The sequence below is a fragment of the Aquirufa aurantiipilula genome, from assembly GCF_019923745.1.
GTDB lineage: Bacteria > Bacteroidota > Bacteroidia > Cytophagales > Spirosomataceae > Aquirufa > Aquirufa aurantiipilula.
Window position 1 is genome coordinate 288,357 of sequence record NZ_JAANOG010000004.1, and the last position, 57,671, is coordinate 346,027.

The 57,671-nt window shown below is 38.1% G+C and carries 48 protein-coding genes (2 of these 48 cut by a window edge); 26 read left to right on the forward strand and 22 right to left on the reverse strand.

Going from position 1 to position 57,671, the window contains the following annotated elements; translation table 11 throughout:
• Positions 1 to 1,534 carry the 5' portion of a DNA repair protein RecN gene (recN, locus tag G9H60_RS06455; protein ID WP_223143255.1) on the reverse strand. Its footprint begins 131 nt before the window's first position, so only the first 1,534 of its 1,665 coding nucleotides appear in the window; the start codon lies at positions 1,532 to 1,534; its stop codon lies beyond the left edge, outside the window.
• A gap of 143 nt (positions 1,535 to 1,677) precedes the next feature.
• On the opposite strand from recN, the gene sucD reads away from it, so the two are divergent.
• From sucD to priA, 13 genes are all read left to right on the forward strand, one after another.
• On the forward strand, positions 1,678 to 2,556 hold the full coding sequence (gene sucD, locus G9H60_RS06460) for a succinate--CoA ligase subunit alpha (protein ID WP_223143256.1): 879 nt from the start codon (positions 1,678 to 1,680) through the stop codon (positions 2,554 to 2,556).
• An 11-nt stretch (positions 2,557 to 2,567) separates the two neighbouring features.
• Positions 2,568 to 3,755 carry a hypothetical protein gene (locus G9H60_RS06465; RefSeq protein ID WP_223143257.1) on the forward strand — a complete coding sequence of 396 codons (1,188 nt, stop codon included), beginning with the start codon at positions 2,568 to 2,570 and terminating at the stop codon, positions 3,753 to 3,755.
• Positions 3,756 to 3,846: 91 nt separating this feature from the next.
• Positions 3,847 to 4,635, forward strand: coding sequence for a uroporphyrinogen-III synthase (locus G9H60_RS06470; RefSeq protein WP_223143258.1), 789 nt, complete (start codon positions 3,847 to 3,849; stop codon positions 4,633 to 4,635).
• 113 nt (positions 4,636 to 4,748) lie between these two features.
• A complete protein-coding gene (locus G9H60_RS06475) occupies positions 4,749 to 5,747 on the forward strand; it encodes a PorP/SprF family type IX secretion system membrane protein (protein ID WP_223143259.1) in 999 nt (332 codons plus the stop codon).
• A gap of 160 nt (positions 5,748 to 5,907) precedes the next feature.
• Complete coding sequence (gene porK, locus G9H60_RS06480; RefSeq protein ID WP_223143260.1) at positions 5,908 to 7,020, forward strand: T9SS ring complex lipoprotein PorK/GldK; 1,113 nt, start codon at positions 5,908 to 5,910, stop codon at positions 7,018 to 7,020.
• 41 nt (positions 7,021 to 7,061) lie between these two features.
• The gene (gene porL, locus G9H60_RS06485; protein ID WP_223143261.1) at positions 7,062 to 7,814 is read left to right on the forward strand and encodes a type IX secretion system motor protein PorL/GldL; all 753 of its coding nucleotides are present in this window, start codon (positions 7,062 to 7,064) and stop codon (positions 7,812 to 7,814) included.
• 33 nt (positions 7,815 to 7,847) lie between these two features.
• Positions 7,848 to 9,443 (forward strand): type IX secretion system motor protein PorM/GldM, encoded by a 1,596-nt coding sequence (gene porM, locus G9H60_RS06490; RefSeq protein WP_223143262.1) that lies wholly within the window; start codon positions 7,848 to 7,850, stop codon positions 9,441 to 9,443.
• A 13-nt stretch (positions 9,444 to 9,456) separates the two neighbouring features.
• Positions 9,457 to 10,359: a type IX secretion system ring subunit PorN/GldN gene (porN, locus tag G9H60_RS06495; RefSeq protein ID WP_223143263.1), complete on the forward strand. Its 903-nt coding sequence runs from the start codon at positions 9,457 to 9,459 to the stop codon at positions 10,357 to 10,359.
• 138 nt (positions 10,360 to 10,497) lie between these two features.
• Positions 10,498 to 10,761 (forward strand): HTH domain-containing protein, encoded by a 264-nt coding sequence (locus G9H60_RS06500; protein WP_223143264.1) that lies wholly within the window; start codon positions 10,498 to 10,500, stop codon positions 10,759 to 10,761.
• 98 nt (positions 10,762 to 10,859) lie between these two features.
• On the forward strand, positions 10,860 to 12,332 hold the full coding sequence (gene pyk, locus G9H60_RS06505; RefSeq protein ID WP_223143265.1) for a pyruvate kinase: 1,473 nt from the start codon (positions 10,860 to 10,862) through the stop codon (positions 12,330 to 12,332).
• A 37-nt stretch (positions 12,333 to 12,369) separates the two neighbouring features.
• Positions 12,370 to 13,140, forward strand: a complete 771-nt coding sequence (locus tag G9H60_RS06510; protein WP_223143266.1) for a lysophospholipid acyltransferase family protein — start codon at positions 12,370 to 12,372, stop codon at positions 13,138 to 13,140.
• An 8-nt stretch (positions 13,141 to 13,148) separates the two neighbouring features.
• Entirely contained in the window at positions 13,149 to 13,742 is a 594-nt protein-coding gene (gene gldD / locus G9H60_RS06515; RefSeq protein ID WP_262899968.1) for a gliding motility lipoprotein GldD, read from the forward strand.
• 21 nt (positions 13,743 to 13,763) lie between these two features.
• A complete protein-coding gene (priA, locus tag G9H60_RS06520) occupies positions 13,764 to 16,304 on the forward strand; it encodes a replication restart helicase PriA (RefSeq protein ID WP_317197223.1) in 2,541 nt (846 codons plus the stop codon).
• Here priA and G9H60_RS06525 read toward each other — a convergent pair whose 3' ends face one another.
• From G9H60_RS06525 to G9H60_RS06540, 4 genes are all read right to left on the reverse strand, one after another.
• Positions 16,305 to 17,030 carry a nitroreductase family protein gene (locus G9H60_RS06525; RefSeq protein ID WP_223143267.1) on the reverse strand — a complete coding sequence of 242 codons (726 nt, stop codon included), beginning with the start codon at positions 17,028 to 17,030 and terminating at the stop codon, positions 16,305 to 16,307. It abuts the gene before it with no gap.
• Positions 17,031 to 17,071: 41 nt separating this feature from the next.
• Complete coding sequence (locus G9H60_RS06530; protein ID WP_223143268.1) at positions 17,072 to 17,998, reverse strand: DUF5050 domain-containing protein; 927 nt, start codon at positions 17,996 to 17,998, stop codon at positions 17,072 to 17,074.
• Positions 17,999 to 18,081: 83 nt separating this feature from the next.
• Complete coding sequence (locus G9H60_RS06535) at positions 18,082 to 19,857, reverse strand: RagB/SusD family nutrient uptake outer membrane protein (RefSeq protein WP_223143269.1); 1,776 nt, start codon at positions 19,855 to 19,857, stop codon at positions 18,082 to 18,084.
• Positions 19,858 to 19,890: 33 nt separating this feature from the next.
• Positions 19,891 to 23,145: a SusC/RagA family TonB-linked outer membrane protein gene (locus G9H60_RS06540; protein ID WP_109323633.1), complete on the reverse strand. Its 3,255-nt coding sequence runs from the start codon at positions 23,143 to 23,145 to the stop codon at positions 19,891 to 19,893.
• Between the two features lie 261 nt (positions 23,146 to 23,406).
• Between G9H60_RS06540 and G9H60_RS06545 the strand changes: the two genes are divergently transcribed.
• Together G9H60_RS06545 and obgE are read left to right on the forward strand one after the other, a co-directional pair.
• Positions 23,407 to 23,976, forward strand: a complete 570-nt coding sequence (locus tag G9H60_RS06545; protein WP_223143270.1) for an adenylate kinase — start codon at positions 23,407 to 23,409, stop codon at positions 23,974 to 23,976.
• A gap of 16 nt (positions 23,977 to 23,992) precedes the next feature.
• Entirely contained in the window at positions 23,993 to 25,084 is a 1,092-nt protein-coding gene (gene obgE, locus G9H60_RS06550) for a GTPase ObgE (RefSeq protein WP_223143311.1), read from the forward strand.
• Here the strand turns inward: obgE and G9H60_RS06555 are convergent.
• The 5 genes from G9H60_RS06555 to G9H60_RS06575 all read right to left on the reverse strand — a co-directional run bounded on the left by G9H60_RS06555 (position 25,081) and on the right by G9H60_RS06575 (position 29,545).
• Positions 25,081 to 25,986 carry an SDR family oxidoreductase gene (locus tag G9H60_RS06555; protein WP_223143271.1) on the reverse strand — a complete coding sequence of 302 codons (906 nt, stop codon included), beginning with the start codon at positions 25,984 to 25,986 and terminating at the stop codon, positions 25,081 to 25,083. The two genes, obgE and G9H60_RS06555, sit on opposite strands and share 4 nt — an antisense overlap.
• A 17-nt stretch (positions 25,987 to 26,003) precedes the next feature.
• A complete protein-coding gene (hemC, locus tag G9H60_RS06560; RefSeq protein ID WP_223143272.1) occupies positions 26,004 to 26,930 on the reverse strand; it encodes a hydroxymethylbilane synthase in 927 nt (308 codons plus the stop codon).
• Positions 26,931 to 26,932: 2 nt separating this feature from the next.
• On the reverse strand, positions 26,933 to 28,066 hold the full coding sequence (locus tag G9H60_RS06565) for a DNA polymerase III subunit (protein ID WP_223143273.1): 1,134 nt from the start codon (positions 28,064 to 28,066) through the stop codon (positions 26,933 to 26,935).
• A 27-nt stretch (positions 28,067 to 28,093) separates the two neighbouring features.
• Positions 28,094 to 29,227 carry a putative sugar nucleotidyl transferase gene (locus G9H60_RS06570; protein WP_223143274.1) on the reverse strand — a complete coding sequence of 378 codons (1,134 nt, stop codon included), beginning with the start codon at positions 29,225 to 29,227 and terminating at the stop codon, positions 28,094 to 28,096.
• A 72-nt stretch (positions 29,228 to 29,299) separates the two neighbouring features.
• A complete protein-coding gene (locus G9H60_RS06575) occupies positions 29,300 to 29,545 on the reverse strand; it encodes a type B 50S ribosomal protein L31 (protein ID WP_109323601.1) in 246 nt (81 codons plus the stop codon).
• 518 nt (positions 29,546 to 30,063) lie between these two features.
• Between G9H60_RS06575 and G9H60_RS06580 the strand changes: the two genes are divergently transcribed.
• From G9H60_RS06580 to G9H60_RS06600, 5 genes are all read left to right on the forward strand, one after another.
• A complete protein-coding gene (locus G9H60_RS06580) occupies positions 30,064 to 32,511 on the forward strand; it encodes a ribonucleoside-diphosphate reductase subunit alpha (protein WP_223143275.1) in 2,448 nt (815 codons plus the stop codon).
• Between the two features lie 91 nt (positions 32,512 to 32,602).
• Positions 32,603 to 34,195, forward strand: coding sequence for a glycosyltransferase family 39 protein (locus G9H60_RS06585; protein ID WP_223143276.1), 1,593 nt, complete (start codon positions 32,603 to 32,605; stop codon positions 34,193 to 34,195).
• 4 nt (positions 34,196 to 34,199) lie between these two features.
• Positions 34,200 to 35,153, forward strand: coding sequence for a glycosyltransferase family 2 protein (locus G9H60_RS06590; RefSeq protein ID WP_223143277.1), 954 nt, complete (start codon positions 34,200 to 34,202; stop codon positions 35,151 to 35,153).
• 5 nt (positions 35,154 to 35,158) lie between these two features.
• Entirely contained in the window at positions 35,159 to 35,824 is a 666-nt protein-coding gene (locus G9H60_RS06595; RefSeq protein ID WP_223143278.1) for a lysoplasmalogenase, read from the forward strand.
• Positions 35,825 to 35,839: 15 nt separating this feature from the next.
• Positions 35,840 to 38,764, forward strand: a complete 2,925-nt coding sequence (locus G9H60_RS06600) for an FAD-binding and (Fe-S)-binding domain-containing protein (RefSeq protein WP_223143279.1) — start codon at positions 35,840 to 35,842, stop codon at positions 38,762 to 38,764.
• Positions 38,765 to 38,772: 8 nt separating this feature from the next.
• Here G9H60_RS06600 and nagB read toward each other — a convergent pair whose 3' ends face one another.
• Positions 38,773 to 40,674 (reverse strand): glucosamine-6-phosphate deaminase, encoded by a 1,902-nt coding sequence (nagB, locus tag G9H60_RS06605; protein WP_223143280.1) that lies wholly within the window; start codon positions 40,672 to 40,674, stop codon positions 38,773 to 38,775.
• 10 nt (positions 40,675 to 40,684) lie between these two features.
• The gene (locus tag G9H60_RS06610) at positions 40,685 to 40,891 is read right to left on the reverse strand and encodes a helix-turn-helix transcriptional regulator (RefSeq protein ID WP_166374357.1); all 207 of its coding nucleotides are present in this window, start codon (positions 40,889 to 40,891) and stop codon (positions 40,685 to 40,687) included.
• Positions 40,892 to 41,089: 198 nt separating this feature from the next.
• On the opposite strand from G9H60_RS06610, the gene G9H60_RS06615 reads away from it, so the two are divergent.
• On the forward strand, positions 41,090 to 43,465 hold the full coding sequence (locus G9H60_RS06615) for a TonB-dependent receptor (RefSeq protein ID WP_223143281.1): 2,376 nt from the start codon (positions 41,090 to 41,092) through the stop codon (positions 43,463 to 43,465).
• A 1-nt stretch (position 43,466) separates the two neighbouring features.
• Entirely contained in the window at positions 43,467 to 44,387 is a 921-nt protein-coding gene (locus G9H60_RS06620; protein ID WP_223143282.1) for a DUF4249 domain-containing protein, read from the forward strand.
• Here the strand turns inward: G9H60_RS06620 and porT are convergent, their stop codons facing one another.
• The 4 genes from porT to G9H60_RS06640 are packed head-to-tail and all read right to left on the reverse strand — an operon-like array spanning position 44,388 to position 47,996.
• On the reverse strand, positions 44,388 to 45,059 hold the full coding sequence (porT, locus tag G9H60_RS06625; RefSeq protein WP_223143283.1) for a type IX secretion/gliding motility protein PorT/SprT: 672 nt from the start codon (positions 45,057 to 45,059) through the stop codon (positions 44,388 to 44,390).
• Between the two features lie 4 nt (positions 45,060 to 45,063).
• Positions 45,064 to 45,831: a bifunctional demethylmenaquinone methyltransferase/2-methoxy-6-polyprenyl-1,4-benzoquinol methylase UbiE gene (ubiE, locus tag G9H60_RS06630; protein WP_262899970.1), complete on the reverse strand. Its 768-nt coding sequence runs from the start codon at positions 45,829 to 45,831 to the stop codon at positions 45,064 to 45,066.
• Between the two features lie 30 nt (positions 45,832 to 45,861).
• On the reverse strand, positions 45,862 to 46,788 hold the full coding sequence (locus tag G9H60_RS06635; RefSeq protein WP_223143284.1) for an AEC family transporter: 927 nt from the start codon (positions 46,786 to 46,788) through the stop codon (positions 45,862 to 45,864).
• The gene (locus G9H60_RS06640; protein WP_223143285.1) at positions 46,785 to 47,996 is read right to left on the reverse strand and encodes a sensor histidine kinase; all 1,212 of its coding nucleotides are present in this window, start codon (positions 47,994 to 47,996) and stop codon (positions 46,785 to 46,787) included. The genes G9H60_RS06635 and G9H60_RS06640 overlap by 4 nt, the downstream gene beginning before the upstream one ends.
• Positions 47,997 to 48,137: 141 nt before the next feature.
• Here G9H60_RS06640 and G9H60_RS06645 point away from each other — a divergent pair, with 141 nt between their 5' ends.
• From G9H60_RS06645 to G9H60_RS06655, 3 genes are all read left to right on the forward strand, one after another.
• Entirely contained in the window at positions 48,138 to 48,479 is a 342-nt protein-coding gene (locus G9H60_RS06645) for a PadR family transcriptional regulator (protein WP_223143286.1), read from the forward strand.
• 12 nt (positions 48,480 to 48,491) lie between these two features.
• Positions 48,492 to 50,927 (forward strand): PspC domain-containing protein, encoded by a 2,436-nt coding sequence (locus tag G9H60_RS06650; RefSeq protein WP_223143287.1) that lies wholly within the window; start codon positions 48,492 to 48,494, stop codon positions 50,925 to 50,927.
• A 66-nt stretch (positions 50,928 to 50,993) separates the two neighbouring features.
• Positions 50,994 to 51,710, forward strand: a complete 717-nt coding sequence (locus G9H60_RS06655; protein ID WP_223143288.1) for a head GIN domain-containing protein — start codon at positions 50,994 to 50,996, stop codon at positions 51,708 to 51,710.
• Here the strand turns inward: G9H60_RS06655 and G9H60_RS06660 are convergent.
• Positions 51,707 to 52,315 (reverse strand): DUF1684 domain-containing protein, encoded by a 609-nt coding sequence (locus G9H60_RS06660; RefSeq protein WP_223143289.1) that lies wholly within the window; start codon positions 52,313 to 52,315, stop codon positions 51,707 to 51,709. The two genes, G9H60_RS06655 and G9H60_RS06660, sit on opposite strands and share 4 nt — an antisense overlap.
• Before the next feature lie 49 nt (positions 52,316 to 52,364).
• Between G9H60_RS06660 and G9H60_RS06665 the strand changes: the two genes are divergently transcribed.
• Entirely contained in the window at positions 52,365 to 52,952 is a 588-nt protein-coding gene (locus tag G9H60_RS06665; protein WP_223143290.1) for a riboflavin synthase, read from the forward strand.
• On the opposite strand, the gene argH is transcribed toward G9H60_RS06665, so the two are convergent.
• The 5 genes from argH to G9H60_RS06690 all read right to left on the reverse strand — a co-directional run.
• Positions 52,938 to 54,281, reverse strand: a complete 1,344-nt coding sequence (gene argH, locus G9H60_RS06670; protein ID WP_317197224.1) for an argininosuccinate lyase — start codon at positions 54,279 to 54,281, stop codon at positions 52,938 to 52,940. The two genes, G9H60_RS06665 and argH, sit on opposite strands and share 15 nt — an antisense overlap.
• A 4-nt stretch (positions 54,282 to 54,285) precedes the next feature.
• Positions 54,286 to 55,374, reverse strand: a complete 1,089-nt coding sequence (locus G9H60_RS06675; RefSeq protein ID WP_223143292.1) for a M20 family metallo-hydrolase — start codon at positions 55,372 to 55,374, stop codon at positions 54,286 to 54,288.
• Positions 55,374 to 56,159, reverse strand: coding sequence for an acetylglutamate kinase (gene argB, locus G9H60_RS06680; protein WP_223143293.1), 786 nt, complete (start codon positions 56,157 to 56,159; stop codon positions 55,374 to 55,376). The genes G9H60_RS06675 and argB overlap by 1 nt, the downstream gene beginning before the upstream one ends.
• A gap of 4 nt (positions 56,160 to 56,163) precedes the next feature.
• Positions 56,164 to 57,138, reverse strand: a complete 975-nt coding sequence (locus G9H60_RS06685; protein ID WP_223143294.1) for a Rossmann-fold NAD(P)-binding domain-containing protein — start codon at positions 57,136 to 57,138, stop codon at positions 56,164 to 56,166.
• 83 nt (positions 57,139 to 57,221) lie between these two features.
• Positions 57,222 to 57,671: the 3' portion of a GNAT family N-acetyltransferase gene (locus tag G9H60_RS06690; protein WP_223143295.1), read on the reverse strand. The gene runs 111 nt beyond the window's last position; the window shows 450 of its 561 coding nt (coding positions 112-561); its start codon lies beyond the right edge, outside the window — the gene reads right to left on this strand; the stop codon is at positions 57,222 to 57,224.

Consider the following 57,671-nt stretch of genomic DNA (forward strand, 5'->3'; position numbering starts at 1 on the left):
TCTTTTCTCCTTCATGATTTTTGTATACAAACCAATGTGCTTGTCCAGTTACCGCTATCTGAGGTAAATGTGTGATGGCAATCAATTGATGATTTTGGCTCATTTGGGTTAACATTTGCCCCATTTTAATGGCAATTTCGCCCGATACACCCGTATCTATTTCATCTAAAATCAAAGTCGGCAAAGCTCTCTTTTGTGCTAATAAATGTTTGATAGAAAGCATCAAGCGACTTAATTCCCCTCCAGAGGCTATTTGCTTAAAGGGTTTGGGTGCCAAACCTTTGTTGGCAGAGAATAGTAATTGTATTTTATCTTGACCTGTTTTTGTCAATTTGGTGCTTTGCACTTCCCAGGCCAACTGTGCATTGGGCATTCCTAATTGTTGCAAGGATGCCAAAAGTACGGCTTCAATGGAATCCAAGGATTCTAACCGGCTTTTTTGTAGTAAAATTGCTTTTTCTTGAGTCAACTTTTCTGCTTCAATAAGAGCTAGATTTGCTTCCTCTAAGGCTTGGTCAACATGTTCAAATTGAGCCAATTCCTCTTCAAATTGATTCCTTAAATCAATCAAACCAAGTATGTCTTTCGTTTGATACTTTTGTAAAAGTCGGTTCAAAAGATCTAGCCTTTTTTGGCATTTTTCCAAGGCTATAGGATCCGACTGAAAAGATTCAGCTTCACTTTCTACTTCAGCAGAAAGATCTTTTAATTCAATCCAAAGCGATTGGATTCGTTGGTTCCATTGGTCAAAGGATTGACCCCATTTGGACAAACTCTGACTTAATTGCCTTGCTTGTCCTATTTGTTCCAAAGCTGAAGCTTCAGATAAACTTATGTAATTGGCTAATTGAGCCAATTTTTCCAAAATCTGTTCTGAATTTTGTAGTCTTTGTAATTGCTCACTTAATTGCTCATATTCTCCCTCTACTAACTGAGCCTTATCTAATTCATCCCATTGAAATTGTAAAAAATCGATGGCTTGATTCCCTTGTTTGGATTTTTGCGCCAACTGTTCTTGATGCTGAAGTGCGATTTGAAACGCTTTGAATGCTTTTTCATATCCAACTTTTAGAACTTGATTTTGAGCAAAATCATCCACCAGTTCTAAAGCAAAATCAGGATGTCCCATCCAGCCATTATCCTGTTGAGAATGAATATCCACCAATTCTTGGCCAATCCGCTTCATGCTTTCCAAGGTGACAGGTGTGTCATTGATGAAACTTCTAGATTTTCCTTGGGGGTTAATTTCCCTTCGGATTAAGCAAGGGTCTTCAAAATCAATATCCTCTTGTTGGAATATGTCCTTCAAATGAGGATAAGCTGCTACGGAAAAAGTGCCTTCAATGACACATTTTTTTTGGTCGTCATACAAGCTTTTGATTTCTGCTCTTTGTCCTAATAGCAACGAAATGGCCCCCAATAGGATTGATTTTCCTGCTCCAGTTTCACCAGTTATCACAGTCAATCCTTCTGCCAGATGTAAATCTAGCTGGTCAATCAATGCATAATTTTGAACCTCTAAGTGCCTAAGCATGTATCTGAAATAGAAGCTTAAATTTACGGAAAATTATTTGTTGAAATATTTATTTACTCGCTCTTAAAGCTTTTTAAATTAATTTATCAATAATTTGTACCTTTGGAAAAATTTTTCGCCTTAGAATAATTAAACCAGACAAAATGAGTGTTTTAGTAAATAAAAATTCCAAAATTATAGTTCAGGGTTTTACAGGTACGGAAGGAAGTTTTCATGCCGAGCAAATGATCGCTTATGGAACCAATGTAGTCGGTGGTGTTACTCCAGGAAAAGGAGGAGGAACGCATTTAGATCGTCCTATATTTAATACCGTAGCTGAAGCAGTAGCTAATGCTGGAGCTGATACATCCATTATTTTTGTGCCACCAGCATTTGCAGCTGATGCGATTATGGAAGCAGCTGATGCAGGAATTAAAGTGATTATTTGTATCACAGAAGGTATTCCAACCAAAGACATGATTGTGGCTAAGGAATATATTTCTACTAAAGAATGTCGTCTAATCGGACCGAACTGTCCAGGTGTAATGACTGCAGAAGAGTGTAAAGTTGGTATTATGCCAGGTTTTATCTTCCAAAAAGGTAAAGTGGGTATTGTTTCTAAATCAGGAACATTAACCTATGAAGCAGTAGATCAGTTGACTAAAGCTGGTTTAGGTCAAACGACAGCCATTGGAATTGGAGGAGATCCTATTATCGGAACTACTACGAAAGAAGCGGTTGAATTATTAATGAATGATCCTGAAACAGAGGGTATCGTGATGATTGGTGAGATTGGTGGTGGAATGGAAGCAGAAGCAGCTCGTTGGATTAAAGCAGACGGAAATAGAAAACCAGTGGTTGGTTTTATCGCAGGTCAAACTGCACCAAAAGGTCGCCGTATGGGTCATGCGGGTGCGATCATTGGTGGTGCTGATGATACCGCAGAAGCAAAAATGAAAATCATGCAAGAATGTGGAATTCATGTCGTTTACTCTCCAGCTGATATTGGTGAAACGATGTTAAAAGCATTATCTGCTAAGTAAAATACTAAAGGATGATTCCTTTTATCAAAAAATCTGCTTCATTCCACGCACTCGTGCTACGATGGAGCAGATTTTTTTTATGGGCATTTCTATTCACAACTTCGGCACAAGCGGCTGTTTGGAAGCCTTTGCATTCCATTGAAAAAGAATGGTTGGTATATCAATCATCTTGGAATAGCTTTCTACCCTACATCCCAAGTCAGCATTATGCCTACCATTCAAAATCCATTCAACTGAGTAATCGGGAATATTATCAAGCCTATCTGACGATCAAACCCAAGGAAACCTATCATTTATTCATTGATGGTGCCTTTCAGCGTAAATTGGAGAAAGGGGAGTTGATTCGGTTTTCTTTAGATAGTTTACTTAAAGAACATCACAAAGAACAAGTAATTGCCACTTTTTATAGCAGTACCTTAGAAGGACTACCTGGAGAGTTAAGTATTGATAAAAAATTCGATCAAGTGATTGCGCAAAACCGAGAAGTCCAATTGTTTCTTAATCGTGCTTCTGGTGTGTACACGCATTTTTTCACGTTGGGATTTTTAGCGATTTTGGCGTTTCTAGGTTTACTTTTTGCAGGATTCAATCGCTATTTTCAAGTTTATTTCCGCTTCAGTGATTGGGTCAATTGGGAAAGTAAAGAAAATGCGATCGTAAAAAGCCCTTTTTCCTTGGCCAATTTATATGTCCTTTTTATTTTAAGCTTTTTGATTGCATTAATGGCATTTTATAATGGAATTACCTACCGTTCTGGAGATGCTTTTTTTGTCAATGAAGAAAACTATAGCACCCTAATGCCCTCCCTGTGGTTTATATTTTCCAGAACTTTGTTGGCCTACCTGATTTTTATTATACAATATTTTATATTTCAACTTTTCGCCAATTTATTTAAACTAAAATCAGTTGCCAATTTACATTTCTTTAAGTCCATTCAAGCTAATATTCAATTCTTTATCCTTGTTTTCATTAGCATAGGCTTGTATGCAGTATATCGGGGACCAGCCTATTCCATCGACTTAGAAATAGTTTCTTATTTATTGAATGCATATGTCATAATTCGTTTTGTGTATTTTACTCAAGTTTTCAATAAGGTTCTATCAGTCAATAGGTTATCACTTTATGCTTATTTAATTATTACAGAAGCCATCGTCATTTTATTTGGAATTCGAGAATTGATATTTCCACAATACACCTAGACTTAAGAGAGTGATTTTCAAGATTTTTTTTTGTATATTTGCCACATAAAGTTGACTTCTCTAGATTATCGAGTTAATACAAATTTGATTTATGAGTGAAATAGCTAACGTTGCTACCCCGGACATCAAGCGGTTAAAAAAAGTTAAAAGTATTTTAGTTACTCAAGCAGCACCTACTGATGCTAAGTCTCCTTATTTTGAGATTGAAAAAAAATATGGTGTCAAAGTGGATTTCCGTCCATTCATTGAGGTGCGCGGAATCGCTTTCAAAGATTTCAGAAAGCAGAAGATTAATATTTTGGAGCATACGGCCATCATCTTTACTAGCCGTAATGCCATAGATCATTTCTTCCGTATTTGTAAGGAAGCCAAGATTGAGGTGCCTTCCGATATGAAATACTTCTGTATTACAGAGCAAACAGCCAATTACCTACAGAAATACATTGTTATCCGTAAACGTAAAGTGTTTACTGGAACTAAGACAGCGTTGGATTTATTGGAAATAATCAAAAAGCATAAATCAGAGAAGTTTTTATTCCCTTGCTCAAATAAACGTCAAAAGGATTTGCCAGATTATATGGGAACGAATGATTTTCAATTGACAGAGGCTGTGATGTATGAAACGGTTTCCGCTGATTTGTCTGATTTGGAAGAAGTATTTTATGATGTGCTAGCATTTTTTAGTCCATCTGGAATCACTTCATTATTTGAGAATTTTCCTGATTTCAAGCAAAATAATACGCGAATAGCCGCATTTGGCTCTACTACAGCTCAGGCTGTAACGGATGCGGGTTTATTATTAGATATACAAGCCCCGATGCCTAATGCGCCATCCATGACAGGAGCTTTGGAACATTACATCAAGCAAGCAAATGCTTAAATCAAAAAGCCCCGGTTCGGGGCTTTTTTGTTAATATATGTCATGGAGTTTTCTCGTTTGAAAATAATGCTTATTTTTAGCCATCAAATCGCCTAACAAGCTAAAAATTGAACATGCGCTTCAACAAGCAACTAGTCTTACCCTCATGGATTTTTGTGTGCTTTGGCATTGGGCTGCTATTTTGGAGTCCAACCATGTTGGCACAACAAGATCCAGGTTTAAGCATGTTCCAACTCAATGCGATCAATCAAAATCCAGCTAATTCAGGATTAAGGGGCGCGTCCTTTGCCCAATTGCATTATCGAAATCAATGGACTCAGTATGAGGCAAGCGTAGAAGGACCAGGAAATCTAGGAACTCAACTGCTGAGTGTTTCTCTGCCATTTAGTAAATTAAATTTAGGAGTAGGATTGTTGGTTATGTCCGATAAGACCCCGTCTGGGGTGGGACAAAATTCCATGAAAATACAGTTGGCCTATCATTATACTGTAGGAGAAGCTATTTTATCTGTTGGTTTACGAGGCGGATTACAAGGAAAATCATTTGATGGTCGTGCCTATCGTATACGAGATGAGAATGATCCTATAGCTAGTCAGTTATCCGGTAAAGTAATTAGTCAAAATCAATTTGACCTTGGTTTAGGTATGCTTTATTCCAAAGATAATTGGCAAATAGGTTTTTCTGCCGATCACCTGACTTCTCCTACATTCACCATGGATACGCCACAAGGTAATATGCCCATTAATCTCGTGGCTGCTTTACACGGTTCGGCTGAAATCGCATTATCTGAGAATTTGGCTGCTATGCCATTCGCTCAAGTACGATATTATTCAGGAAACATTTTGCCAGAGGCAGGAAGTAGATTTGGGTACAAAGATTTATTTTGGATAGGAGGGTCTTTCCGCTTAAATGATGCCGCAATAGGTATGGCGGGACTTTCCTTATTGCAACAAAGATTGGATATTGGTTATTCATTGGACGTGTCCATGGTGCAAGCAGCGGTTAAAGCACCTTTGACGCATGAGATATTTGTTCGCTTTCAATTACCTTCATTTCAATCCAATGGAATTAAGGGACTTCCAGTAAGAACACCTAGGTTTAAGATTTTATAGGATTTCAGTTTAAGGCATAAAATTTTGTACTTTTGCTGAAATATTCCTAGAAAATGCTTTAAATTTGAGGAATTTGAATGAGTGTGGGTAGGGTATATGTGTGTAAAAACAATTTTTTAAACCCTGTTACGTTAACAAACAGTAATTTTAATTTGCTTCTATGAATTTTCAATTTGTTGAAAAGAGATTAATAGTAGGACTTTCGATTTTGGCAATGGCTGTCGTTTTGAACAGTTGTGGTTCCAAAAACTCAGGTGGTTCTAAGACGCTAAGTAGTAAGAAGGGCTCTTCGGGAAAAGGAATTTTAGGAATTGGCAAAGCTAATAAAGAAGTTCCTGGAGTTCAGAATGGAGAGATTGTTGCTACAACACGTAAGGGGTGGTCACAACCTACACCTTATGGTATGGTATTGGTTCCATCAGGGAGTTATATGATGGGGCAAGCCGATGAAGAAGTTTCACATGCAGGAGTAAACTTTAACAAACGTGTTACTGTTGCTGCTTTTTACATGGATGATACGGAAATCACCAACCATGAGTACCGCCAATTTACCTATGCTTTATTAAAAGATTCGGTTTCTGTTTTAGGAGAAGATAAAATCATGTCGGAATATTATCCGGACACAACGGTTTGGAAGCGTGATTTTACTTACCATAACGGTGATCCGATGACCGAATATTATTTTTCTAGTCCAGCTTTTGATCAATATCCTGTGGTCGGTGTTAGCTGGGTAGCTTCCAAGTATTTTTGTTTGTGGAGAAGTAAGTTGATGAATGATTATCGTAGAAAACAAGGTCAATTTATTTTACCTCGCTTTGAGCTTCCATCTGAATCTGAATGGGAGTGGGCAGCACGTGGGGGAAGAGCTTCAGCTAAATACCCTTGGGGTAATCCATACATTTCCAATGCCAAAGGTTGTTTATTAGCCAACTTTAAACCTCATCGTGGTAACTATGATGCAGATGGTTATTCATATACTGCTCCAGCCAATGCCTATGATCCTAATGATTTTGGTTTATACAACATGGCAGGTAATGTAGCAGAATGGTGTGAAGATGCCTATGCAGATAATGCTGTAGCTGTCACATGGGATTTAAATACAGTTAATAAAGATGCAGATGAGCCGAGAAAAGTAACTCGTGGTGGTTCATGGAAAGATATTGCCTATTATCTTGAAACTGGTACAAGAGCTTACGAATTGGAACAAAACAAACGTTCATATATTGGGTTTAGATGTATGATGCGCTATTTGGGACGTCCTAAACAAAATTAAATTTTACTCTTTTTCTAAAATTATATTACATTCTTTTTAACATGGAAAAATCAATCAATGTCATCGCTAGTTTTGGTGCGGCAGTAGTAATTGTAGGAGCCTTATTTAAAATTGTCCACTGGGATGGAGCCAACGAAATGTTGATGGTTGGTATGTTCACCGAAGCGGCAATTTTTATTTTGTTTGGGGTTTTGTACTTACAGGCAAAGCCAGAAAAATCGTACGATTGGGAAAAGGTTTATCCAGAGTTAGTAGGTGGTGCTCCTGTAGCAAGACCCACTTCAACTGGTGGTGTTGATGCGCTAGCTAGCTTGAAAGGTTTGGGTCCTGAGGTGGTAGAGGGATTGACTAAGAGTTTGAAAGGTTTAACCGAAACGGCGAATAGCTTACAAGATATTTCTAAGGCAACAGTAGCCACACAAGATTTTGTGAAGGCATTGTCTTCATCATCTGAGTCATTAGGTACATTAAATAAATCTGTATCAGAAGCAGCCAATTCATTAGGTGCTATTTCCGTTTCTTCTGTTGAAGCAGCTAAATATGCACAGCAATATGCGAAAGCAGGTGATCAATTATCTACATTGAACACAATATATGAAACTGAGATCCAAGAAGCTACTAAGCACTTGAAAGCCATCAACAGTTACTATGGTAATGTTAATTTAACCGTTGAACAAATGGCTGCTACTCAAAAAGATGCAGAGTTGTTCAAAACGGAATTAGCTAAATTGAATGCTAATATTCAATCATTGAACCAAGTATATGGTAGTATGTTAACAGCTATGAAAGGCTAATTTTTTCCACTTTAGCTTTGATCTCATAAGTATATGGCAAGTTTAAAAGAGACCCCCCGGCAGAAAATGATCGGGATGATGTATTTGGTACTCACCGCCCTGTTAGCTTTACAGGTTAGTGATGCACTTTTACAGAAGTTTACCTTGTTAAATAATAGTTTGGAAATTGCGAATCAGTCAGCAAGTTCCAAGAATAAAAGTATGGTTACTGGTATTGAAGAACGCATTAAAGATCTTCCTAATCCTGCTGCCTATGCTGATATTCTTAGAAAAGCAAATGAGGTTCGTAAACTGGCAGATGAATTGGTAAATCACATCGATGGATTAAAATCTAAGGTGATTGAAACGGGTGGGGGGATTGATCCAGAAACAGGAACGATTAAAAATCCAAAAGAGGAAGAAAAAGTATTTGAATTGATGGTTGGTGCTAATTCCAAAGGGGAGGCTTATCAATTGGTTCCTATGTTTGATCAATATGTTGCCAAATTACAAACTATTGCAGACCCAGGTACCAAATTCCCATCTTTAGCTTTAGCCGCCAAAGACGATCCTGTGGCTAGTCGTGATGCCGCACAGTCCAATAAAGATTTTGCTGAATTAAACTTTGAACATACCCCTGTACCAGCAGCTTTGGCTACTTTGAGTCAAAAACAAGCTGAGATTAGACGTTACGAAACGGAAGTACTAAGTCAATTGGCTTCTAAAGTAGGTGCAAAAGAAATTAAGTTTGATAAGGTATTTGCTCAGGTATCTGCTAATGCCAATACAGTAGTAGCTGGTATGGAATATCAAGCCGAGGTTTTCATCGCAGCAACGTCATCCGGTTTTACACCGCGAATGAGCTTTAATGGAGCTTCTATTCCTGTAGTGGATGGTCGAGGTCAAATTAAATTCAAAACTTCTGGTGGCGGATATGATGCCAATGGACTTTCTAAAAAGACTTATACGGCAACAGTTGCTTATATGAGTCCAGCAGGACCCAAAACAGAATCCATTCAAAAGGAATATTTCGTATTAAAACCTACTTATAATATTGAAACGGCTACTTTACCGGCATTATATTTAGGATGTGCCAACCGTTTAAGTGTGGTTAGCCCGGGTTTAGGAGCATTATGGAATCCTCAGTTCTCGGCAGAAGGTGGTGAAGTTATTCCTGGCCAAAATAGAGGTAAGGTCACTGTAGTTCCTTCTTCTGCAACCATTACGTTGAATGTGAACAATGGAGGTACTTTACTAGGAAAAGAAACGTTTAAAGTTCGTCGAGTACCAAGACCAGATGTACGCATCTTTGGTAACGGTGGAGAGTTGAATGAGAAAAAAGGTACTAGTGCTTCAGGTTTAAGAACTTTAGATGCTAGAGCTATTGCCGATGAATCATTTAAAGCAACTAATCCGGAGGATGCTAATTACCGCGTTGCTCAGGTTTATGTAGCTCTAGTGCGTGGTCAAAGAAAAATTGACGAAATAGCTAATTTGCCTGGATCAGGTTCAATTGCTAAGTTAGCCTCTCAGGCACAACCTGGAGACCGCTACTACATTGAAGTGAAAGAAGTTCAAAGAAAAAATTTCAAAGGTACTATTGAAACTATCCCTGTATCGATGGTTAAAAATATTCCTTTGAGTGATTAGGAAAACCCTGTATATGAAATCAGTCAATCAATTTTTATTGTTCGTTTCTTTGATCTGTGGATTTAGTGCCATGGCTCAGGAGAAACCAGTAGATGAATCTAAGTTGAATTCAGTGCGTCCCATTGATCCAGCGAATATTCATTATAAAGCTCGTTTATGGCGCCGTATGGATTTGAATGAGAAAATCAATCAACCATTTTTCTCAGTAAATAATGAGATTTCTAAATTCTTAGTGGAATGGGTTGAAGCTGGAATTCTAGTACCTTATGTAAATGATTCATTGGTGACTAAATTAACCCCTGCTCAGTTTCAAGAAAAACTTCGTATGGATGATTCCATTGGGGAAGGTAGTCTTTCTGAAGCAGAAAAAGCCGCTGGATTTGGAGCCGAAGGAGGCGATAAAAAGACTGCAGTTGATGATGGATGGGGAACAACTACTAAGCCTGCTGCAGACGCAAAAAAAGCAGATGATTTCGATACCAAACCTGTTGCCAATCTAGATTCGTATTTCTTTCCAAAAGAACTTTCTATCATTGAAATCAAAGAAGATGCCATCATTGATCGTCAGCGTTCGAGATTGTATTTTGATATTCAAGCGCTTACTTTAATTATTCCGGCATCTAAAACCAAAGCGGGATTTGATAAGCCTGTAGCATCCTTCCGTTATAAAGATGTTTATAAGTTGTTTAGAAGTAATCCCAACTGCATTTGGTACAATGCTGAAAATGAAACCCAACATAAGAATATGGCAGATGCCTTTGACTTGAGAATGTTTCAAGCTAGAATTATTAAGAAAGGAAATGCAGAAAACAAATTCTTAACAGACATTTATAGCTCTGATCGAGAAGGACTTTTGATGTCACAACAATTGGAATACAAACTATTGGAAATGGAACACGATATGTGGGAAAACTAAAATAGTAATCAATAAAAGGAAAGGAGGCTTAGGTCTCCTTTTTTTATGTCCAATTAGTTGATATTTATTGGTTATTATCAACTTGTTTGACCGCTTTTGTTTATTCATATTCGATATTGAGGCATTAAATTTCTAACCATGCAATGTCTTAAACAATTAGAACGCTTACATCGTATTCACCGATTAATCCAACAAGAATCGACAGGTTCTGCAGCTTCCTTGGCGGAGCATTTACACATGTCGCCCCGTCAATTGGGCAGCTACATGGAAGTTTTGAAGGATATGGGAGCTCCAATAACCTTTTGCTCAATTATTAAGAGCTATAAATACAGTTCGCCTGTTAAGTTTGATTTTGAATTACGTCTTTTTGTGTCGGATAAATTGGTTTATTCTTTAGATTAGTGAGATTACAGCTATTTTTGGACATGATTTATTTAAATTATTCAATTTTTTGATGACTAAGCTGTAACTTGCAGGGTAAATTGAATAATTAAGTATATATGTCGTATCAACGCAAGACAAAAATAGTAGCCACTGTAGGTCCAGTATCTGAATCAAGAGAATCCTTAATTCAATTAGCTAAAGCTGGAGTAAATGTATTCCGTTTAAATTTCTCACACGGAACGCATGAAGATCATTTAGAGCGATTAAAAACGATTCGTTCTATCAGCGAAGAGCTAGGTATGAATTTGTGTATTCTACAAGATTTGCAAGGTCCAAAAATTAGGACTCAGATGGTGGAGAACAATGGTGTTGTATTAGAAGCAGGCAAGCAACTCATCTTTGCGATGGATGAAAACTTGCTTGGAACATCAGAAAAAGTAGGTACCACGTATACATCGATGTATTTAGATGTAAATGTAGGAGAGCGTATTTTGATGGATGATGGTAACTTAGAAGTTAAGGTTCTTGCCATTGATAAGGAGAAAAAAGAAGTACTTACTGAAGTAGTGTATGGCGGTATTTTGAAATCAAAGAAGGGGATTAATTTACCTGGTACTAAGGTTTCTTTACCTTGTTTGACTCCTAAAGATGAGGCAGATTTATATTTTGGATTAGATCATGGTGTGGATTGGGTAGCTTTATCTTTCGTACGTAAAGCATCTGATATTTGGGATATTAAAGAAAAAATCAAAGCATACGGTAAAAATACCCGTGTGATTGCTAAGATTGAAAAGCCAGAGGCTATTGATCATTTAGATGAAATTATTGAAGCTACTGACGGTATCATGGTGGCTCGTGGTGATTTGGGTGTGGAGATGGATGGTGCTGTAGTTCCATACTTACAAAAAGTGATGGTGGAGAAATGTACAGCAGCGGGTAAGCCTGTTATTGTGGCAACCCAAATGTTGGAATCCATGATTCAAAACCCTGTTCCAACTCGTGCTGAAACATCCGACGTGGCTAATGCTGTGTTACAAGGTGCTTCTGCGACCATGCTTAGTGGAGAATCTGCTTCAGGTTCTTACCCAATCAAGGCGGTGGAAACCATGGCTCATATTCATGAGATTGTAGAGCAGCAACAAAATGCTATTTCTGTCATTAAAGGAGATGAAGTAGCGATATATTTCAAGAACCATGCTTTGGCACAAAGTTCTAAAGAAGTAGCTCTAACCGATCGTTTAATTGCTGGAGCTTGTCGTTTAGCACGTGACTCCAAAGCGAAAGCAATTCTTTGTATCACTAATTCTGGTCATACAGCTTTCCGCTTATCTGCTCATAGACCAAAGGCGGATTTATATGTATTTACATCCGACAAACAATTGATGTCTACTATGGGCTTACTATGGGGAGTAAAAGTATTCTTTTATGATCCATCTGCCGAAAGTGCAGAAAAGACGGTAGCTGCCATGGTAGATAAATTAAAGCAAGATCAATTATTATCAGCTGGGGACGTTTTTGTAACTACCTTGTCTATTCCTGCCCATTCGGGTAAGAAAACCAATACCGTGCAATTAGGGGTGGTTGAATAATCAACCCCTAATTGTTTATTTTTTGGGTGTTTAAAGCATGAATAAAAAGAATCCATTTCTTTCTAATCCTTTCATAGGTCTTTTTACTCTTTGGTCCATGTTTTGGTTCATTGCAGTTTTTCTGCTTTTTTACCCTTTTATTTTTATCCTACTTCAAAAGATTAGTTACCGTAAATATGCCGCTAAATTGGTACGAATATGGTCCAAATGTTTCTTCTTTTTTAGTTTTATCCGCTTTGAAGTAAAACACCACTTCGTACCCGATAAAAAACAGAATTATGTTTTTTGTGCCAATCACTTTTCCTTTCTCGATATACCGGTAATCGTTTATCTATTAGAGCATTATACCTCTTTTGTTGGAAAAAGTTCTTTGGGTAAATTGCCCTTGTTTGGATATATGTATGCTCGATTGAATATTTTAGTCAATCGCTCTGATAATGCAAGTCGTGCTGGATCCTTATCTAAAGCCTTAAAGGCATTACAATCTGGCAGAAGTATTGCTATTTTTCCCGAGGGAGGAATTGTATCTAAGAAATATCCATACATGGCTAAACCTTTGAAGGATGGAGCTTTAATTATGGCCATTCAGCAACAAATCCCTTTGGTACCTATCAGTTTATTTAATAATTATCAAATTTTCTCAGATAAGCCTTTGATGATTCGACCGGGTGTAATTCATGCAGAGATTCATCCTCCCATAATCACCAAAGGTTTAACTTTAGAAGATGTACCAATGTTACGAGAAAAATTGTATCATATCATTCAAGACCCCATCTTGAAATATTATTCTTTAGACGAACCTCAATAAATTAGGCTATGCGCCATTGGATATACATCCTATTCGTCAGTTGCTTTTTTCTTGCTTGTTCAGATCAAACAAAGGAAGAAAAGGCAGATTTGCCGCGTCCCAAAGGCTACAATCGGATTATTTTGCCCAAAGCCCAATACCAAGATGTAGAAAAAGGACATCCTTTTACTTTTGAAGTATCCAAGTATGCTACCGTTTTACCCGATACAGTTTCATGGGCTGAGCCTCATTGGTTATATATTTATTACCCCCAATGGCAAGCTTTTATTCAATTGACCTACAAGCCATTGAATAAGGATCAAAAGAAACTAGCTAACCTAATTAATGATGCTTATGCCCTAGCATCAAAACATCAAGGCAAGGCGCGAGGAATTCAAGAATACGTCATGACGACCCGTTCAGGAAGAAAAGCGGGAATCATTGAATTGGATGGAGAAGTGGCAACTTCCTTTCAATTTTATACGACGGATAGCGTAAATCATTATTTGCGAGGTGCGGTATATGTTAAAACAGCTACCCAAAATGATTCCTTGGCTCCAGTTATTCAGTTTTTAAAAAAGGACGCCATCCACCTTATTCAAACCCTGCAGTGGAAACCCTAATTTTTTAGGTTAAACCTAGGTTTGCCAGTACACGAATCTTTCCTTTTCTTTGTAGCTAGCATGAACGAGTCAACAGCATTGTCGTCTTCAGAGGAATCAACGGTTTTTGTGGATGCATTAATCCCTATACCTATACCGCGGTATTTTACGTATCGTGTACCAAGGGCATGGTCTGATTTAGTAGAAGCTGGGATTCGAATTGTCGTACCTTTTGGTTCTTCCAAGGTTTTGACAGCCGTAATTGTTTGCGTACACCATCAACCTCCTAAGCAATATCAAGCCAAGTATATTTTAGAAATATTGGATGATAGTCCATTAGTAACAGCCTCTCAAATCAAATTATTTCATTGGGTTGCTGATTATTATATGTGCTATCCAGGGGAAGTTTTTCAAATTGCTTTACCCGCAGGATTGAAAATTTCTAGTCAATCTAAGGTACAGATTAACCCAGCTTATTCTCTTGAAACCGACCTAAATGAGAAGGAGCAATCGATTTTTAATGCCATTCAAGAAAAGGGGTCTATGTCCTACGACGAGATAGCTCAATTAGCGGAAGTAAAGAGTCCATATCACTTAATTAAATCTTTAGTAGCCAAGCAGGCAGTTCTGATTTTCGATGAATTGAAAGATCGATATACGCCTAAGGTGATGCGTAAAATTCGTTTGACAAGTCCATATGAAGTAAAGGAGAAATTAGTGGAACTAATCCAGCAATTGGAATCCAAGCCAAAGCAATTGGCAATTATTTTACATTATCTCCAGTTTATCCCTGTTTTAAGGAATGCAGAAATAAATCAAAAAGGGCTAGAGAAGTCGAGTTTTTCTCAAGCGGAATTATCTGAAAGTTCTTTACAAACATTAATCAAAAATCAAGTTTTTGAAAGCTTTGAAGTGGTTGTGTCAAGATTTGGACAAGATGCAGATGATTTTATCCCGGCGGCTTTTGAATTGAATCAGGCTCAAAACCAAGCTTACCAATCGATCCTAAATCAGTTTCAAGAAAAAGATGTTGTTTTACTGCATGGTATTACAGGAAGTGGGAAAACAGAAATTTATATAAAGCTCATACAAGAAGCCTTGGCTAATGGTAGTCAGGTGCTTTATTTATTGCCTGAAATTGCACTAACAACTCAAATTGTATTACGTCTCAAACGAATATTTGGGGAGCAAGTAGGTATTTATCATTCTAAATTTTCGGATAATGAACGGGTAGAGGTGTGGAAATCTATTGTAGAGGGAAAATATCCCTTTGTAGTAGGTGTACGTTCTTCTGTTTTTTTACCTTTTTCTAATTTGGGTTTGATCATTGTAGATGAGGAACATGAATCTTCTTTCAAGCAAGCTGACCCTGCTCCTCGCTATCATGCGCGTGATGTTGCAGTGGTTTTAGCTAAACAACAAGGCGCTAAAGTGTTATTAGGTTCTGCTACTCCTTCCATCGAATCCTATTTTCAAGCTAAAGAGGGGAAATATGGTTTGGTAACAATCAAAGAACGCTTTGGAACAGCACAATTGCCCCAAATCACTTTGATAGATACCAAGTATGCTCAAAAAATGAAGCAAATGAAAGGTGGCTTTTCGGTAGATTTGATAGCCGCTTTAGAAGACAATTTCAATCGAGGAAAGCAAAGTTTATTATTTCAAAATAGGAGGGGGTATTCACCTTATATTCAATGCCAGGATTGTGATTGGATAGCCACTTGCAATCAGTGTGATGTAAGTTTGACTTTTCATGCCCGAGAACAAGAGTTGAGATGCCATTATTGTGGATATAGAGAGGGTTTATTACGTCGTTGCGCTGCCTGTGGAAGTACACAGTTAAAGACTATGGGTTATGGAACGGAAAAGTTGGAAGAAGAATTACAGCTACATATGCCCGACGCGCGAATTGGCCGGATGGACTTGGATACGACACGTTCTAAAACAGCATTTACTAGTTTATTGGCTGAAATTACATCTGGTAATATCGATGTTTTAGTAGGAACTCAAATGGTAGCCAAGGGATTGGATTTTGAAGGTTTATCTATGGTGGCCATTTTTGATGCGGATAAAGTCATTAATTTTCCAGATTTCAGAGCACATGAACGAGCCTTTCAATTGATTTGTCAAGTAGCTGGTAGGGCAGGAAGAAGAGAAGAACAGGGAAAGGTTTATATTCAGACTAATCAACCTACACATCCTCTTTTTGATCATATTTTACAAAATAAGTATGAGGCCATGTATGCAGAAGAAATCGTGGAAAGAGAAGGTTACCACTATCCTCCTTTCAGTCGATTGATTAAATTGACCCTTCGGAATATGGATGCTGCTCGAGTAGAAACAGCAGCGAGGCATTTAGGAGCAGCCCTAAAAGAGAAATTTGGTCATGGTCGAATACTTGGGCCGGAAAAGCCTCTGATCGAAAGAATCAGGAATCAATATGCTATGGAGATATTGATTAAAATAGAGAAAGGATTGGCATTATCCAAATTTAAAGAAGCCTTGAGAGAAGAGATAGATAGTCAATCTTCCCATCAAGCTTGTAAAGGAGTGCAAATCATTTTAGATGTAGATTGTCTCTAATCAACGTTTGAAAACGACATCTTCAAAAGGCAAACGATTTCTTTTTCCATAAATTCCCTCCTCAGTTCCTTTGCCTACTGCTACAATCATGTTGATTTCAGCTTGATTAGGGAGATTTAAGGCTCTTTTAACTAGCTTGGCGTCAAATCCTTCCATGGGGCAAGTATCAAATCCTTCAGCGGTAATAGAAAGCATGAACGTTTGAGCTGCCAATGCACAAGATTTATGTACCATTACTCGCTGGTCAGCCAAGCCAGCAAAACGCATGAATGGGTTATTAAACCCTTTGACAAAAGTAATGGCTCTTCGAATTAAAGTACTTAATCCCAGGATATCTGTTCGGTACAAAATAGGCATTAAGATTCCATAATAATCCAAGGCCCTTTTTTCAGTTTTACTAGGCTCTCCAGTAATGGATGATTTAATCTTATCGATGTTCCATTGAGAATGATTTTTCCAATGATCTTGTCGAGTAACGAATACGACTAAATGAGACGCTGTTCTTGCTGCAGATTGACCTAAACATAGCTTTTCATATTGAGCTTTTTCTTCTGAACTATGAATCCAATAAAATTCCCATAGTTGCATATTACTGCTATTTGGGGAGAGAATGGCACGTTCTAGACTTTTTTGGATGACTTCATCAGGGACTTGAATTTCGGTATCAAATCGTCTGTTAGATCTCCTTTTAAGTACAATTTCGTCAAAAGCTTGTGATAGATTCATCGACATATATTTCGACATAAATATACACAAATCCCTGGTGATTAAGGTTTTTTGTCTTCTAGTTCATAGCGGACATATGCGAATTTTGAGCCATCTGGAGACCATGATGGAACATTGATGCTACCTTGTCCTCCATAAAACGCTTCGGTTAAATCTTGAATTTTTTTATTCTTTAGATTCAAAAGTCTGAGCTTTACTTGATGTCCAAATGGGTGGCTTTGTTTTTGATCTTCCAAATAGCTGATAACTACTGCTTCTTTGCCATTAGGTCTGATATGTGCAAACCAAGTTGAGTAATCATCAAAGGTCAATTGTTCGGCATTGCTGCCATCAGGGTGCATGCGCCAAATTTGCATTTTACCCGTACGGTATGAATTAAAGTAGATGAATTTTCCATCTGGGCTATATTCAGGGCCATCATCTAAACCTTCCTCAGTTGTTAACCTTATTTCTTGTCCACCTTGGGTATCCATGGCATAGATGTCAAAGTTTTTATTTCTTTCGGCACAATAGACCATGGTTTTACCATCTGGTGATATTCCATGCCAATAAGATGGTCCTTGGTTGGTTAATCGTTGCGGTTGCCCACCTTGGCTGTCTACCTTAAAAATGAGCGACCCACTGATACCCGAACTTGGGTCCGAACTGGAAATATACAGTGTTTTTCCATCGAAGCTATAGCCATGGTCATTATTGCATTTTTGAATAGTTCCGGTAGGTAGTTGGCCTAACTTCACTCCACTGGGGCTAATTTTTTCCAAAAGACCTAGGCTATTAATCAGTAAATGAGAACCATCTACAGACCAATTGGGAGCTTCAAAATGGCGATGTTCTTTCAGGATTTCTGTACTTTTTTTAGTTTTTACATCAAAGATGTGTAATGAACTAATTACACTTTTGCCAGCTGGAATTTGCGATAAACTGGTCCAGCTAATACATAGTATTGCCAAGAGGTATGTGTATTTCATAGCTTAGATTTTGATGTGTAAAATGTACAAAAAAAAAGTCAGGACTTCTGTCCTGACTTTTTTAAATAACATGAAATAAACGACTAGTAGTTGTTTTGTTTCAATGTTGGTTTTCCATCTTTCTGAGAGTTTAAGATCTCATCATTTGGTAGAGGGAAATATTCATTTTTACCAGTAGTGAATGTTTTACCAGCTAAGTAACCTCTTTTGTTGTAGGTTCTTCCTGACATATCAGTACCATTTTTCGCTTCTTCAGCCATGTATTTGTTCAAGTAAGGACCTGCAATTCCCCAACGAACTAAGTCGAAGAAACGGTGACCTTCCATAGCAAATTCTAAACGGCTTTCCATACGAACTGCATTCAATGCGTAATCTTTTCCTTTAGCGGCAAATGTACCACTAGGATAAGGATTAACTACATAATTTACAGTTGGATCTTGTACAGAACCATTCTTAGCACGGTTACGGATGATGTTTACATAAGTTTCAGCACCACTCAAGTTACCTAACTCAGCTTCACACTCAGCAAGCCATAAGATCACTGAAGACATTTTCAATAAACGGTAGTTGTTATTAACTGCACGTTTTGATGTTGAGTGTGTTGAGCTACCTTCATCAGCTAAGTAGTACATCCATTTTTTACCTGTATAAGGACCAGAATAGTTTTGGTCACGAATCCAAGGGAAACCTGGCATTGGGCCCCAATCCAAGAATTGAACACCACGACGACCTACTGTCCAGTCTAAACGAGGGTCAACAGGAATAGATTTATTCAAGTTGAATTCAATTGTAGAAGAACGAATACCTTGATCGTTAGGAAGGTCAACCATGTTGTAAGTATCAGCTGTTCCATCCGCTTTATCACCAATTAATGGTAAACCATCAGAAGAAGTTTTGAATGCATTTACCAAGTTTTGAGATGGTAAATAGAATCCGCAACATCCACGACCTGGAGCATTGGCAGAATATGGCCAGTTCAAGTTATCACCAGCGTTACCGTTGTTACCAGTAGAACCATCATTTACAGAGAATTCAACTTCGAAAATAGACTCAACGTTATTGTTAGTCGTATTTCTGTAGTTATCATGGTAGTTCGTAACTAACTTCTTACCAGAGTTTTTGTAAACATCTTCTAACAACGTTTTAGCAGCAGCCCATTTCTTTTGGAAGATGTACGTTTTAGCTAAATAAGTCATTGCGGCCCATTTAGTAGCACGACCTTTCTGAGTTTGTACAGCTGGAAGGTTTTCCATAGCAAATTTGAAATCCGCCTCAATGTTTGGCCAAATGTCTTTATCATTTGGAATTTTAGTTGAGTTTGGATCATCACGCTTGTAGATAGTCTCATCGATGTAAGGAATCATGTTCCACATCTTTTTACCTTCAAAATGATAGTGACCACGTAAGAAACGAGCTTCAGCTACTACTTGTGTTCTTTCAGCATCCGTCATGTCTTTTACGTCAGTACTTTTTGCCAAAAGAATAGCTTCGTTTGCACGAGCTACACCATCATACGTGTGTTGCCATTTACCTAGGAAATAGGTGTTATCTGCCAACCAGTTGAATTGCTCAATAAAACTTTGTTCTGGTTGATCACCAGCATCCGTTCCTTTAACAGCATCACCTGAAGTGATACCACCAAAAACGTAATTGGAAATGGTTGATTGACGACCCGTATTACCAGCACCAACGCCGTCTAATAATGAGTACGCTCCAATCAATAATGCATTCACTCCATTCTTGTTGCTCAAGGAGGTTAATGAAGCCGCTCCTTGTGGCTGAATGTCGAAGAAACTATCTGAGCAAGAAGTGCTCAGTCCGACGATCGCTACTAATGCGAATGTGATTAACTTTTTCATTTTTTTATGATTTATTTTCAAATGATATCTAGATTAAAATCCTACTCTTAAACCAACATTGTATGATTTAGCTACAGGGAATGCACCTTCATCAATACCCATGTGGATATCTTGGTTGTCATTTCCTGAAGTTCTCAAGTTGATATCTGGATCTAAGCCTTTGTACTTACTAAATGTGAACAAGTTTTGACCTTGAACATACACTTGTAATGAGCTTAACTTTAACTTCTTAGTTACGCTAGAAGGTACTGTGTAAGTCAATTGGATGTTCTTGATACGAGTATAAGATCCATCTTCCACGAAGTAAGTAGAAATCTGCTGACTGAATGTGTCATTTGAGTTCAAACGTGGCAATTGAGCTACGTCACCTTGTTTCTTCCAAGAGTTGTACAACATATCCTTAGAACGGTTTCCTTGGAATGTGTTGAAGTCTGTCCAGTATTTCAAGTAGTTGAAAATCTCATTTCCTTGAACACCTTGAGCAAATACTGTCAAGTCAAAGTTTTTGTAACCTACGTTTAAGTTCAAACCGTAAGTGAAGTCAGGGTGAGGGTTACCAATGATTGTTTTGTCATCAGCAGTAATTTTACCATCACCGTTAACATCTCTAAATTTGAATACACCTGCACGAGTATAACCAGGAATTTGAGTTGCAGAAGCTGCTTCAGCATCATCCTTGATTACTCCGTCTACGATATAACCGAAGAAAGAAGCGATTGGTAATCCAGCCTTAGTTACAGAAATTGCAGGAAGACGAGTTGAGAATCCAAAAATCGATGCTTTAGGATCGTCGTTCAACTTCACTACGTTGTTTTTGTATTGGCTATACTGACCAGAAATCGAGTATCTCACGTCACCAATTTGGTTACGGTAAGTTACGTTGATATCAATACCTGTGTTGTTTACTTCACCAATGTTTACATAAGGAATAGACGCTGTTCCAGCTGTTTTAGGAATAGGTACCTGAGTTAACATGTCAGATGTAGTACGAGTATACCAGTCAAAAGCGATATCTAATTTGTTGTTGAACAAGCTACCATCAAAACCAATGTTGGTAGATGTATTTGTTTCCCAACGTCCGAATGAGTTACCGAATTGAGCAATATCAAAACCAGAAGCAATAGAGCTACCAGAACCTGCAATATCATACGCGTTATTGTTAGGGTCTGGAGTAAACAATGTATATGCATTGTATACGTTTGGAATCAACTGGTTACCAGTTTTACCCCAACCAGCACGTACTTTCAAATCGTTGATGAAAGTTAAATCTTTCATGAATGCCAATTCTGTCAAACGAGCACCTACAGAGAATGCAGGGAACGTTCCGTAACGGTATGCAGAAGAGAAACGAGATGAACCATCGCGACGTAATGTAAAGTCAGCTAATAAGAAATCCTTATATGAGTAGTTTACTTTTCCGAATTGAGAGAACAAAGCTGTTTGTGTAGCACCTGATCCAGCATTGGTTAAACCAGCAGCAGCACCATTGTTCAAGTAACGGTAAGATAAATCATCAAAAGCAAAGTTCGAACGAGATGCGTTGAAACCGAAAGCATAAGTAGAAACTGCTTCTGTACCTACTAATACGTTGAATGTATGATCACCAATCGTTTTGTTGTAGTTCAATGTATTGTACCAAGTTACTGCACGATCAAATGAGTTAGATACAGTTAAGCTGTTTGAGTTTCTTGCCTCAGCAGCTTCAATATCACGGTTGAAATAGGCCGACTGGTTGTAGTTATTGTATTCAAAACCTAAACTAGTACGTGCTTTCAAATCTTTGATGATTTCATATTCTAAGAATACGTTACCAAAAATGTGGCTACCTTTTGTAGGGTTATCTTTCTCTCTCCACTGACGAGCAAATGGGTTAGGAGCATTACCTAAGTTAGAACCACGTGAACCAGCAAATCCGTTTAAGTCAGATGAGTTAGTACCACCTAATCCTACTGGACCACCAGTGATATCGTATACTGGGATGATTGGTTGGATACGAATCGCAAACATGATTGGGTTGGATTCGTTATTGTTACCTGAAGGTACACCTACTTTTTCATCATAAGAAACAGTGAAGTTTTCACCAAAAGTCAAATTACCTTTTTTGAACTCTGTGTTTGCACGAACAGAGTAACGTTGGTAGCTAGTGTATTTCAAAATACCATCTTGGCTGAAATAAGAACCTGAGATAGCATATTTACCATATTTAGATCCACCTGTTGCTCCAATTTGATAATTCGAGATTTTAGCTGGTCCAAAAATTACTTTTTGCCAATCTGTTCCTTCTTTGTTTGCCTTTGTGATGTTCCAAGACGTTTTTCCTAAGTTAGGATCAGTGATGTCGTTGGTGTACGTGTAGTTAGCAGGTAAAGAACCATATACGTTTGGATAGATGTAATCCGCAATCGTTTGAGTTCCATCAGCTCCAAAACGGTATTGAACTGAAGGAGAAGTTCCTGCAGGCTTTCCAGCACCAATTTCAGACTCATAGTAATACTGACCTAATTCTTTTGTGTTCAATAAGTCCAAAGTTTTACCAACATCTTGTGTACCTGTGTACATATCAAAGTTGATTTTTGGCTCACCTTCACCACCACGCTTTGTTGTAATGATTACAACACCATTCGCAGCACGAGCACCATAGATAGAAGCCGCAGAAGCATCTTTCAATACTTGCATAGACTCAATATCACTTGGGTTAATTTGGTTCAAAGTACCTTGAGTTGGAACACCATCAATTACATACAGCGGGCTGTTGTTGTTGATTGAACCAAAACCACGTACACGAACCATTGTACCACCACCTGGAGAGTTATCGTTACCTACAGTTACACCAGACGCACGTCCTTGTAACATTTGAGTAACAGATGCAGATGGAACTGCTGTCAATTCTTTCGAACTAACCACGGCTACCGCACCAGTGATGTCTTTTTTACGTTGTGAGGCATAACCTGTTACAACGATTTCGCTTAATTGGCTAACATCTTCATCCAAAGAGATGTTGATGCTTGATCTGTTTCCTACTGGAACAGTTTTAGCCACATAACCTACTGAACTAACTGTCAATTCAGCATTGGCTGTTTTTACCGTGATGGAGAATGCTCCATTACCATCGGTTGTAGTTCCGGTGGTTGTACCTTTAACTAAGACGGATACTCCTGGAATACCGTCGCCTTTAGCGTCCTGTACAGTACCAGATACTTTTCGGTCCTGACCCCATGCTACCCAAGATACGGATAACATCAAAGCCATTAAAAAGACCACTCTGCTTACGTAGAAATTTGTTTTCATTTAGTAAAAGATTTGAGTGAAAATTTGATTTTGTCGACAAAAAATAGCCTTTTATCCACATAATCGCCTGCAAGTTAGGCCTTACAAAGTTAAGATTAGCACATTAGGGCAAAAAAATTTCACTTATTTAATATACACATCTTGCTATCAGGACTTTATAGGCAAGGTATATTTTGAATAATGGTGGTTTTATCCTTCGGCTTTGATTACCTTTGTCCTTCATTTTTTATTCTTGTTTAACAGTCAACCTTTACATTCTTTATGTTAAATCTTGTACTATTTGGGCCTCCAGGGGCTGGAAAAGGAACTCAGTCAGCCAAATTGATTGAAAAATATGGTTTAATTCATTTATCCACAGGAGATTTGCTGCGTGCTGAGATTACCGCAGGTACAAGCTTAGGTCTTGAAGCAAAGAAATTGATGGATCAAGGAATATTGGTTCCAGATTCTGTGGTTATTGGTATGATTGAGAATAAATTGAATGAAAATAAAGGAGCTGCAGGCTTTATTTTTGATGGTTTTCCTAGAACAGTTGCACAAGCCGAGGCTTTGGATGCCTTATTAGAAGGTCATCAATTGTCCATTAAGCACATGATTTCTTTGGAAGTCAACCAAGAGGAATTAACCCAACGGTTATTGGAACGTGGTAAGACTTCAGGAAGACCAGATGATCAAAATGAAGAGCTTATTCGTAAAAGAGTACAAGAGTACGGAGAAAAAACAGCTCCTGTAGCTGGATACTATGCTTCACAAGGAAAATTCCAAGGAATCAATGGTATTGGTGAGATTGAAGAAATATTTGGACAAATTGTCCGCATCATTGAAGGTTAATAACCTGCTATACTAAATTATGACATCCAATTTTATAGATTACGTAAAGATAAACGTCCGCTCCGGTAGAGGAGGATTTGGATCGTCCCATTTTCGCCGTGAAAAACACGTGCCTAAAGGTGGACCCGATGGTGGCGATGGCGGTAGAGGAGGGCATATCTATTTGGTTGGTAATTCTCAGCTTTGGACCTTACTTCATTTAAAATACCAAAAACACATCATTGCCGATAATGGTAAAGGTGGAGAAGGAGGAAGAAGATCTGGGGCTGAAGGAGAAGACATCTTTATTGAGGTTCCTCTAGGGACTATCGTAAAAGATGCTGAAAGCAATGAGTTTTTAGCCGAAGTAACAGAAGAAGGACAAAAGATCTTGTTACTTCCAGGTGGCAGAGGAGGCATGGGAAATACCCATTTTAAATCTTCAACCAATCAATCCCCTCGTCATGCGCAACCCGGAGAAGAAGGGCAGGACCGTTGGGTCATCATGGAATTAAAAGTTCTAGCGGATGTTGGTTTAGTTGGTTTTCCTAATGCTGGTAAGTCAACCTTATTATCTGTTCTTTCTGCTGCCAAACCTGAAATTGCTGATTATCCCTTTACTACTTTAGTTCCTCACTTAGGTGTTGTGGCATACCGAGATTACAAATCATTTGTAGTTGCCGATATTCCAGGTATCATTGAAGGTGCTTCTGAAGGGAAAGGTTTAGGTTTACGCTTCCTGCGTCATATTGAAAGAAACTCCATCCTTTGCTTTTTAATTCCTTCCGATGCCAAAGATTGGGGTAAAGAATATGAAATTCTTTTAGGAGAACTTGAGAAGTTTAATCCGGAATTACTTCAAAAGCAACGTGTTTTGGTTGTTTCCAAGATGGATATTTCCATTCCAGAAATGCAAGAAGAAATTCGGGCTAGCTTGCCAGCGGATTTGCCTGTGGTATTTATTTCTTCCATTACTCAAGAAGGTATTCAAGAATTGAAAGATGTTCTTTGGAAAACCTTGCAAGAGGAAAATGCTAAGTTTCAAGCCGAAAACGTAATTGCCCAATCCAAGCAAGAAGAAAACGATACTAACTCATTGGAAGAAGAAAATCCAATTTTAGAAGACTAAGCACGAATTTGTTCTGCAACAATAGCAATACCCTCATCAAAACTCCTAGGCTGATACCCTAGGATTTTTTTTGCTTTATCTAAAATAAACCCAGTTCTAGGGGGCCTTTTTGCTGCTTGTTGGAAAGTGGAAGAATCAGCTTTATTGATTAATTCAACGGGAAGTTGAAAGAAATTAGCCGTTTTTATGGCCATTTCATACGGAGTTAAGAAATCAGAACCAGAAATGTTGAAAATTCCTTCTGCTTCTTTTTGGGCAATTAACCAGCATCCAATCGCTAAATCTTCTGCCAGTGTAGGAGTTCGGAATTGATCAGTTACAACTTGTATTGACTTACCTTCCTCAAGCGATTTTTTTACCCATAATATAATGTTGGTTCGGCTCATATCTTGAACGATACCAAAAACCAATACTGTTCTAGCTATTGCCCAGCGAATGGAAGATGCTTGAAGTAATTTTTCTGCGGCTAGTTTACTCTCGCCATATATGGAAATTGGATGCGGTGTAGCTTCTTCGTCATAAGGACCATCTGCCCCATCAAAGATGAAGTCGGTGGATAAATGGCACATAAAGGTATCATGCGCCTCGCAAGCAGTAATTAAATAACGAACTGCTGTAACATTCAGTAATTCACATCCATCGGGGTCTATTTCACAAGTATCCACATTGGTCATGGCTGCTGTGTGAATCAAAACCTCAGGTTGATATTGTTGAAAGACTTCCATTACCTCTTTTTCCTGCGTGATATCCAAGGATACATAGGTGTAGCCTGTAGTTGACGCAAGACGGTTGGGGCCTTTAGCTGTTGCAATTAAATCAATGTCTGCCTGCTTGACCAGCAATTGGACTAGTTTTTGACCTAATAAGCCATTGGAACCGGTAATTAAAATTCTTTTTTTCATGCGAAATTTCAACAAGATTATGGATTTAACTCTGCCCTAATGGCTTGTAAGATTTTTCTAGCACCCGAATTTACCAAATCTCCCGCTAATTGTTCCCCTAAAATTTGAGGATGAGTACCAATTTGCGTGAATTCTATTTTTTGTTGCCCATTTAAACTCAGCACACCCCCCGTTAAATGAAGTGAACTTCCCTCTAAAACAGCATGTCCATATACAGGGACACTACAACCCCCTTCTAATTGATACAATAAACTTCTTTCGGCCAATAAGCATTTTTCTGTGTCTTCATGATTGCAGGCAACTCTAATTTGTTCCTTTAGGCTTGCATCCAAATTGACAGCACATTGAATGGCCACAGAACCTTGACCTACAGCGGGAACAAATTGAGATACATCTAAATGTTGTGTAATGTAGCCACTCATGTCCATGCGATGTACTCCTGCATAAGCCAAAAGCATTGCATCACAGGTACCCTGTTTTAATTTTTCTAGTCGAGTTTGTAAATTTCCTCGCATCTCAACTGCCTCATGCTGCGGGTAAAAATGCTGTAAAAATGCTCTTCTTCGAGTAGAAGAGGTGCCAATTTTTAATTTTTTTTGGGTATCTAATCGCAGATTTGGATCTAAACTTAGCACCACATCATGCGCAGCTTCTCTTTCAGTGTAAGCGATTAATGCTAAATCGTCTGGTAAATGGGAAGGTAGATCCTTGGCTGAATGTTGAGCAATATCAATTTCCCCTTGTAGGAGCATGGTCTCTAACTCTTCAGTAAAAACACCTTTGGCGCCAATTTTAGATAAAGATCGGTCTAGTACTTGATCTCCTTTAGTACTAATGGCCATCAATTCATAGGAGAATCCAGCCTTTTCCAACAAATGACCAATGTGGTTCGCTTGCCAAAGGGCTAATGCTGAATTTCGAGTTCCTATTCTAATATGCTGCATGTTTAGGCTTTTTGTTGTGCATGATAAATGCGGACAAATTGTAAGGATAAGTCCAAATGAACCATTTTGGCTCTAGCGTTTCTTTCCAAATGATAGTGGACATCTGAAACTTTACTAGACATTTTTTCAATCTTTTCTTGACTTAAGGTCTTTGAAAAATTATCGATGAATTTTTTTTCTTTTTCCAATGATTTTATCAACTGGGGAGCCCCAGAAATTTGATATAAACATTGCCTGAGTACATGTAAGCAATATTCCAATAGACCTTTTTGATCTTCCTTGGCAAAGCCATCAAATTGATCAGCTAAAATGACCAACTTACTCAGGTTTTTAGAATATACGGCACGCATCCATTCTGCGAACCAAGTGGATGTACTTAAGTTTTCAGTTTTTGACTTATCTAGAGCCCAGGAAATATTCCCTTCTGCACTCTGGGATAACTGTAAGGCTTTTTCTGAATCGATAGCAGCTTGTTCCACTAAAAAATCTGCTAATGCTTGTTCCTCCACGCTAGGGATTTTTACTCGCTGAGTCCTAGATAAGATGGTCGCGAGTAATTTTTGCGGTTCAGAACAAACGAGTAAAAACAAGGTAGTGGAAGGAGGTTCTTCTAAGGTCTTTAGTAGGGCATTTCCTGAGGAAGGATTTAGGGATTCAGGATTCCATAAAATAACCACCTTAAAAGGAGCTTCAAAGGGTTTCAAACTTATTTTGGGAATCAGCTTCCGGGTTTCTTCAACAGGGAAATTCCCTTGTTTATTGCCTTCTGCACCTAAATGAACGAGCCATTCTGGCAAAGTACGGTAAGGAGACTCAGCAATAAAACTTCTCCACTCTGGGAGAAAGATGTCGGATTCTGGTTCTTTCGTTTTTTTTGTAACTATCGTAGGAAATAAAAATACCAAATCCGGATGAACTGATCTTTTCATTTTTTGACAACTCGCACATTCTCCACAGGCATCATCCCCTTGTCGATCCGTACAAAATAAATACGTAGTAAAGGCTATGGCCATGGCTAATTGTGGACCTCCGTAGGGACCATGAAACAATTGAGCGTGAGCAATGTGCTGATTTTGCACTGCCGCACTCAATGTTTTTTTGATATCAAATAAGCCCGGAATATCCTTGAAAAGCATGCCTTTGGAAATGAGTAAACGAAAAGGCTAAGTTCGGAAAGAAGCCTCCTCTTTCCAAATTTCTTCCATGACCTGAGCTAGATTTTCAGGAATTGCTTGTTGTTTTAATCCAATCCATTGGCTGGCCACTTGTTTTGCCTTTTCCATTTGGTAGGTTTGAACCTGAGGGTATTCGCCCCAAGTAAACGAAGGGATGAATTTTGGTAAGAATGCCTGACTACTAATATTGATATGACAACCGACAACGCTGCCTGTATTAAACTTACTATGTATGCCTGTTGTTACGAAATCTCCCATGATAAGACCTAGGGCTCTTAAACCTGTGTTTCGCTGTGTAGCTAGGTGATAATCAAAGATGGAAACAGGTTTCAAATCGTTTTTTACATTGGAATTACTTGTTAGAGCACCCATGTTGACAAAAGAACCAATGACGGAACTACCGATATATCCTTCATGGGCTTTATTGCTGAAAGGGAAAAAGATGCTATGATTGATCTCTCCACCTACTTTGCATCCTGGTCCAATGGTCGTATTGGGCCTAATTTTGGCTCCTAGGTTGGTGGATGAACCTTTCAAGAATGCCGCAGGGCCTTGTATGATGGTGCCCATTTGAAGCTTAACCTCTTCACCTATGTAAATGGGTCCTTGACTTGCATCCAACATACAACCTGTTAGTTGGGCACTTGGATGTATGTAGCAAAAGGAAGGGGCTAGTATGATATTACCCAAGGCTTGGTATTTCTCAATATCAAAAGGGGCAGGTTGGATTTCGTGAAACAGAGCTGCCGACTGATGGTTTAATAAATCTTCAGGGTGCTTTATCCATTGGGCCGTTCCAGAGTATTCCATGGTGTTTTTAATGAACCCTAGATGGCTATGTTCTTCGCCAATATCAAGGGTAAAGGCCAATACTTGACGATCTTGAACTAAGACGGTATTGGGTTTTAATTCTTGGAGGGCTCGGACAATATTGGCATTGGGGAGTAGGGAGCCTAATATGACCAATTGGGTAGATGCTGGTGGGCAAACGGAATAAGACTTCCATTTGTCCTGTATGGTGCTGGTACCTAACCACAATTGATCTAAGGATCGATAGTAGCTTAGGGGCCTTAGTGCTTGCACTAGGAGAGGGTCATTATAGAAGGTGACGTTTTCCAGCATGCGACAAAAATACAATAAAAAAGCCTCCTTGAAACAAGTTCGAGGAGGCTAGGGTAATGTTTTTTGTTTGGATTAGTTTTTCTGAGCGTAACGCTTGTTGAATTTATCCACACGACCAGTAGTATCCAATAACACGTTTTTACCTGTGTAAAAAGGGTGTGATTGAGAAGAAACCTCAATTTTGAATACTGGGTAAGTAGCTCCTTCGAATTCAGTTGTTTCAGTTGTATTAACGCAAGAACGAGTTAAAAACTTGTAATCTGCTGATAAATCGTGAAATACAACTTCTTTGTATTCTGGGTGAATGTCTTTTTTCATGTTGGGTAGTATAATGACGATTCCCTGCCGTCTAGTTGTTTTATAATGAAACCTGTGGGATGAAGGTTTACGTAATTCGGGATGCAAAATTAAAGATTTTAAAAGGAAATCCAAAAAAATACATAACAATTTTTAGGGGTTTTTACCAATAATTTGGGCCTTAAAAAAATCTTAAAAAATATTTTCTGGTACTTTTCAAAGACGTGAATGTCGTAACGAATTGACATGAGGTTAATTGAATGTTGCATTTCAAATAAGCATCATTTTTTTATTTTTTTTGAAGAAAAAATAGTTTGCAAGCGGTGTTCTTTTTTTCTAATTTTACGTAGTGCCCAACCCCCCAAGGAGTATGCAATCCTTGGATGAAGTTAAAGCTTAAAAACAAAACCGCCAACCATTTTTCAAGCCCAGTTTGCTTGAATGTTTTAGATGAGAAATTTTCTAGAATGGGAATCTTTTGTGCTTTAACCAGGTTGTAACTAAATTATATAGACGCTAATTTTTCTAATATATCAAGTATGTACGTAATTAAAAGAGACGGTCGACGTGAATCTGTCAAGTTCGATAAAATCACAGCAAGAATTGAGAAGCTTTGCTATAGCTTGGATCCATTTTTTGTTCAACCTCTAGAGGTTGCTAGAAAAGTGATTACAGGGCTTTATGACGGGGTTAAGACCACGGAGTTGGATAACCTAGCAGCTGAGACAGCCGCTTCGTTAACCACCAAGCACCCTGACTACGCTGTGTTGGCAGCACGTATTGCCATCTCGAACTTACACAAGAACACATTGAAGTCTTTTTCGGCAACAATGAAGCGCTTGTATACGTATGTAGATCCAAAAACAGGTCAAAACGCCGCACTTCTTTCTAAAGAAATCTACGATATCATCAAGAAGAACGCTGTGGAGTTGGATGAAGCCATCATTTATGACCGTGATTTCGGTTATGATTATTTTGGTTTCAAGACCTTAGAGAAATCGTACTTATTGAAATTGGAAGGCCAAATTGCCGAGCGTCCTCAACACATGTTGATGCGTGTGGCTGTGGGTATCCACGGAGCTGATATCGCTGCCGCTATTGATACGTATAATTTATTATCAGAGCGTTGGTTTACCCATGCAACTCCAACCTTGTTTAATGCAGGTACTCCTAAGCCTCAGATGTCTTCTTGTTTCTTGCTAACCATGCAAGATGATTCCATCGAAGGTATTTATGATACGTTGAAGCAAACAGCTAAAATTTCACAATCTGCTGGCGGAATCGGTTTGAGTATCCACAACATCCGTGCGACAGGATCCTACATCAAAGGAACCAATGGTACATCCAACGGTATCATTCCTATGTTGCGTGTATTTAATGATACAGCCCGCTACGTAGATCAAGGAGGAGGAAAGCGTAAGGGATCCTTTGCTATCTATCTTGAGCCTTGGCATGCTGATGTATTTGACTTCTTAGAGTTGAAGAAAAATCACGGTAAAGAAGAAATGCGTGCTAGAGATTTATTCTACGCTCTTTGGATTCCAGATTTGTTCATGAAGCGTGTAGAAGAAAACGCTGAATGGTCTTTATTCTGCCCACATGAGTGTCCAGGACTTTCTGATGCTTACGGTGAAGAGTTTGAAGCATTGTATGAAAAATATGAATTGGCCGGAAAAGCTAGTCAAGTGGTAAAAGCACAAGAATTGTGGTTTAAAGTATTGGAATCACAAACGGAGACTGGTACACCATATATGTTGTACAAAGATGCCGCCAACAAGAAATCAAATCAAAAGAATTTAGGAACCATCAAGTCTTCGAACTTATGTACCGAAATCATGGAGTATACTTCCAAGGATGAGGTTGCAGTATGTAATCTTGCTTCTTTGGCATTGCCTAAGTACGTTCGCATGAACGAGCAAGGTGCTTTAGCTTTTGATCACGATAAATTATACGAGGTAACTAAGGCCGCAACTCGTAACTTAAATAAGATTATCGATGTAAATTATTATCCAGTACCTGAGGCAAGAAATTCTAACTTGCGTCACCGTCCTATTGGATTAGGTGTACAGGGCTTGGCTGATGTGTTCATCATGTTGCGTATGCCATTTGAGTCAGAAGCAGCAAAACAATTGAACAAGGATATCTTTGAAACCATTTACTACGCATCTATGGAAGCTTCCATGGAACTTGCGAAAGTAGAAGGACCTTATTCAACTTGGGAAGGTTCACCAATCTCAAAAGGTGTTTTCCAATTCGATATGTGGGGAGTAACTCCAGAATCAGGTCGTTGGGACTGGGAAGCGCTTCGCCAATTGGTGGTTGAACATGGAGTTCGTAACTCCTTGTTAGTAGCACCAATGCCAACAGCTTCTACTAGCCAGATTTTAGGTAACAATGAGTGTTTTGAACCATACACATCAAACATTTATGCTCGTCGTGTATTGTCTGGTGAGTTCGCTATCGTGAACAAACACTTATTGAAAGATTTGATCAAATTAGGTTTGTGGAATGAGAGTATGAAGAATAAGCTAATCTCTGCGAATGGCTCGGTTCAAAATATTCCTGAAATTCCTCAAGACTTAAAAGAACTATACAAAACAGTTTGGGAGATTAAGCAAAAAACGATTTTAGAAATGGCCGCAGACCGCGGAGCTTACATCTGCCAATCTCAAAGTTTGAACATCCACATTCAAGATGTCAACTTTGGTAAGTTAACATCCATGCACTTCCACGCTTGGAAGCTTGGTTTGAAAACAGGTATGTATTACCTACGTACCAAAGCTGCTGCTGATGCTATTAAATTCACCATTGAAAAACAAGCAGAAGTGGCAATTGAACAAACCAACAATGTGCATGAAAGCGAAATGCAGTATGCGAAACAACAAGCCGCATCTGCTGCTTCATTCACTGAAGCAGAATCGCAAAATAGAGCCGATATGACTTGTTCTTTAGATAATCCTGAAGCATGTGAGGCCTGTGGTTCTTAATCAAAAGCTGTTATTCAGTTTCAAAATGTGTTTAAAAATCACTTGATGGCAACATCAAGTGATTTTTATGTTTTTTAGCTAAACGTGTTCGATGAAAAATAAAGGCTTATTTGTATTGAGTTTTTTTGCTTTGATGCTCCTCGCATTGGGCTTAAGAACCTATCATATAGGTCAGTTTGGATTGTTTGGTGATGAAAAACAAAGCATGCTCCTAGCCGTAGGAAATACCAATTTTGGTGGCATGACCGATTTGCTAGCACCTCCCCAAACATTCACACCTGAGGATTTTTGGAAATCAAGAGGGCTCAAGGCTTGGTTAGATGCCGATGCCCGTGGAGATGTCAGTGGTAATAGCCTAGTACATGACATGATGCTCAAACTCTTTGCCTTTTTGTTTGGCAAAGAAGACGGTGTCCTTCGCTCCGTTTCTGTCTTATTTAATATCCTAACTCTTTGGCTTCTATTTTATTGGGCCAGAAAAATTCGCCCCCAATCACAAGGTTTCCCAATCCTCATCCTGGCTTTGGCTGTGATAGAACCCTTTTTTGTGATTTACAGCCAACAAGCTAGAAATTACACAACGAGCATATTCTTTACCACTGCTTCCAATTTTTACTTCTGGTCGGCCATGCAAGCCGAAAACCAGCAAAAAAATACCCGTAAAAAGTGGTTCATGTGGATACTCACGAGCGTGGCCGCTTTATTTAGTACCTACTTAACAGCCTTGGTTTTTGTGGGACAATTGATATTCTCATTAATTCAGAAAAATACTTGGGGCTTTTGGAAAAAGCATATTTTGGCAGGAATCATCGTCATCATACCTTTTGGTTTATGGATGCTTTGGGGGCCAGGTCAATATTTTTTAGCCTATCAAGCAGATGCGGCCAAACAATATCGGGAGTTTTTGGAGCAAAGTGGCCCCATAGCTGGTTGGATTGAGCCTGCCAATGCTAGTAATTTATTCAAAAGAACTGTTTCCATTTTGTCAGACCAGTTTATGTGGACCAATGACCTGTATGCTCGTCATGGATTTAAAATTGGGGCTATTTGTTTATTACTTTTTGGTGCAGGTGTATTTTCTTGGTTAAAAAGCTTGTCAAAAGAAGCACGATCTATTTACATCTTTGGTATTATTCAAATTGTATTACCCATATTGGTATTGATTCTTTCGGCTGTGAATGCAGGCACTACTACGGGTTACTTCTTGCGATATGCTAGTTTTGGATTACCCTTTGGTATTTTTATTTCAATAGGCTTGGCTGAGTATGCATTTCAACAAGCTATCTGGATTAGAATAGTAGCTAGTATATTTTTATTCATCCAGGTGAATTATTTGGTCCAGATATTTTTACCACTTTACTCAGATAAAGCACAAAAATACACCTTTGCCCATGATAGAAGATCAAATCCATACATCGAAATAGCTCAGAAAATCAAAGAGCAATATCAAGTAGGAGATACCGTGGTTTATCCTTCAAAAATGAATAATTTTTTGAATTCTGCTCATTTACAAGTTCGCGCAGCCGACGTTAGTGATGCCCAATTAACCAATGTGTACTTTGAACCAAGTGATTTATACATACAGAAAATAGATACCTTAATTCAAGATTCCGTGATTTTAAAGAAAAAAAATGGCAGAAGATTGCTTATTTTTGACTTTGAAAAAGGGAAATATAGATATTAGACGCATGACAAATGGAATTCCCCAGGTATCCTTCGTGATTCCAGTATATAACGAGGAAAGTAATTTACCCACCCTTGTGGAGCGATTGACCAAGATTATGGATCAATCACAAATAAAGTTAGAAGCTGTATTGATTGATGATGGTAGTCGAGATAATTCTCGCGCTATGCTGAAACAATTGGCCCTAACAGATCCCCGCTTTCATGTTGTTTTATTATCCCGTAATCACGGACATCAGTTGGCACTTACAGCCGGACTATCCGTTGCTCGTGGTACAGAAGGTGTATTCGTGTTGGATGGTGATTTACAAGATCCTCCCGAGTTGTTGGAAGAATTTTATGCCAAACATCTAGAAGGTTATGAGGTAGTATATGCCGTTCGAGAAAAAAGAAAAGAACCTTGGTATAAGCGTATGGCCTATTTTGTTTTCTACCGAATTCTGAAGAAAATAGCCAATGTTGATATTCCTTTGGATAGTGGTGATTTCTCCTTCATAGGTAGAAAAGTGGTGGATATTTTAAATCAAATGCCGGAAGAAAGTCGATTTATTCGAGGTATGAGAACTTGGATAGGTTTTAAGCAGGTTGGAATTTCATATAATCGTCAAGAGAGAGCTTTTGGAGATTCAAAATACACCTTTTCTAAATTAGTCCAATTAGCATTGAATGGGATTTTCAATTTTAGTGAATTCCCCATCAAATTTGTTTCTTCAGCAGGATTCTTAGCTATAGCCTCTTCTTTGATGTATTTCTTTTATGTGGTCATTAAGAAATTATTCATTGGTCAGGTAATAGAAGGATTTACCTCTTTATTATTCGTTATTATTCTATTTGGAGGGATTCAATTATTAGCCATTGGTATTTTAGGGGAATATATTTTACGCATCTTTTTTCAATCAAAAAGTCGCCCCAATTACATCATTGATCAAGAAATTTGTGAAGGTAAACCAGTGAAATAACAAATATGAAAGGGCCAAGATTGTTCTTGTTGCTGTACGGAATTGCCGCCTTCCTGGATGTCATTGTCCCTATGCTCTTTCCATCCTTTTCCCAAGTTCGATATCTGGCTAAACCGGCCCTAATGTTGTTATTGATGGCCTATGTTTTTGTTTCGAAAGATGTAGAACGTAAACCAACCATCTTGTTAGCATTGTTTTTTGCTTGGTTAGGAGATGTATTTTTGATGATTCCGGGTAGTAATCCATTATTTTTTCAATTGGGATTGGGTGGTTTTTTAATCATGCAATGGTTATATATTGATATGTTTAAAAAGCAGATCAATAAAGTGTTAAGTCCGGTTAATGGTATGACAATCGTCGTGGCTATTTATGTGCTGGGATTATTGAGTCTTCTATTGCCTCAAATGAACTTGGCATTGGCAATTCCTGTTATTGTCTATGCCATTAGTTTAGGAACAATGCTTTGGTTTGCCTCACAAAGGAAATCCAGTGTTTCTCTCTGGAATTATCAATGTATATTGGGAGGTGCCGTATTATTTGTTTTATCTGACAGCTTATTGGCTATAAACAAGTTTTATTATTCATTTCCAGGGAATTCCTTTTGGGTAATGTCCACTTATATTCTAGCCCAATTGTTACTCACGCAAGGTTTGGTTAAATTGCGTTCTTAATTAGATATTTATTTCATGCTTTCAACTGTTGAAACAACACCAGTCTTAGCGGAATTGGCTGAGAAAATTCAAGGATCTTTGTACACGGATACTGTTATGCGAACTCTGTATGCTACAGATGCTTCCGCATACCGTGAAATGCCTTTGGGGGTTGTTATTCCAGAAACACAGCAAGATTTAGAAACAATCATCCGATTTGCAGATCAGCATGCTTTGCCTTTGATTCCACGAACAGCCGGTACTTCTTTAGCTGGACAAGTAGTAGGGAAGGCCCTGATTGTGGATGTGTCTAAGTTTTTTAATCGAATTTTGGAGGTCAATCAAGAAGAATCCTATGTTTGGGTTGAACCAGGTGTAGTTCGTGATGTGTTGAATGTCGAGCTAAAAAAATACGGTTTATTTTTCGGTCCAGAGACCTCTACAGCTAATCGTGCCATGATTGGTGGTATGTTGGGAAATAATTCTTGCGGCTCTAATTCAGTGGTTTATGGGTCAACCCGGGACCATGTTTTGGAAGTGGAGGGATTTTTGTCTGATGGAACCTTAGTCAACTTTAGTGCTGAAAATCCTTTTGAAACGCTTAGAGGTTTGAAAGCTGGTACCCGATTGCATACCATCTATTCCCGCACCTTAGAAGCTCTTTCAGATTCTAAAAGACAGCAGGAAATACAAGATCAGTTCCCCAAACCGAGTATACATCGTAGAAATACGGGTTACGCGGTGGATATGTTGTTGAATACCGATGCATTTGATTCTAGTAAAGCTCCTTTTAACTTTTGTGCTTTGTTGGCCGGTTCAGAAGGTACACTTTGTTTTGCTACTAAAATAAAATTGCATGTCGATAAGCTTCCTCCTGCTCATTTGGGATTAGTTTGTGCCCATTTTAATACCATTGATGAAGCTTTACGGGCTAATTTAATTGCTTTGAAATTTAATCCATCGGCTTCTGAATTGATGGATCACTATATTTTGGAATGTACTAAAGCCAATCCAGAACAAAGACAAAATCGCTTTTTTGTAGAAGGAGATCCTGGTGCTATTTTGGTCGTGGAACTTCGTTCAGAGGATCCCAATGACTTAGCTTTTCAAGCTAAAGAAGTTGAAAAAGCGATGTTGGCAGAGAATTTAGGATATCATTTCCCTTACGTTACAGGTGAGGATGTGAAAAAGGTTTGGAATTTAAGAAAAGCTGGCTTGGGTTTATTGTCTAATCTACCCGGTGATGAAAAAGCAGTAGCGGTTATCGAAGATACTGCCGTGGATGTGAATGATTTGCCAGCTTTTATAGCGGAATTCAACGAGATACTTTCAGAAAATAATCTGTACTGCGTGCATTATGCTCATGCAGGATCAGGGGAGTTGCATTTAAGGCCAATCATCAATTTAAAGACAAAGGAGGGACATAAAATGTTCCGACATATTGCGGAAGAAATAGCCAGATTGGTTAAGAAATACCACGGTTCTTTATCAGGGGAACATGGTGACGGTCGACTTAGAGGTGAGTTTATCCCTTGGATGGTCGGGGAGTCCAATTACCAATTAATGCGTGAATTAAAGTCTTGGTGGGATCCCAAAGGTATATTTAACCCTAATAAAATTGTGGATACGCCTCCTATGGATAGCTTTTTGCGTTATGAGGCAGGTCAAATAACCCCCGAATTTAAAACAGCTTTCCGTTACCAAGATCAAGATGTTTTGCAGCATGCAGAACAATGCAATGGCTCAGGAGATTGTCGTAAAACACCCGTTTCTGGTGGTACCATGTGTCCAACTTTTATGGCAACGCGCAATGAAAAGGAAACGACACGCGCTAGAGCCAACATTCTTCGTGAATTTTTAACTCGTTCTCCTCAAGAAAATCGATTCGCACATGAAGAGATCAAAGAGGTGATGGATTTGTGTTTGGCTTGCAAAGGTTGTAAATCAGAATGTCCTTCCAATGTGGATGTGGCTAAATTGAAAATGGAGTTTTTATACCAATATCAAAAGGAAAAGGGATTACCTATTCGGAGTTGGTTGGTAGGACATTTCTCTAGCATTTCTTCAATAGCATCTAAAATACCGTTTGCGTACAACCTTGTAATGGGTACACCGTTTTTACGTCGAATGGCCAATCGAATTGTTGGTTTTCATCCGGACCGCACGATGCCATTGTTGGCCAATCAAACATTGAAAGCTTGGTTAAGAAATCGACCAAGTATTTCATCAAGTAAAGCTGTGTTTTTGTTTGTGGATGAGTTTACCAATTTTAATGATGCTGAAGTAGGGAGAAAGGCGGTTTTACTTTTGGAAGCATTGGGCTATGAGGTTAGAACCTTAGATCATCCCATCTCTGGTAGATCATTTTTATCCAAAGGGATGCTGGATGAAGCGAAGGAATTAGCTCAGAAAAATGTGGAATTGTGGAGTGATTTGGTGAGTTCAGACGTACCATTAGTCGGAATTGAACCCTCTGCATTATTAACGTTTAGAGATGAATATCCTGATTTAGTATCTGAAGCTTGGGTAGATCGTGCAAAGAAATTGGCTAAAAACGCACTTTTGTTAGAGGAATTTATTGCCAAAGAATTAGAAGCTAAGCGGATTTCTGCCAATCAGTTTACCCAAGAAAAGCGCTTAATAAAACTGCATGGGCATTGCCAACAAAAATCCATTAGCTCTTTAGTGCCAGCCAAAAAAGCTTTATCATTGCCAGCTAATTATGAAGTTCAATTAATTCCTTCTGGATGTTGTGGAATGGCGGGTTCTTTTGGATATGAAAAAGAACATTATGATTTGTCGATGCAAATTGGTGAACTAGTGTTGTTTCCTACCGTTCGAGCGCAGGCGGCAGAGGTAATCATAGCAGCGTCAGGGACAAGTTGTCGACACCAGATTCACGACGGTACGCAACGCGAAGCGAAGCATACCGCCGAAATCTTATTTGAGGCTTTGGTTTAGAGGTTTTTTTAAAATCTCCAGCGAACGAATGCCTCCATGGCTTCGTACTCTGCTAATCCTAATCTATTGTATATGCTTGCCGTTCCACGGTTACGCTCTTCGGCTCTTTGCCAGAATTCGCGAGAGTCATCTCCTTGGAATACCACACCATCTTTTTGGGATTGGTGTTTGAAGATACCCATACGCTTTTGGAAAACTTGATCGGGCGACATCGGTACGGCCATTTCAATTTGATCAATATCCCATTCTGCCCAAGCTCCTTTGTAAAGCCACACCCAACAGTTTTTCATGTACTCGCGGTGCTTTAATCGTTGAACAGCCTCTAGAATGGCATCCAAACAAACCTTATGTGTTCCATGCGGGTCAGCCAAATCACCTGCTGCATAGATTTGGTGAGGTTGGATTTCCTCAATCAAATTCATGATAATTTGTACATCTTCTTCACCAATCGGATTTTTACGAACAGTCCCTGTTTCATAAAATGGCATTTCTAAGAAATGGGTATTTTCTTTTTTAATACCTACGAATCGACAAGTGTTTTTTGCTTCTCCTTTACGGATTAATCCTTTGATTTCTCTTACTGAAGGAATATCAATTTCTGAATCGCGTTTGCTTTTTAAGAATTTGACAGCCTCTTTGTATATTTTATTGGCTTTAGGATTCGAGTTTTCAAATTTCTCATTAAAATCCACCACAAATTCAGCAAAACGAAGTGCTTCATCATCCGCTACGGCAATGTTACCCGTTGTTTGATAGGCCACATGCACATCATGTCCCTGATCATGTAAACGCTGGAAAGTACCGCCCATGGAGATGATATCGTCATCAGGGTGCGGACTGAATATGATCACTTTCTTTTTGGCAGGAAAAGCTCTTTCAGGGCGGTGAGTGTCATCCGCATTGGGTTTTCCTCCTGGCCATCCTGTGATGGTATGTTGTAAGTAATTAAATACTTCAATATTGATGTCATAGGCTTGTCCATAAAGCGATAGCAATTCGGAAAGACCATGTTCATTGTAATCTTTACTAGTTAATTTTAAAACAGGCTTATCCAATTGAAGGGCCAAATGGGTCACAGCCTTTTTAATCATTTTTCGATCCCAAGTAACAGAATCTACCACCCAGGGAGTTTTGATTCGGGTTAATGCGGCTGCAGCTGTTTCATCCAAGATGAAAGTAGCATTGTTGTGTTGTTGTAAATACGAAGCTGGAATATCTGAAGTGACAGGACCTTCTACCGCCCGAGCCACACTCTCCGCTTTATGTTCACCCCAAGCTAATAAAATCACCCGCTTTGCGTGCATGATTTTATCAATACCCATGGTAATGGCTTTCTTATGCACTTTCTCTAGACCTCCAAAATCAATAGCGGCATCAATTTTAGTGCTAATGTCTAGGGTCATTAATCGCGTTTTGGAATTGATTAAAGAACCTGGTTCGTTGAAACCAATATGACCATTTCGTCCAATTCCCAATAATTGAAAGTCCAAACCACCTAGTTTTTCAATTTTTTCATCATAATCCCGACAAAATTCTGGAATTTTTTCAATGGAAAGAGTTCCATCTGGGATATTGATGTTATTCAAGGCGATATCCACATGGTCAAACAATTGTTCTTTCATGAAGCGAACATAACTTTGAATAGCATCCGGCTGCATGGGATAATATTCATCCAAGTTAAAAGTGATTACATTTTTAAAACTTAATCCTTCTTCTTTGTGCATTCGGATTAATTCTTGATACACTTTTTTGGGCGAAGATCCAGTTGCTAATCCTAAAACTGCCGGTTTTTTTTCTTTGGCTCTTTCACGAATCAATGAAGCAATTTCCTGTGCAACGGCTTTAGAAGCTTGCTCGGAATCTGAATAAATACGAGTAGGTACTCTTTCAAAACTAATGGCCTGTTCCATGGTTAAAAAATTAAGGTTTAGAGGCTATGACGATTAAATCTAGTTCCAGTATATCAAACAATCGGAGTATGGTTTTGATGGCGGGATTTCCTTTTCCTAATTCAATGGAATGAATGGTTTTAATGGCAACACCGCTTTTTTCGCTCAATTCATCTTGATTTAGTCGAAGTGCGCTTCTTTTTTCTCGGATGATTTCGCCAAAAATTTTCAAGTCCATCGGTTTTCCTCTTGATTGTGATGTAAAAGTAGTACAAAAAATCAAAATAAAAATTAATCGGTAATATGTTACCGAATTATTTTTAAAAATACGAATCATTGGTTTTTTGCAGATTATCAGTTTTTGAAACTTTATTATCACATTGTAGGTTTATCTTTGTGTCAATCATTACACCCAAGTGTTCAATAATCTAATTCAATGAAATTTCGACATCTCATTATTATCATATTTAGTCTGTTTTACAGTACTTTATATGCACAAAAAGCTACTTTAAGCGGATATATCAAAGACAGTTCCAATGGAGAAGGTTTGATTGGAGCCAATGTTTACGTCAAGGAACTTAAAGTTGGAAATCAGAGTAATACCTATGGTTTTTACAGTTTAACTCTTGCTCCTGGAGAGTATACCTTAGTCTTTTCTTATACAGGTTATGAACGTGTAGAGAGGAAAATTCAATTTTCTAGTCAGTCACAGCAATTCTCTGTGGAGTTAAAACCTGCTGATAGTGAATTGGCTGAGGTTCGAGTAACGGCCAAGGCTGTTGATGAAAACGTCAAAAGTATTGAAATGTCTGTCAATAAAATTGATATCAAAACCATTAAACGAATCCCGGCTTTATTAGGAGAAGTAGATTTAGTGCGAGCTATTCAGTTGTTGCCCGGGGTAAGTACCGTTGGTGAAGGAGCCTCAGGGTTCAATGTACGAGGAGGAGGGGTTGATCAGAATTTAGTCTTAATGGATGATGCCCCGGTTTACAATTCATCTCACTTATTTGGTTTTTTCTCCGTTTTTAATCCAGATGCAGTAAAGGATGTTAAATTATTTAAAGGAGGTATTCCAGCCCAGTATGGAGGTCGAGTTTCGTCGATTTTGGACGTGAAAATGAAAGAAGGAAATACGAAAAAATTAGAAGTTAACGGTGGAATAGGAGTTATTTTCTCTCGATTATCCATCGAAGCCCCTTTAATTAAGGATAAAGCTTCTTTTATCGTAGCTGCAAGAAGATCATATATTGATATTTTGGCAAAGCCATTTTTAACTGGTAATAATGCCAATGCACAATTTAATTTTTACGATTTAACAGCCAAAGTCAATTATAACATCAACTCGAAGAACACGGTGTTTTTATCTGGTTATTTTGGTCGCGATGTTTTTGGAACAGGATTTGGCTTTAACTGGGGTAATGGTACTTTATCAGCAAGATGGAATCACGTGTTTTCCAATAAATTGTTTTTAAATGCGACCAGTTTTTACAGTAATTATGATTATTTATTGGATTCTGATTTAGAAAATAAAAGACCCAACGATTCCTTTCGTTGGACTTCCAACATTGTTAATTTAAGTTTTAAGCCAGATTTTACCTATTATATTACACCTGATAATACCCTGACTTTTGGTGGTCAAATTCTTTCCTATGAATTTAAACCAGGTCAAGCGGTAGCCTCATCCATTGGAGAGAAGAGAGAATTTGGTCAAGCTAATAAAAGGGGATTAGAAGCCTCATTTTATGTGGGGAATGAATTGAAGTTTTCTCCACATTTTTCAGCACAATATGGTTTACGTTATTCCCATTATGATTATCAAAGTCTAGATGGGGAATATTATAATCGTATTGCTGTTCCTATGTCGGCACAAAATCCTTCTGGATATGTATTACAGATCAATAAAGTAAATCCTGATCAGGTTATAGCGTCTTATGGAAATTTTGAGCCCCGATTGGCTTTGAATTGGACATTGAATGAAGCCTCATCAGTGAAAGCTAGCTTCAATCGCTTGTCTCAATATGTTCATTTGATGTCAAACACAGCTGCGTCTACACCTTTGGATGTATGGACAAGTTCTACAAATAATATCAAACCTCAAATTGCGGATCAAGTCGCCTTGGGTTTTTTTAAGAATTATGGAGAAAGTGGTAATGATTATGAGGCATCTGTTGAAGTCTATTATAAAAAGATGCAAAATCAAATTGATTATGCAGACCGAGCCAATTTGTTTTTAAATCCTTATTTTGAAAAGGACTTATTGTTTGGGGATGGTCGTGCCTATGGTTTGGAAGTCTTTGTGAAAAAGAATGTAGGCAAACTTACAGGATGGGTGAGTTATACATTAGCTAGGACGGAGCGAAAAATTGATGGTATCAATAATAATGAATGGTATACGAGTCGATACGATAGAACGCATACTTTAAATTTAATAGGACAATATGCCTTAAATGAAAAGTGGTCATTTGGCGCCAATTTTGCCTACATTACGGGAGTTCCTTATTCTATTCCAGTACAAAAATATGTTTACGAAGGGATAGCCTATCCGCAAACAATACCGGGTACTCGAGGCAATATCCGTGTACCGGATTACCATCGTTTGGATATTTCTGCCACCAAGAAAAATAAGAAAGGTTTATTTGGAAAAGGCAGCTCAGAATGGGTGTTCTCTGTGTATAATTTATACAATAGAAAAAATCCTTTTTCTGTTTATACTCGTCCAAACGAAACTAATTCAGCACAAACTGAAGCTGTTCAATTATCGATTATTGGGTCATTCGTTCCAGCAGTAACTTATAATTTCTCGTTCTAACATGAAAATCAAAGCTATTTATATCTTAAGTATTCTTCTCACGGTAGCCTTAAGCTCATGTGAAGATATTGTACAGTTGGAAAGTCCAAAATCCAATAATTTTTTAGTAGTTGAGGCTACTCTGACCAATTTGCCAGGTCCGCAGAAAATCATGCTGACAAAATCACAAGCCTATTTTGATAATTCAGCGGTACCTAAAATAAGTGGTGCAGAAGTCAAAGTCCGTGATAATATGGGCCAAGAATATGTATTTGTAGAGCAAAAAGATCAGGCAGGTACTTATGTTTGGCAACCTAAAACCTCGACCGAAGTATTGGGAAAAATGGGTATGACCTATCAATTATCAATCAATTGGTCCAATGAACAATTTACGGCCTCCGCAACCATGAGGAGAGTACCTACTATAGATTCCTTACTGTATCAGTTTGATGAGGCTTCGGGTCGCCAAAGAGGGGATGATAAACCCAAAGAAGGATATGATGCGCAATTTTTCGCCAAGGATTTTTTAGGCTTAGGTGATTGCTATCGAGTAAAAACATATAAAAATGGTAAGCTGTTTAATGATCCTTCCAGCATTTCAGTGATTTATGATGGGGCCTTTCAGCAAGGGGCAGCATCAGATGGTTTAACTTTTAATTTACCAATTCGTCGATCGATTTCCCCCGAATTGTATTTGGAGAATGATTTAATCAAAGTGGAATTGTATTCCATCTCTCAAGATCAATTCAATTTTTATTCTCAAGCTCGATTGGAATTAAATAATGCGGGATTGTTTTCAAGACCAGCAGCTAATATTCCTACCAATATTCAGAACTTGAATATGAATTCCGCTATACAAGGAGCTGGTTGGTTTGGTGTATCTGCTGTCAGTATATTTGAAACTAAAGTGGATCCTAAATTAGCCAGAAAAGGCCTGAAGTAATTATTCGAAATTAATGTACAAAGTTACGTTGTGGGTATTGATTCTACTTACTTTAAAGTAAGGATTGGTCGTTACAGAGGGTGTTGAATATAGATTGGCTATTCCATGGGAAAATCTAATTTCTGGTGTGAATTTGAAATATTTGAAAAACCCTTCAAATCCAAATCCATATTCTAGGGCAAAATCAACCGTTTGAGCACTTAAAGCAGCACTGTTTTTCTTGACATTAGCTTCTACTCCAAATTTAGATCCAGCTAAAACATACATCCGATGATTCATGCGTCGGATGGATTTAAATTTCAATAAAACAGGTATTTCAAACCAGGTAGATTCTCTCGATATATTTAAATCTTCTGCTGGTTTAGGTTGGATAAATGTGATTTCTCGATCATAAAGAGCAATGTTTACTCCAGATTTCAATTCTAAAAATCGATTGAAGGAATAATTTGCCAAACCCCCAATTTGAAACCCAAAATTTCTAGGTGAAATACTAGGTGTCAGGGTAGGGTCAGCCTCCATACTAAAATTGCTAGAGCTTAAACCAAACAAGAACCCAAAGTGAACTCTTTTATCATCATAAAATTCATTATTGATTCGGATGTACTTATTCCCTTGGGCCAATGAATGAAAGCCTATCAAACTGAATACTATGAGTATCAATAGCTTTTTCAAATTCCTATTTTGATTTTTGGCCCAAATAAATAGAACAGATACCTCCTGTCATGGGAATCCATTGCGTATTTTGATAACCAACTTGTTGGAAAATATCTAAAAAGTTTTGTCCATCTGGAAAGGCCTGAACAGATTCTGGAAGATAGGTATATGCCGCAGGATCCTTGGATATCAATTTCCCTAATAAGGGAAGAATGAATTTAGAATAAAAGGTATACAATTGCTTCATGGGGAATTTTCTTGGATTAGAAAATTCAAGAATCAAGCAATATCCTCCTGGTTTTAACACACGTAACATATCACTTAAACCTTTTTCTAGGTTTTCGTAATTTCGAACACCAAAACTGACGGTAATAGCATCAAAGCTTTGATCGGAAAAAGGTAGCTTTTCGGAATCCCCTAATTGTAAATGAATCTTATCTTGCAAACCTAGTTTTTTGATTTTCTCAATTCCGAAATCCAACATACCTTGAGAAATATCCACTCCAATGATTTTTTCAGGCTGTATCTTTAAAGCCTCTATGGCAAAATCTCCTGTTCCTGTGGCAATATCAAGTAAGGATTTGATCCCCTTGTTCTTCAACAAATTAATCGCTTTTTTTCTCCAGATTATATCGATTCCTCCACTAAGTAAATGATTTAAGAAATCATACTTGGGTGAAATGGAATTGAACATTTCTGCTACTTGTTCCTTTTTTCCTTGCGATTGATTTTTGTAGGGTACTACCATTGTTGATTGTTTGCTTAAATCCCAAACGTAAATTAGGGTCATTTGTTTCTGCAAATTACCAAAATTATTTGGTTAGGCGGCAGCCATTTGGAATACACCTACCAATATCCACATGAGAGTAAAGCTGATCAACATAGAAAAATTAACCAATGCACCTGCAATAGAAGTGTCAAAGTTTAATTCATCAGAATAGGTAATGAGTGTCATACCTACTGGAAGAATGATGCAGATAAGCATCATATTTCTAAAGTGTGTATCAAATGGAAGGCTATAATATAGAAATAAGCCAATGGATAAACCTAATATGTAGCGGATACCAAGTACTTGGAATACCTTCAAAAAGGATTTTTTGGGTAATCGAATACTAAAATAAATCCCCATTAAAAGTAAAACTAAGGGTTTGTTTCCTTGTGCAATGGTATCTACAATGCTGGTAAGAAATATAGGCAAGGGTATTTCTAATACATTTACCAGCAATCCAATGACCATGGCCTGAAAAGGGAAAAGCGACATGATGCGTTTGAATACATGTTTCCACATATTACCTTTTTTTCCTTGAGCAGAGAGGTAATTTCCCATACCATAGGTCAAAATGAAATTGATGAAGGAGTTACCAATGTCGAACATTGCCGCATAGGTTAAGCCTTTCCATCCCCAAATTCCTTCAATTAATGGATAGGCGAATAAGCCTAGGTTATATCCCGAGCAACCCATAGTAAGAATTCCCCGATATTCAGAACCCTCTTTTTTGAAAATATGAAAACCAACAAAAGAACATAAGAGGGCAAATAAGATACAAATGAAAGGCAGCCACAATAATTCGGAAGAGAATTGTACCTTAATCATGGTGCTAAACACCAAGGCAGGAAATGTGGTATGCATTAAAAATTTCGAAATCTTTTTGGCATCTTCTGTGGTGACAAATCCCAAGCTTTTAAGCAAGTAGCCTATGGAAATGACAACGAGAGCTGAACCAAAAACAAAATTGGGGGAATTCATGCGTGAAAGGGTGGCTTAGGCAAGGAAATGCGGAATGTACTTCCTTTGTTAATTTCAGTCGATTTTAAAATGAGTTTTCCCTCATGATAATTTTCAACGATTCTTTTGGCTAAAGTTAGTCCCAATCCCCATCCTCTTTTTTTGGTACTGAAGCCTGGAGAAAAGATTTTGGACATGTTTTTATTGGATATCCCTTTGCCTGTATCTGAAATATCAATGTAAATGACATTGTTTTTTCCTTCCGATAGCACAATTTGTATGTCTCCACTACCACTCATGGCATCTACCCCATTTTTGCAAATGTTTTCTATTACCCATTCGAATAAATAGCGATTCACTTTTGCTACTTGGTCTGGAGCTAACAAACTAATGACCTCGATGTGGACTTTACTTGAAATGCGGTTTTTTAAATATTGTAAAAAGGTACTAATCAACTCTTCTAAATTTTCTTCTTTCAATATAGGGGCAGAGCCAATGTTAGAAAACCTGGTAGTGATGGTTTCCAAGCGCTGAATATCCTTTGTTAATTCAATAACGATATTCGGATCTATGCTGGGTTCATTTCGAAGAATTTCCACCCAAGCAGTTAGAGAGGATAGGGGAGTACCTAATTGATGGGCGGTTTCTTTAGCTAATCCTACCCATACCCGATTCTGTTCTGCTCTTCTTGAATAAGAGAAAAAAATGTAGCCAAGGAATCCAATTATCAAAACAACAAGAAGTTGGGAAAGAGGGTAATACCTCAAGAGTTTCAAGAGTTTGGAATTCCCATAATAGATGTATTCTTTCTGAAATCCCATATCCATTTCAATGGGCTTGTTGTTCTCAGCAATAATTTCAGTCAATTTTTGCTTGAGTATTTCCTGCTTAGCTTCGGTTGAAAGCTGGTTTGACATAGGAATGTTAATGGAGTTTAGATGGCCAGACCCATCTTTCCAAATAACCGGAATGGTATTGTTTTCATTGATTTTTTTAATTCTCTCGAAAAAGAAATTAATATCCGCATTCTCATCACTCGTCATTACATAGCGTATGGTCTCTGCATATAACTCAATTTGTTGCTTCTCTCTTTCCTCTAATTTAGTCACTAAACCGTCTGTAAAATAGAGAGAAAAACCAGCCATGAACACACAAACCGCAAAAAAAGCCACCTTAAGCCATGTATCGCGGTTGTAAAAGGCTAGAGGTAAGGAGACTTCTTTGAACATCTGGATATTTTTCGAACCTAAAAAAGGCTATTCATCACAAAATAGTCACCGTTTATCCAAAAATCAAAAAAAAGTTTCTAAGGTACTATGTAATGCAAAGTACCTTACGTAGTTTTGTATCACATTAAAACACAGAAACCGATGGATATTGAAAATGCCAAGGTGCAGATGAGGAAAGGAATTTTGGAATTCTGTATTCTGCAGATTATTTCGCGAGGCGAGGTGTACGCATCCAACATGTTGGAAGAATTAACCTCTGCAAAAATCATGGTCGTGGAGGGAACCTTATACCCTCTTTTAACCCGCCTAAAAAATGCTGGGTTCTTAGATTATAAATGGGTGGAATCTTCCTCAGGCCCGCCGCGTAAGTATTACGTATTAACAGAAAAAGGAGGAGAATTTTTAGAAGAACTTCATTTAACATGGGATGAGTTACAAGGCTCTGTACTTCAAATAACCAATCCCGCCACCCCCAATTCATAAATCTATCATTGTATGAAAAAGACCCTTTCAATTAATATCGCAGGGATTATCTTCCACATCGAGGAGGATGCGTTTGCCACATTGGATGCATACATCAAATCCATCCATGCTTACTTCGAGAGTTTCGAAGGTTCAAAAGAGATTATTGCTGACATTGAAGCAAGAATTGCCGAGAAATTCTGGGGCATTCGTGAAGACGAAAAAACAGAAGCCATTTCATTGGAACATGTCAATGCTTTGATCGCCTCTTTAGGAACGGTAGCTGATTTTCAAGCTTTAGAAAGCGAAGAAGATAAGAAAGAAAACAGTTCATCGCAATCTCAGTCTACTCATTCAGAAAAGTCTATTCCAAATCAAAAAGTATTTAGACGTGATTTGTCTAGAAAAATGATTGGTGGTGTGGCTTCAGGTTTAGCTCGTTATTTACATGCTGATCCAATTTGGGTACGTTTATGTATGATCGTAGGCTTCTTTGGATTGATTCCATTATTCCATGTAGCCAATGTCATCTTCTGGGCCTATATTATTTGCTGGATTGCTATCCCTGGTGAAATCAATTTAGAAGAGGATAAATCCTTTCGCAAATTTTACCGTGATCCTGAAAAGAAAGTTATTGGTGGGGTAATCTCTGGATTTGCCGCCTACACAGGATGGGATTTAGGTCTACTGCGTGTATTAGCTGTATTATCTGTCTTGTTTTTTGGAACAGGGATTGTAGCCTATCTGGTGATATTGATTATAGCACCAGAGGCTAAAACCCTCACAGATAAAATGGAAATGACGGGTGAGCCTATCACTTTGGAAAATATTGAAAACAACATCAAGAAGAACTTCCAAAAGGAAGGAGAGGCTGAAGAAAGTGCTTTAACTCGTATCTTGTTAGTTCCATTTCGACTAATTGCTGCTTTCTTTGGCGCATTTAAAGGGTTTTTCATTGCTCTTCGTTGGATCGTTCAAATAGCATTTGGTATCATTTTAACGGCAATAGGTTTAGGAAGTATCATTGCCCTAATTACGGTTTCTTCAGTAGGATTTTCAGGTTTAGATCATGGCCAAGTTCAAATTGCTTTTGGTGAAGCCATTCCTTTATATTTATTGGCGAATGATTTGCCTTCTTGGACTTATTTAGCCTTCATCGCAGCATTTCTACCTATTTTAGTTTCCATCATAATCTCAGGAGTTTCTTTATTAGCTAACCGTAAATTTTATAATAGAACGTATAAATACATCGCTACTACCTTGTGCATTGTTGGTTGGATTGGTTTATTCGTAGCCTTACCAACAGTGGGAAGAAATTTTTCAAGAACAGCTTCTGTGAATCAAGTAAAAGACATTAGTATTCCATCCAAGCCCTTTGTTTTTGATGTGAAAAAAGAATCTCAAGAGTCTATTTGGGAAAAAATGTTAGGAAGTAGAGAATTGGTGGATGAAATCCTGGATGACGAAGATATGCACGATTATAACCGTGAAGGATTTACTCGTACCCAAATTACCATAGAAGGATATTCAGGGACGACCATCCAGGTAATAGAATTCTCCAAATCAAATGGAAAAGATCGTTTTGATGCTGAGAAAAATGCCAGAAGTATTAAATATGACTATTCCATTCAAAATGATAAAATCATATTTGATAGCCATTTCGGAATTACGAATCAAAAGTTCAGAAATCAACGCATGCGTGTGAAGGTATTGATACCTTTTGGACAGAGCTTCGGTATGACGCGTGATTTTGCATCCTATATTGAAAATGAAATTCATGGAGGATACTTTAACGAGAGTAATGGCGATTTATTTGTAGGATCACTTTGGAATTTTACTCCAGAAAAAGGCTTAACATGTATTAATCGTGAACCCATTGAGGATAAAGACGAGTCGTTCCATGAAGATCGTTCTTCTTCAGATGAGGTAGGTGTTAATTTTTCTATCAGTAAGGATTTAGAAAACTTCCAAAGCATTGAAGCCTTGAATACCGAAGGAGCTAGTATTCGTATCGTTCCTGGAGATAAGTATGTCATTCGTTTTGAGGGAAATGATAAACCAAGTTTTGTCACAGAAGCGAAAGTGGTTAATGGCGTTTTAAAATTGGACAAAGTACAATCAGGCGTTCAAATTGAGATACAATCTCCAAAGCTTTCCAAGGTAGAATTGGGAGGAAATGCCAGAACAGAAATCAAAGGATTTAATCAGGCTAAATTAGAAGTAGTCTTGCATAATTTCCACAGTGTTAATATCGATGGCACGACGGATTTATTGATTGCTTCAGCAGACCAAAATTCTGAGCTTATTGCTCCCAATTTGGTTGCTCAAAAGGCTATTGTCTCATTAAAAGATCAATCTAAAATGGATTTGCAAGTCATCAAGAATATCACAGGAAATAAATCCATGAATGCGGATTTAACTTATCCAAGTATTTCCAACTTACAAGTCAACATTAAAACACAAAAATAAAAGGAGGATCATGCAACCTTTTGATCTTTCGTTTCATCTTCTCTACATTCCAAAATAATAACAATCATGAAAACAAAATTCAATTTATTCATTTTCCTAGGTGCATTATTTGTGTCCATCGTGGCATTTGCATCTCCAGAAGATTATTCAAAAAAGTTTAAAGTATCAGGTTTTCAAAACTTAGACCTAGGTCAAGCATTTGAAATTAAAGTTAGCAAAGGAAGTGCATATTCGTTGGCAGCTTATGGCCGTCAAGAAGATGTGGATGATTTAGAAGTAGACATTGACGGTAATACCTTGAAGGTATCTTATAAAGACCGTAATTGGGGTTTTAATTGGGGTAAAAACCGTAAAAGAGTTCGTTTGGTCATCACTATGCCTCGTTTAGCTAATGCTGATTTTTCAGGTGCTTGTCGTGTGGATGTCGATGGATTCGCCAATGAAGAACAAATGAATTTTGTGTTTAGTGGAGCATCTAAAGGTCAATTGAATCAGATTAATGCTGACAAATTAAATGTGGAATTATCAGGAGCGTCTAAATTGAATATCAGTGGTCATGCTGGCAAATTAAATGTAGATGCTTCAGGTGCAAGTCACATGGAGGGAACTAATCTGATGGCGCGTGATACGGATGTTGAGGCAAGTGGCGCAAGTCATGTTAGCGTACAAAGTCAAAAGACATTGCGCGTTGATGCATCTGGTGCTTCCAAAGTATCATATAAAGGTGTTCCAACCATCAGCAAAGATTTGTCAGGAGCCGCTTCTATAAACCAAGTAAACTAGTTTTTTTCCCCAGCAGGTATCCTAAAATTCAATTGGTTACTTGCTGGTGGAACAGGACAAGCATATTCCGGATTGTACGCACAAAAAGGAAAGTAAGCCAAATTAAAATCCGCCTTAAGTTTTTTACCGTTTAGATTTATTAGGGGTATATCTAAGTACCTACCGCCTCCATAGGTTTCTGTGGGGGCGGTTTTGTCTTTAAATGGAAGGAAAAAGTCTCCATTGTCGTGCTGGTAAAGCTTTAAGCGAACCTCTTGTCCATTGATTTGGGCTTTAATATCTCCAATGTAAAGGATATCCTCTTTGGTGCCATCACTCATTGGCAAAGCAATTTTATCAACTTTTGAATTATTTTCTAAGTCAAATTCTATTAGCCAAGCACTAGAAAAGGGGAAATACTGAAGTCCTTTAAATGTTTCTTTATTCTTGATGGGTGAATCTTCTTGCTCTTTCATCGAAATGTCTTTTTCTTTTCGATGTTGCATGACTGCCAAAGAATCTTCTTGTGTTTTATTTACGCTTACAGCGGTGTTTTTAGGTAGACTAATAATCACCAAGACGATTGCGCCAAGAACAAGAATCAAAATCCATTTATTGAATTTCATAAGTTTGGGTGTAATTTTGAATTTAGGCAAAAATATAAAATTTAATTCGATGTTTACAGGCATAGTGGAGGCCATGGGCACCTTAGAGAATAGAATGGTTCAAGGAACCAATATCGATTTTTGGTTTAGTTCACCGTTTACGCATGAACTAAAGATCGATCAATCTTTGGCGCATAATGGAGTATGTTTAACTGTTGTCGAAATTACCGATAGTCAATACCGCGTTACCGCCATTGAAGAAACGCTACATAAAACCAATCTAGGTGAATTGGAACTTGGTCAAAAGGTTAACCTAGAGCGTTGTTTAGCTGCAACAGGGCGATTTGATGGGCATATTGTACAAGGCCATGTAGATACTAAAGGAGTTTGTACTCAAATCAATACTAAAGATGGGTCTTGGGAATATTATTTTGAATATCCACTTTCAAATGAACATATTACCGTGACTAAAGGCTCAATTTGTGTTAATGGAACGAGCCTAACTGTGGTTCATTCAGGCCAACATGATTTTTCTGTAGCCATCATTCCTTATACCTATGAACATACCGTTTTTCATCAATTGAAAGTCGGAGATTCTGTTAATTTAGAATTTGATATCGTAGGAAAATACGTTCAAAAGATGTTAGCTAGCTATTAGTCGATCAATGGCTTGATTTACCTTTTCAAATCCAAAACGCTGGTAAGCTGTATCTTTTTGAGCTTGAATTTGATCCAAACCTAAATTACCAATACTACCCAAATGGGTATGATGTAAGTTTCTTTGGCTGCCATCAAACTGCTTTTCTTCGATCATTTTACCAATTTGTTGGTATGCTTCCCGAAACGGAACTCCTTGAACCACAAGGCGATTCACTTCTTCTACACTAAAAAGTAAGTCGTATTTATCATGATTTAATAAATCAGACTTCACTTTCATGTGCTCTACTAGGTAGTGAGTGATTTCCAAGCCATCTAAAATCTCCTCAATTGCAGGCATTAAAAGTTCTTTGGTTAACTGGAACTCGCGGTGATAACCGGAGGGCAAATTGCTTGTTAATAAGTGCAATTGATTTGGAAGGGCTTTGAGTTTGTTGGCTTTTCCTCTCAATAATTCTGCCACATCTGGATTCTTTTTGTGTGGCATGATAGAACTTCCCGTGGTTAGGGAATCTGGTAATTCAATGAATCCGAAATTTTGAGAATTGTAAAGACAAACATCCATGGCCAATTTGCTTAAGGTACTAGCAATCTGACTGATGGCCGTTAATAAATAAAATTCTGTTTTTCCGCGAGATAATTGGGCATTGACCACATTGACATGTGGACTTTCAAAGCCTAGCAAATCGGTGGTTAATTGACGATCTAAGGGAAAGGAGGAACCATATCCTGCTCCTGAACCTAAAGGGTTTTTATTGGCTAAACGGAAGGCAGCTTCCAATAATTCAACATCTTCCACCAAGCTTTCAGCATAGGCACCAAACCATAATCCAAAAGAAGATGGCATGGCAATTTGTAAATGGGTATAGCCTGGAAGTAAATCTTTTTTATGTGCTTCACTTTTGGTAAGAAGTAGATTAAAAAGCTTTTCAACTGCTTCCGCAATTTCTTGGATTTCAGCCCGCATGAATAATTTTAAATCCACTAAAACTTGGTCGTTTCTAGAACGACCCGCATGAATTTTCTTTCCTAAATCACCTAGTTTTTGGGTTAGTAAATATTCAATTTGAGAATGTACGTCTTCCATTCCCACTTCAATTTCAAATTCACCTGCATCAATGGAAGCTAAAATAACCTTCAATTCTTGACATAAAGGACTAAGTTCTTCCTTTTTTAAAAGTCCAACTTCAGCCAACATAGTAATATGGGCTAAAGAGCCCAATACATCGTAGCGTGCCAATTGTAAATCGTAGATAGGGTCATTTCCTATTGTAAATTTTTCAATTTTAGCATCCGTAGTCTGATTTGCTTTTTGCCAAAGTTTTGCCACTTTCTTATGATTTATGTTGGTATTGAATAATCGTTTGAGATAATAATTGTTGATAGGTTTGAATCCCTTGTTTGATTTCATCTAAGTAAATGAATTCATCTGCAGTATGGGATCTACCGGAATGTCCTGGGCCGATTTTTACGGAAGGGCATGTCAATAAGGATTGGTCAGACAGGGTAGGAGAACCAAAACTGCTTATTCCTATTGCTTGGGCAGCTTGACAAACCACATGATTTTCATCGATACGGCTTGGCTGTAATCGGATGGATCTGGGGTTTAAGTCTGAGCTTAGTTCTTTTTTTAATATGTCAAGGATTTCTTCCAAAGTATAGCATTCATTTACTCGGCAATCAATGCTGAATTCACAAGTATCTGGAATGACATTATGTTGTTTACCGGCATGAATGATGGTGACTGTTGTTTTTACAGGACCTAAAACAGGGGATACTTTTTCAAATTTGAATTTTTCAATTTTTTGAATATCCTTCATGGCGACGTAAATCGCATTTATCCCTTCATTTCTAGCTGCGTGTCCTGCTTTTCCATGTGCCACTGCATCAATCACCATGAGTCCCTTTTCTGCTATGGCCAATTGGCAATCCGTAGGTTCACCCACAATGGCCCAATCAATCTTAGGAAAGTTGGGAGCTTGAAGAAGGGCTTCAATGCCATTTTTTCCTGAAATTTCTTCTTCAGCGGTGGCTGCAAGCACCAAATTAAATGGTAGGTTTTCTAGAGCGTAAAAGGAACAAAATGTTTGAATGAGGCAAACTAGACTTGCTCCAGCATCATTTGAACCTAAACCGATGAGTTTACCATCCATTTCTGTGGGAGTCCAAGGATCAAATGTCCATGAGGCATTTGCCTTAACAGTATCATGATGGGAGTTTAGTAAGACACTGGGTTTGTTCGGATCAAAATGTTCATTTTTTGCCCAAATGTTATTGAGGTATTGCTCCGATTTAATTCCCTTATTACTGAAAAAATCTTGAATTATTTTAGCTGTACCTTCCTCTTCTTTACTCAATGAAGGACAAGCAATCAATTGAGAAAGTAATGAGTAGGCTTGTAAAAAATCAGATTCTTGATACATTATGCTGTTATTCTAGTGCCACCTTCTTGGGATAATACTTGACTCGCGTGACAGAGTTTAACGGTATTAACCCCTTGGGAAATGGCTTTAATGGCATTTTCTAATTTAGGAATCATTCCTGCAGTAACAATTCCACTTTCCTTTAAATCCAAAAATGAAGATTGGTTGATGTGTGGAATAACAGAATGATCGTCATCTGGGTTACTTAAAACCCCATTTTTTTCAAAGCAATACGTTAGGGTAACTTCGAAAAATTCACTTAATGCGATGGCAATAGCTTGTGCCATCGTATCAGCATTGGTATTTAATAAATGACCTTCTTTATCGGCAGTGATGGGGGCAAAAATAGGATAATAACCTTGTTGTATGAATCCACTTAATGCTTTACTATTCACCTGTTCAATATCGCCTACCCAACCATAATCAATGGGCGAAGGATTTCTTTTTTTACTGATTACCAAGCCTGCATCAGGTCCAGTAAAACCTACAGCATTTTTCTGTTTAGCTTGTAATTGGGCAACCAAGGATTTATTAATCCAACCTGCATAGACCATGGTTACAATGCGTAAACTTGCCGTATCGGTAACACGTCTTCCTTCGATCATTTGGCTGGTAATGCCCAATTCTTTCGCCATTTCAGTCGCAATTTTACCACCTCCATGAACGAGAACAAAGGGGGCATTGATGCTGGCAATATCCTGTAAAAATGCTTCTAACAAAGAAGGATTGTCGATGACATTTCCGCCAATTTTAATTACCTGAAGCTTAGGTAGATTTAAACTCATATATTTAGAATAAGTAAGGACTTTCTTTTTTGGCCAGAGATAATAACATCTCTTTTAGAACGGTTTGAGCTGCCCATACGCGATTTCCAGCTTGCTGAATGACGATGGAATGATTTGAATCCAATACCGCATCTTCCACGACTACATTTCTGCGTACAGGTAAACAATGCATGAATTTGGCATCATTTGTTAATTTCATTTTATCCATTGTGACCATCCAGGCTGGATCTGAGTTTAGGATTTTACCATACTCTTGGTAAGATGACCAGTTTTTGGCATAGATAAAATCAGCTCCTTCAAAGGCTTCTTTCGGGTCGTAACAAATTTGAGCATTTCCGCTAAATTCTGGAGCCAATTCATATCCTTTGGGATGAGCAATGGTAAAGTCAACTTCCGAGTGATTCATCCATTCGGCAAATGAATTAGGCACGCATTGAGGGAGAGCTTTTACATGTGGAGCCCAGGTTAGAACCACTTTTGGTCGGGCCGTTTTCTTATATTCTTGTATGGTGATTAAATCGGTTAAGGACTGCAATGGGTGTCTGGTTGCCGATTCTAGACTTAAAATGGGTCTGCCGGTATATTTCATGAATTGATTTAATACCAATTCTGAATAATCGTCTTCCCGATTCACTAAACTTGGGAAACTACGTAGCCCAACAATATCACAATACTGTCCAATTACAGCGGCAGCTTCAGAAACGTGCTCTGCTTTGTCGCTATTCATAATGACACCTTCATTCATTTCTAATTGCCAAGAATCAGCACCTACGTTCATAACCATGACGTTCATTCCCAAATTTTGAGCGGCTTTTTGGGTAGATAATCGCGTGCGCAAACTGGAATTAAAGAACAGCAAACCTATGGTTTTATTTTTACCAATGAAGCAATCGGAATAGGGAGCTCTTTTCATTAAAAGGGCTTCATTGACCAATTGAGGAATGTTGTAAGCGTCATGTATGGAAGTGAAATGATGCATATGATTGGGTCCTTAGGGACTTTAGGCATTTATAATTCAGTAAAATTACCGAAAATTGCTCGAAAGGAAATAAAAACCCAGAATTATGTTCTGGATGATTGTATTTGGCGTTTCCAAGTAAACACTTCCATCCCTTGTGGTTGTTGAAGAGTTTTTTGTCCAGTTTGGATAAACCCATTCTTACTTAAGACTGCTTGGGATGACATATTTTCCAAGGGAGTTTCAGCTACTAGGTAGTGTAAATCTTTATCTTGACTAGCCCATTCTATGAGATATTGCAGAGCTTCGCTGGCGTAGCCATTTCCTCTGTATTTTTTATCAAGGCAATAACCCACTTCGGTAAAACCTTGGTCATTGGGCATGCCTGCAAGTCCAATTCCCCCTATAGAGCAGGACTTTTCTGTTAAAATAATTTCCCAATTTGTGTACCAAATAAAATCGAAAGGAAATTTTTTAGTCATAGGAAGCCAATAGTCGCGTAAAGCCATTTGTGTTTCTTCCTGAAAAAATGATTCTATTTCCCAGGTATTATG

Excerpts from the sequence above, each read along its gene's own strand:
- G9H60_RS06595 (WP_223143278.1), top strand. The coding sequence starts at position 35,159 with ATGAAAGGGCCAAGATTGTTCTTGTTGCTGTACGGAATTGCCGCCTTC.
- sucD (WP_223143256.1), top strand. The coding sequence starts at position 1,678 with ATGAGTGTTTTAGTAAATAAAAATTCCAAAATTATAGTTCAGGGTTTT.
- G9H60_RS06645 (WP_223143286.1), top strand. The coding sequence starts at position 48,138 with ATGGATATTGAAAATGCCAAGGTGCAGATGAGGAAAGGAATTTTGGAA.
- pyk (WP_223143265.1), top strand. The coding sequence starts at position 10,860 with ATGTCGTATCAACGCAAGACAAAAATAGTAGCCACTGTAGGTCCAGTA.
- G9H60_RS06540 (WP_109323633.1), bottom strand. The coding sequence starts at position 23,145 with ATGAAAACAAATTTCTACGTAAGCAGAGTGGTCTTTTTAATGGCTTTG.
- G9H60_RS06500 (WP_223143264.1), top strand. The coding sequence starts at position 10,498 with ATGCAATGTCTTAAACAATTAGAACGCTTACATCGTATTCACCGATTA.
- G9H60_RS06470 (WP_223143258.1), top strand. The coding sequence starts at position 3,847 with ATGAGTGAAATAGCTAACGTTGCTACCCCGGACATCAAGCGGTTAAAA.
- G9H60_RS06675 (WP_223143292.1), bottom strand. The coding sequence starts at position 55,374 with ATGTATCAAGAATCTGATTTTTTACAAGCCTACTCATTACTTTCTCAA.
- G9H60_RS06590 (WP_223143277.1), top strand. The coding sequence starts at position 34,200 with ATGACAAATGGAATTCCCCAGGTATCCTTCGTGATTCCAGTATATAAC.
- G9H60_RS06545 (WP_223143270.1), top strand. The coding sequence starts at position 23,407 with ATGTTAAATCTTGTACTATTTGGGCCTCCAGGGGCTGGAAAAGGAACT.
- G9H60_RS06575 (WP_109323601.1), bottom strand. The coding sequence starts at position 29,545 with ATGAAAAAAGACATTCACCCAGAATACAAAGAAGTTGTATTTCACGAT.
- G9H60_RS06465 (WP_223143257.1), top strand. The coding sequence starts at position 2,568 with ATGATTCCTTTTATCAAAAAATCTGCTTCATTCCACGCACTCGTGCTA.
- porK (WP_223143260.1), top strand. The coding sequence starts at position 5,908 with ATGAATTTTCAATTTGTTGAAAAGAGATTAATAGTAGGACTTTCGATT.
- porN (WP_223143263.1), top strand. The coding sequence starts at position 9,457 with ATGAAATCAGTCAATCAATTTTTATTGTTCGTTTCTTTGATCTGTGGA.
- G9H60_RS06635 (WP_223143284.1), bottom strand. The coding sequence starts at position 46,788 with ATGAATTCCCCCAATTTTGTTTTTGGTTCAGCTCTCGTTGTCATTTCC.
- G9H60_RS06640 (WP_223143285.1), bottom strand. The coding sequence starts at position 47,996 with ATGTTCAAAGAAGTCTCCTTACCTCTAGCCTTTTACAACCGCGATACA.
- G9H60_RS06610 (WP_166374357.1), bottom strand. The coding sequence starts at position 40,891 with ATGGACTTGAAAATTTTTGGCGAAATCATCCGAGAAAAAAGAAGCGCA.
- G9H60_RS06565 (WP_223143273.1), bottom strand. The coding sequence starts at position 28,066 with ATGCTTTTCAAGGATATTCCGGGCTTATTTGATATCAAAAAAACATTG.
- G9H60_RS06600 (WP_223143279.1), top strand. The coding sequence starts at position 35,840 with ATGCTTTCAACTGTTGAAACAACACCAGTCTTAGCGGAATTGGCTGAG.
- G9H60_RS06585 (WP_223143276.1), top strand. The coding sequence starts at position 32,603 with ATGAAAAATAAAGGCTTATTTGTATTGAGTTTTTTTGCTTTGATGCTC.
- hemC (WP_223143272.1), bottom strand. The coding sequence starts at position 26,930 with ATGCAGCATATTAGAATAGGAACTCGAAATTCAGCATTAGCCCTTTGG.
- G9H60_RS06655 (WP_223143288.1), top strand. The coding sequence starts at position 50,994 with ATGAAAACAAAATTCAATTTATTCATTTTCCTAGGTGCATTATTTGTG.
- G9H60_RS06580 (WP_223143275.1), top strand. The coding sequence starts at position 30,064 with ATGTACGTAATTAAAAGAGACGGTCGACGTGAATCTGTCAAGTTCGAT.
- G9H60_RS06570 (WP_223143274.1), bottom strand. The coding sequence starts at position 29,227 with ATGCTGGAAAACGTCACCTTCTATAATGACCCTCTCCTAGTGCAAGCA.
- nagB (WP_223143280.1), bottom strand. The coding sequence starts at position 40,674 with ATGGAACAGGCCATTAGTTTTGAAAGAGTACCTACTCGTATTTATTCA.
- G9H60_RS06660 (WP_223143289.1), bottom strand. The coding sequence starts at position 52,315 with ATGAAATTCAATAAATGGATTTTGATTCTTGTTCTTGGCGCAATCGTC.
- G9H60_RS06555 (WP_223143271.1), bottom strand. The coding sequence starts at position 25,986 with ATGAAAAAAAGAATTTTAATTACCGGTTCCAATGGCTTATTAGGTCAA.
- G9H60_RS06615 (WP_223143281.1), top strand. The coding sequence starts at position 41,090 with ATGAAATTTCGACATCTCATTATTATCATATTTAGTCTGTTTTACAGT.
- G9H60_RS06525 (WP_223143267.1), bottom strand. The coding sequence starts at position 17,030 with ATGAATCTATCACAAGCTTTTGACGAAATTGTACTTAAAAGGAGATCT.
- porM (WP_223143262.1), top strand. The coding sequence starts at position 7,848 with ATGGCAAGTTTAAAAGAGACCCCCCGGCAGAAAATGATCGGGATGATG.
- gldD (WP_262899968.1), top strand. The coding sequence starts at position 13,149 with ATGCGCCATTGGATATACATCCTATTCGTCAGTTGCTTTTTTCTTGCT.
- G9H60_RS06620 (WP_223143282.1), top strand. The coding sequence starts at position 43,467 with ATGAAAATCAAAGCTATTTATATCTTAAGTATTCTTCTCACGGTAGCC.
- ubiE (WP_262899970.1), bottom strand. The coding sequence starts at position 45,831 with ATGACCCTAATTTACGTTTGGGATTTAAGCAAACAATCAACAATGGTA.
- G9H60_RS06530 (WP_223143268.1), bottom strand. The coding sequence starts at position 17,998 with ATGAAATACACATACCTCTTGGCAATACTATGTATTAGCTGGACCAGT.
- G9H60_RS06475 (WP_223143259.1), top strand. The coding sequence starts at position 4,749 with ATGCGCTTCAACAAGCAACTAGTCTTACCCTCATGGATTTTTGTGTGC.
- G9H60_RS06650 (WP_223143287.1), top strand. The coding sequence starts at position 48,492 with ATGAAAAAGACCCTTTCAATTAATATCGCAGGGATTATCTTCCACATC.
- G9H60_RS06665 (WP_223143290.1), top strand. The coding sequence starts at position 52,365 with ATGTTTACAGGCATAGTGGAGGCCATGGGCACCTTAGAGAATAGAATG.
- G9H60_RS06685 (WP_223143294.1), bottom strand. The coding sequence starts at position 57,138 with ATGCATCATTTCACTTCCATACATGACGCTTACAACATTCCTCAATTG.
- porL (WP_223143261.1), top strand. The coding sequence starts at position 7,062 with ATGGAAAAATCAATCAATGTCATCGCTAGTTTTGGTGCGGCAGTAGTA.
- argB (WP_223143293.1), bottom strand. The coding sequence starts at position 56,159 with ATGAGTTTAAATCTACCTAAGCTTCAGGTAATTAAAATTGGCGGAAAT.
- G9H60_RS06510 (WP_223143266.1), top strand. The coding sequence starts at position 12,370 with ATGAATAAAAAGAATCCATTTCTTTCTAATCCTTTCATAGGTCTTTTT.
- G9H60_RS06535 (WP_223143269.1), bottom strand. The coding sequence starts at position 19,857 with ATGAAAAAGTTAATCACATTCGCATTAGTAGCGATCGTCGGACTGAGC.